47 protein-coding genes and 2 pseudogenes are annotated in these 53867 nt (G+C 39.1%); 13 read left to right on the top strand and 36 right to left on the bottom strand.

The annotated features are described in order from the left end of the window. Positions 1 to 243 precede the first annotated feature (243 nt). Both menD and EDC44_RS08465 read right to left on the bottom strand, forming a co-directional pair. Positions 244 to 1953, bottom strand: coding sequence for a 2-succinyl-5-enolpyruvyl-6-hydroxy-3-cyclohexene-1-carboxylic-acid synthase (menD, locus tag EDC44_RS08470; protein WP_131977349.1), 1710 nt, complete (start codon positions 1951 to 1953; stop codon positions 244 to 246). A 13-nt stretch (positions 1954 to 1966) separates the two neighbouring features. Next, positions 1967 to 3268, bottom strand: coding sequence for an isochorismate synthase (locus tag EDC44_RS08465; protein ID WP_131977346.1), 1302 nt, complete (start codon positions 3266 to 3268; stop codon positions 1967 to 1969). Positions 3269 to 3420: 152 nt separating this feature from the next. Here EDC44_RS08465 and EDC44_RS08460 point away from each other — a divergent pair, with 152 nt between their 5' ends. The 5 genes from EDC44_RS08460 to EDC44_RS08440 all read left to right on the top strand — a co-directional run bounded on the left by EDC44_RS08460 (position 3421) and on the right by EDC44_RS08440 (position 14154). Further along, on the top strand, positions 3421 to 4635 hold the full coding sequence (locus EDC44_RS08460; RefSeq protein ID WP_131977343.1) for a pyridoxal phosphate-dependent aminotransferase: 1215 nt from the start codon (positions 3421 to 3423) through the stop codon (positions 4633 to 4635). Between the two features lie 195 nt (positions 4636 to 4830). Continuing rightward, positions 4831 to 9033, top strand: a complete 4203-nt coding sequence (locus EDC44_RS08455) for an autotransporter outer membrane beta-barrel domain-containing protein (RefSeq protein ID WP_131977340.1) — start codon at positions 4831 to 4833, stop codon at positions 9031 to 9033. A 188-nt stretch (positions 9034 to 9221) separates the two neighbouring features. Next, positions 9222 to 9797: a TetR/AcrR family transcriptional regulator gene (locus EDC44_RS08450; RefSeq protein ID WP_131977337.1), complete on the top strand. Its 576-nt coding sequence runs from the start codon at positions 9222 to 9224 to the stop codon at positions 9795 to 9797. A 39-nt stretch (positions 9798 to 9836) separates the two neighbouring features. Further along, complete coding sequence (locus tag EDC44_RS08445) at positions 9837 to 11021, top strand: efflux RND transporter periplasmic adaptor subunit (protein WP_131977334.1); 1185 nt, start codon at positions 9837 to 9839, stop codon at positions 11019 to 11021. A 22-nt stretch (positions 11022 to 11043) separates the two neighbouring features. Then, positions 11044 to 14154 (top strand): efflux RND transporter permease subunit, encoded by a 3111-nt coding sequence (locus EDC44_RS08440; RefSeq protein ID WP_131977331.1) that lies wholly within the window; start codon positions 11044 to 11046, stop codon positions 14152 to 14154. A gap of 27 nt (positions 14155 to 14181) precedes the next feature. Here EDC44_RS08440 and EDC44_RS13410 read toward each other — a convergent pair. The 9 genes and pseudogenes from EDC44_RS13410 to kduD form a co-directional block, all read right to left on the bottom strand. Further along, a pseudogene (locus EDC44_RS13410) lies at positions 14182 to 14256 on the bottom strand (IS3 family transposase); the annotation flags it as partial. A 37-nt stretch (positions 14257 to 14293) separates the two neighbouring features. Then, a complete protein-coding gene (locus tag EDC44_RS08430) occupies positions 14294 to 15457 on the bottom strand; it encodes an oligogalacturonate lyase family protein (protein WP_131977328.1) in 1164 nt (387 codons plus the stop codon). Between the two features lie 76 nt (positions 15458 to 15533). Next, positions 15534 to 17270 (bottom strand): sodium:solute symporter family protein, encoded by a 1737-nt coding sequence (locus EDC44_RS08425; protein WP_131977325.1) that lies wholly within the window; start codon positions 17268 to 17270, stop codon positions 15534 to 15536. Between the two features lie 228 nt (positions 17271 to 17498). After that, positions 17499 to 19724: a right-handed parallel beta-helix repeat-containing protein gene (locus EDC44_RS08420; protein WP_131977322.1), complete on the bottom strand. Its 2226-nt coding sequence runs from the start codon at positions 19722 to 19724 to the stop codon at positions 17499 to 17501. Between the two features lie 63 nt (positions 19725 to 19787). After that, entirely contained in the window at positions 19788 to 20114 is a 327-nt protein-coding gene (locus tag EDC44_RS08415; protein WP_131977319.1) for a cupin domain-containing protein, read from the bottom strand. A gap of 10 nt (positions 20115 to 20124) precedes the next feature. Further along, complete coding sequence (locus EDC44_RS08410) at positions 20125 to 20763, bottom strand: bifunctional 4-hydroxy-2-oxoglutarate aldolase/2-dehydro-3-deoxy-phosphogluconate aldolase (RefSeq protein WP_131977316.1); 639 nt, start codon at positions 20761 to 20763, stop codon at positions 20125 to 20127. A gap of 1 nt (position 20764) precedes the next feature. Next, positions 20765 to 21715 carry a sugar kinase gene (locus EDC44_RS08405; protein WP_131977313.1) on the bottom strand — a complete coding sequence of 317 codons (951 nt, stop codon included), beginning with the start codon at positions 21713 to 21715 and terminating at the stop codon, positions 20765 to 20767. 59 nt (positions 21716 to 21774) lie between these two features. Beyond that, positions 21775 to 22416: an RpiB/LacA/LacB family sugar-phosphate isomerase gene (locus tag EDC44_RS08400; protein WP_131977311.1), complete on the bottom strand. Its 642-nt coding sequence runs from the start codon at positions 22414 to 22416 to the stop codon at positions 21775 to 21777. A 46-nt stretch (positions 22417 to 22462) separates the two neighbouring features. Then, complete coding sequence (kduD, locus tag EDC44_RS08395; protein ID WP_131977308.1) at positions 22463 to 23218, bottom strand: 2-dehydro-3-deoxy-D-gluconate 5-dehydrogenase KduD; 756 nt, start codon at positions 23216 to 23218, stop codon at positions 22463 to 22465. Between the two features lie 231 nt (positions 23219 to 23449). Here kduD and kdgR point away from each other — a divergent pair, with 231 nt between their 5' ends. Next, the gene (gene kdgR, locus EDC44_RS08390; protein ID WP_207896751.1) at positions 23450 to 24247 is read left to right on the top strand and encodes a DNA-binding transcriptional regulator KdgR; all 798 of its coding nucleotides are present in this window, start codon (positions 23450 to 23452) and stop codon (positions 24245 to 24247) included. 56 nt (positions 24248 to 24303) lie between these two features. Here kdgR and EDC44_RS08385 read toward each other — a convergent pair whose 3' ends face one another. Beyond that, the gene (locus EDC44_RS08385) at positions 24304 to 25464 is read right to left on the bottom strand and encodes a porin (RefSeq protein WP_243647924.1); all 1161 of its coding nucleotides are present in this window, start codon (positions 25462 to 25464) and stop codon (positions 24304 to 24306) included. 629 nt (positions 25465 to 26093) lie between these two features. On the opposite strand from EDC44_RS08385, the gene EDC44_RS08380 reads away from it, so the two are divergent. Genes EDC44_RS08380 through EDC44_RS08365 form a run of 4 tightly spaced genes read left to right on the top strand, consistent with a single transcriptional unit; the run spans position 26094 to position 29519 of the window. Further along, on the top strand, positions 26094 to 26933 hold the full coding sequence (locus EDC44_RS08380; protein WP_243647925.1) for a metal ABC transporter substrate-binding protein: 840 nt from the start codon (positions 26094 to 26096) through the stop codon (positions 26931 to 26933). Further along, positions 26933 to 27826: an ATP-binding cassette domain-containing protein gene (locus tag EDC44_RS08375; RefSeq protein ID WP_131977302.1), complete on the top strand. Its 894-nt coding sequence runs from the start codon at positions 26933 to 26935 to the stop codon at positions 27824 to 27826. Before EDC44_RS08380 ends, EDC44_RS08375 begins: the two co-directional genes overlap by 1 nt. Positions 27827 to 27837: 11 nt before the next feature. After that, positions 27838 to 28692, top strand: a complete 855-nt coding sequence (locus EDC44_RS08370; RefSeq protein WP_131977299.1) for a metal ABC transporter permease — start codon at positions 27838 to 27840, stop codon at positions 28690 to 28692. Next, positions 28692 to 29519: a metal ABC transporter permease gene (locus tag EDC44_RS08365; RefSeq protein WP_131977296.1), complete on the top strand. Its 828-nt coding sequence runs from the start codon at positions 28692 to 28694 to the stop codon at positions 29517 to 29519. The genes EDC44_RS08370 and EDC44_RS08365 overlap by 1 nt, the downstream gene beginning before the upstream one ends. Positions 29520 to 29591: 72 nt before the next feature. Here EDC44_RS08365 and fumC read toward each other — a convergent pair whose 3' ends face one another. The 19 genes and pseudogenes from fumC to EDC44_RS08275 form a co-directional block, all read right to left on the bottom strand. Beyond that, a complete protein-coding gene (fumC, locus tag EDC44_RS08360; RefSeq protein WP_131977293.1) occupies positions 29592 to 30986 on the bottom strand; it encodes a class II fumarate hydratase in 1395 nt (464 codons plus the stop codon). A 247-nt stretch (positions 30987 to 31233) separates the two neighbouring features. Further along, on the bottom strand, positions 31234 to 32799 hold the full coding sequence (locus tag EDC44_RS08355) for a TadE/TadG family type IV pilus assembly protein (RefSeq protein ID WP_131977290.1): 1566 nt from the start codon (positions 32797 to 32799) through the stop codon (positions 31234 to 31236). A gap of 21 nt (positions 32800 to 32820) precedes the next feature. Then, positions 32821 to 33432, bottom strand: coding sequence for a tight adherence pilus pseudopilin TadF (gene tadF, locus EDC44_RS08350; protein ID WP_131977287.1), 612 nt, complete (start codon positions 33430 to 33432; stop codon positions 32821 to 32823). Continuing rightward, on the bottom strand, positions 33395 to 33958 hold the full coding sequence (locus EDC44_RS08345; protein ID WP_131977284.1) for a TadE/TadG family type IV pilus assembly protein: 564 nt from the start codon (positions 33956 to 33958) through the stop codon (positions 33395 to 33397). The genes tadF and EDC44_RS08345 overlap by 38 nt, the downstream gene beginning before the upstream one ends. A 23-nt stretch (positions 33959 to 33981) precedes the next feature. Next, positions 33982 to 34758: a tetratricopeptide repeat protein gene (locus EDC44_RS08340; protein ID WP_131977281.1), complete on the bottom strand. Its 777-nt coding sequence runs from the start codon at positions 34756 to 34758 to the stop codon at positions 33982 to 33984. Then, positions 34748 to 35602: a type II secretion system F family protein gene (locus EDC44_RS08335; RefSeq protein ID WP_131977352.1), complete on the bottom strand. Its 855-nt coding sequence runs from the start codon at positions 35600 to 35602 to the stop codon at positions 34748 to 34750. The genes EDC44_RS08340 and EDC44_RS08335 overlap by 11 nt, the downstream gene beginning before the upstream one ends. Beyond that, positions 35599 to 36483, bottom strand: a complete 885-nt coding sequence (locus EDC44_RS08330; RefSeq protein WP_131977278.1) for a type II secretion system F family protein — start codon at positions 36481 to 36483, stop codon at positions 35599 to 35601. The genes EDC44_RS08335 and EDC44_RS08330 overlap by 4 nt, the downstream gene beginning before the upstream one ends. Continuing rightward, positions 36480 to 37763 carry a TadA family conjugal transfer-associated ATPase gene (locus EDC44_RS08325; protein WP_131977275.1) on the bottom strand — a complete coding sequence of 428 codons (1284 nt, stop codon included), beginning with the start codon at positions 37761 to 37763 and terminating at the stop codon, positions 36480 to 36482. Before EDC44_RS08325 ends, EDC44_RS08330 begins: the two co-directional genes overlap by 4 nt. Before the next feature lie 14 nt (positions 37764 to 37777). Continuing rightward, complete coding sequence (locus EDC44_RS08320; RefSeq protein ID WP_131977272.1) at positions 37778 to 38896, bottom strand: CpaE/TadZ family protein; 1119 nt, start codon at positions 38894 to 38896, stop codon at positions 37778 to 37780. A 12-nt stretch (positions 38897 to 38908) separates the two neighbouring features. Continuing rightward, complete coding sequence (locus EDC44_RS08315) at positions 38909 to 39409, bottom strand: protein RcpB (protein WP_131977269.1); 501 nt, start codon at positions 39407 to 39409, stop codon at positions 38909 to 38911. Further along, positions 39406 to 40821: a type II and III secretion system protein family protein gene (locus tag EDC44_RS08310; protein ID WP_131977266.1), complete on the bottom strand. Its 1416-nt coding sequence runs from the start codon at positions 40819 to 40821 to the stop codon at positions 39406 to 39408. The genes EDC44_RS08315 and EDC44_RS08310 overlap by 4 nt, the downstream gene beginning before the upstream one ends. Next, positions 40821 to 41627: an SAF domain-containing protein gene (locus EDC44_RS08305; RefSeq protein ID WP_131977263.1), complete on the bottom strand. Its 807-nt coding sequence runs from the start codon at positions 41625 to 41627 to the stop codon at positions 40821 to 40823. Before EDC44_RS08305 ends, EDC44_RS08310 begins: the two co-directional genes overlap by 1 nt. Before the next feature lie 119 nt (positions 41628 to 41746). Beyond that, positions 41747 to 42175, bottom strand: a complete 429-nt coding sequence (locus tag EDC44_RS08300) for an A24 family peptidase (protein WP_131977261.1) — start codon at positions 42173 to 42175, stop codon at positions 41747 to 41749. A gap of 20 nt (positions 42176 to 42195) precedes the next feature. Then, entirely contained in the window at positions 42196 to 42381 is a 186-nt protein-coding gene (locus EDC44_RS08295) for a Flp family type IVb pilin (RefSeq protein ID WP_131977258.1), read from the bottom strand. Positions 42382 to 42442: 61 nt separating this feature from the next. Beyond that, a complete protein-coding gene (locus tag EDC44_RS08290) occupies positions 42443 to 42676 on the bottom strand; it encodes a Flp family type IVb pilin (protein WP_131977255.1) in 234 nt (77 codons plus the stop codon). 371 nt (positions 42677 to 43047) lie between these two features. Beyond that, entirely contained in the window at positions 43048 to 43272 is a 225-nt protein-coding gene (locus EDC44_RS08285; protein ID WP_131977251.1) for a Flp family type IVb pilin, read from the bottom strand. 614 nt (positions 43273 to 43886) lie between these two features. Then, a pseudogene (locus EDC44_RS13450) lies at positions 43887 to 44020 on the bottom strand (transposase); the annotation flags it as partial. A gap of 166 nt (positions 44021 to 44186) precedes the next feature. After that, the gene (cydB, locus tag EDC44_RS08280) at positions 44187 to 45323 is read right to left on the bottom strand and encodes a cytochrome d ubiquinol oxidase subunit II (RefSeq protein ID WP_131977248.1); all 1137 of its coding nucleotides are present in this window, start codon (positions 45321 to 45323) and stop codon (positions 44187 to 44189) included. A 14-nt stretch (positions 45324 to 45337) separates the two neighbouring features. Then, on the bottom strand, positions 45338 to 46906 hold the full coding sequence (locus tag EDC44_RS08275) for a cytochrome ubiquinol oxidase subunit I (RefSeq protein WP_131977245.1): 1569 nt from the start codon (positions 46904 to 46906) through the stop codon (positions 45338 to 45340). A gap of 471 nt (positions 46907 to 47377) precedes the next feature. Between EDC44_RS08275 and EDC44_RS08270 the strand changes: the two genes are divergently transcribed. Next, a complete protein-coding gene (locus EDC44_RS08270; RefSeq protein WP_131977242.1) occupies positions 47378 to 47698 on the top strand; it encodes a DUF5339 domain-containing protein in 321 nt (106 codons plus the stop codon). A gap of 73 nt (positions 47699 to 47771) precedes the next feature. Here EDC44_RS08270 and EDC44_RS08265 read toward each other — a convergent pair whose 3' ends face one another. Continuing rightward, positions 47772 to 48956 (bottom strand): RNA-guided endonuclease InsQ/TnpB family protein, encoded by a 1185-nt coding sequence (locus EDC44_RS08265; protein WP_131977239.1) that lies wholly within the window; start codon positions 48954 to 48956, stop codon positions 47772 to 47774. Between the two features lie 44 nt (positions 48957 to 49000). Here EDC44_RS08265 and tnpA point away from each other — a divergent pair, with 44 nt between their 5' ends. Then, positions 49001 to 49417 (top strand): IS200/IS605 family transposase, encoded by a 417-nt coding sequence (gene tnpA / locus EDC44_RS08260; protein ID WP_131977236.1) that lies wholly within the window; start codon positions 49001 to 49003, stop codon positions 49415 to 49417. A 64-nt stretch (positions 49418 to 49481) separates the two neighbouring features. Here the strand turns inward: tnpA and serA are convergent, their stop codons facing one another. From serA to EDC44_RS08240, 4 genes are all read right to left on the bottom strand, one after another. Next, a complete protein-coding gene (gene serA, locus EDC44_RS08255) occupies positions 49482 to 50714 on the bottom strand; it encodes a phosphoglycerate dehydrogenase (protein ID WP_131977233.1) in 1233 nt (410 codons plus the stop codon). Between the two features lie 40 nt (positions 50715 to 50754). Beyond that, a complete protein-coding gene (gene rpiA, locus EDC44_RS08250; RefSeq protein ID WP_131977230.1) occupies positions 50755 to 51414 on the bottom strand; it encodes a ribose-5-phosphate isomerase RpiA in 660 nt (219 codons plus the stop codon). 135 nt (positions 51415 to 51549) lie between these two features. Continuing rightward, on the bottom strand, positions 51550 to 52695 hold the full coding sequence (gene hemW / locus EDC44_RS08245; RefSeq protein WP_131977227.1) for a radical SAM family heme chaperone HemW: 1146 nt from the start codon (positions 52693 to 52695) through the stop codon (positions 51550 to 51552). Between the two features lies 1 nt (position 52696). Further along, positions 52697 to 53293 carry an XTP/dITP diphosphatase gene (locus EDC44_RS08240; RefSeq protein ID WP_131977225.1) on the bottom strand — a complete coding sequence of 199 codons (597 nt, stop codon included), beginning with the start codon at positions 53291 to 53293 and terminating at the stop codon, positions 52697 to 52699. Positions 53294 to 53532: 239 nt separating this feature from the next. Between EDC44_RS08240 and EDC44_RS08235 the strand changes: the two genes are divergently transcribed. After that, positions 53533 to 53867, top strand: a 335-nt coding sequence (locus EDC44_RS08235) for a transposase (RefSeq protein WP_131977223.1), incomplete at its 3' end; no start/stop codon positions are given.

Raw genomic sequence — 53867 nt, 5'->3', positions numbered from 1 at the left:
GCGACTTCATCGCGGATAAACTCAAAATCAATGGCTTTAGCCACTTTGCGGACAAGATGGTCTTTGGGTACAAGTTGTTCGAGACTTATCATCTCAAGTTCATATTGTGGAGAGGCGGTATTTTTGAGCATAGACATTTCCTTTTTCGATATGCCTATTAGATCAAACCTCTAGATGGATGTCTAGAGGTTTGTCAGCGGTCTGATACCGCACTTAATGTGCGGTATTTTGTTAAATAGATGGCTACTCACCAATCACTGCATGACTGATTTTCTCAATCAATTTCTTATAAATATTACTACCATCCGTCGGATTTACTTTAATTTCAATCACCGTGGCTTCTTTACGGGAATACGCTTGCTTCAACACCGAACTTAAATCCGCCCAAGTATATGGACGGGCATATTTAAGCTCAAACATGGATGCGATTTGTGAGAAATCCAAACCGTGCGGCATACGATAATAAGCGTTTTTCACGGCATCATCCACCGGCAGCATATCAAAAATAGCCCCGCCGTTATTATTGATCACAAAAATAATAGTCGGTTGCGTGACTTTCTTAAATAATGCAAAGGAATTCAAATCGTGCAACGCGGAAGTATCACCCACCATTGCCACCACAGGCTGATTATTGGCAATCCCGACACCGGCTGCGGTTGCTAATAAACCGTCAATACCGCTTGCTCCACGGTTGGTATAAACGGGATAACCATCCGGCAGTTTGCATAAAGCATCCACCAAACGCACAAACAGGCTGTTTCCTAAGAACAACGCACCATTATTCGGTAAAATTCGTTCTAAATGATGAGCAAGAGCCGCTTCATTTAATTGACCGCCTACCTGCTGCTCAATAAAAGATGCACAGAAATTAGACAATGCTAAGGGCTCAATTAACCAAGGTTTTTGACGTAGAGGCGGATGAGCCCGAAGCCAATGATGCACTTTCACATTAAAACGGGAATGAGAATGATGATTCGGGTCTAGCCGGGTTTGACTTTCGCCGATAATCCAATATTCTCCTTTAAAATCCGCTAAGAATTGATTAATACGTTTGCTAACAAAGGTTGAACCTAACTGAATCACTAAATCTGCTTGCAATAACTTTTGTCGCACCGTTTGGTTTACCAGCCAAATATCTGCATAAGGCAAACTCGGTTCCACACCAGATTGCACATCGGTTAGCACGATCCAACTTTGTGTGGCAGCCCAAGCGGCAATACCCATACTTTGTTCCAATGGCAAACGCCCTACTACCAATACACCACGTTTGGTACGCCATTGATCCCAGTTTTCGTGCATCATCACTTCTTGTTGCTGTTCTTGATAATCAATCCATTTTTTCGGATGCAGCAACCAACGTTGAATCGTAGCGAACCACGGATGATTATCCACATCCGCATCGTTTGCATTATACAAAGGCTCTGCAAAAGGCACATTAATATGCACCACGCCTTTTTGTTGCTGTTGTTGCTGGCAAGCGTGTTCTAAAGTTGAAATCAACCATTTCGGAGCATAATCCGGGTTTGGTCGCGGTAAATTTAAAGTTGCGACAGGATAACGACCGAACATATTTTCTTGCAAAATTGCCTGATTTGCACCGCACTCTAAAAGCTCAATGGGGCGATCCGCGGTTAACACCACTAAATTCACACCGCTTTGACGGGCTTCGATAATCGCCGGATATAAATTCGCCGTCGCCGTACCGGAAGTAACAATAATTGCCACCGGTACTTTGGCGGATTTCGCCAAACCTAAAGCAAAAAAGCCTAAGCCGCGTTCATCAAAATGGGTATAGCATACTACTCGCTTGGCCTGTTGCAAACGGGCGGCTTCGAGGGTTAAAGGCGTGGAACGCGAGCCGGGAGCGATACAGATATGTTGCACGCCGTAACGAAGCAGTGTTTCTAAAATGACTTTCGCCCAACAACGATTAAATATACTGATTCCTGACATAGTTATTCCTTTGCTATTCTATTTCTTTTGATTGTAGCAGAGATACCAACCCTGCTGCTTTTCGTTCAATTTCTTGCCATTCTAACAAGGGAATCGACCCCGCCACAATGCCCGCCCCGGCAAAAACGCGAATTTTAGATTGTTCGCCATTTTCAATAAAAGCAGAACGAATTGTGACACAAAATTCCGCAGCTTGACGATTCATAAAACCTAAAGTACCGGCATACCAAGAGCGGTCAAAATTTTCTGTGTTTTGCAAAAACTGCATCGCGGATTGCTGCGGTAAACCGGATACGGCCGCCGTTGGGTGAATAGCCATTAGACAATGCTGATCGCTATATTGTTCAGCAAGTTCGGCAAAAATCCGGCGGCGTAAATGTTGTACTTGGCGTAATTGTTTTAATTCCACCTGTTGTATGTTAATTTCCGTAACGAAAGAATGCAGGTTTTGGCAAATATCGTCCACCACCAACTGATTTTCATACAGATTTTTTTCATCGTTCAACAGCCATTGGGCTAATCGTTGGTTTTCCTGTTCATCCGCAGTCATAAACGCCGTGCCCGCTAAGGCTTCCGTTTGCAGATGTGATCGATTGCGGGCATATAAACGTTCCGGTGTAGAACCCACAAACGCAGTATACGGATTCTCTGCCCATAAAAAATGATAGCAGCCGGCATTTTGTTTTTCACTTTCTGCCAAGAAATCTTTGCTGTTTAAAGACTGTGTGACAAATTCCGTTTCATTGGCTAACACCACTTTAGTTAAATCCGTATGGGCAATAGCGTTTAAGGCTTTTTTCACCCAGCCGCACCACAGTGTCTGATCGGCAGATTGTTTCATCAATTCGATAGATTGCGACACGGCAGAAAGTGCGGTGGATTTTGCTAAATTTTCCAATACGGCCAAAATAGCTTGTTGTTCTTGAATCGGATCCGCTTGATGGTCTAAGGTTAAATAAGCCGTTACGCTTTTTGGCTCGGCACTCAACAATAAACGGGGTAAATAAAATTGACACTCGCCATTAAAGGTTAGTCCACCCACTAAAGTTGTGGAATGTTGCTGAATAAAATAATCTGCTGAATTCAGCTGAGAAAATGACCGCACTTTACCGACGGAAATCACTGTTTGCATGTTATCGCGGTGACGCCAGTAAAATTGCGGATAGCTTTGTTGTGCTTTCAGCCATGCTAACCAATTCATGTCATTAACCGCAATTTGTGCTTTCAGCACGGAAATAGCGTTTTGAGATGAATGAGATTGAAGTGCATTAAGTTGTTCGGTTAATTGCACACGCAGAGTTTGCAACGCGTTCATTTTCCTTTCTTTATCATTCAAAATTGAAAAAATTGCCGTAATTCTACCGCACTTTAAAATAAATTTTTACTAAATCTTTTATTCTTTGCAAAATCAGGTTAAAGTGTATTCACTTTTCACTCAAAAGAACTAAACAAAAACGAGGGTGTAGCATGGATCTCTTTCCCAAATCAGATAAATTAGAACATGTCTGCTATGATATTCGCGGCAAGGTACATAAAGAAGCAATGCGTCTTGAAGAAGAAGGCAATAAAATTTTAAAACTGAACATCGGTAATACCGCGCCTTTCGGCTTTGATGCGCCGGACGAAGTATTAGTGGATTTAATCCGTAATTTGCCGACTGCACAAGGCTATTGCGAATCCAAAGGCTTATATTCCGCCCGTAAAGCGGTGGTGCAATATTATCAATCCAAAGGCATTTACGAATCTACGGTGAACGATGTGTATATCGGCAACGGCGGTTCGGAATTAATTACCATGTCTATGCAGGCATTATTGAACAATGGTGATGAAGTGCTTGTTCCAATGCCGGATTATCCGTTATGGACGGCGGCTGTGACCCTTTCCGGCGGTAAAGCGGTACATTATGTGTGCGATGAACAATCCGATTGGTTCCCGGATATTGAAGATATAAAAAGCAAAGTAAGCTCACGCACTAAAGCGATTGTTATCATCAATCCGAACAACCCGACCGGTGCGGTATATAGCAAAGAATTGTTATTGGAGATTGCCGAAATCGCCCGCCAAAATAAATTATTGATTTTTGCCGATGAAGTGTATGACAAAATTTTATACGAAGATGCCGTACATCATCATATCGCGGCTTTAGCACCGGATTTATTGACGATTACCATTAACAGTCTTTCCAAAGCCTACCGCAGTTGCGGTTTCCGCCAAGGTTGGATGATTCTTAACGGTCCGAAAGAACATGCTCAGGGTTATATAGAGGGATTGGATATGATCGCCTCTATGCGTTTATGTGCCAATGTTCCTATGCAACACGCCATTCAAACCGCATTAGGCGGCTATCAAAGCATTAACGACTTAATTCTACCCGGCGGACGCTTATTGGAACAACGCAATAAAGCCTATGAATTGCTTACCCAAATCGACGGCGTGAGCTGCGTGAAACCGAAAGGTGCGTTATATATGTTCCCGAAATTGGATGTGAAAAAATTCAACATCTATGATGATGAAAAAATGGTGTTGGACTTATTGAAACAGGAAAAAGTGCTGATCGTACACGGTCGCGGCTTCAACTGGCATCAACCGGATCATTTCCGTATCGTTACCCTGCCTTACGTTACTGTCTTAGAAGATGCTATCGGTCGTATCGCCCGCTTCTTAAAAACTTATCGTCAATAAAATCTCTTATTACTTTTTATACAATCACCGTACTTAATATAAACAGAGTTCGGTGATTTTTTTATCTATTTTAGATCATTTTTTATACCAAAAAATCATAATAACTTATATTGATATTGGAATATATGTTCAGTAATATGCCTATAAACTTTTGAAATTATTTATTTTCTTAATCCAAGATAGGTAGGCATTACCATGAATAAAATATTTAAAACAAAATGGTGTACGTTTAAACAATGTTATATAGTTTGTTCTGAACTCACCAAGCGAGCCGGAAAACTGTCTGGTAGCACGTTATTATTGACCTGTGGAATCTTAACATCTTCCTTTGCTATCGCAGAAACCGTTACTTCGGAAACTAATGGGGAAATAGTTGCTAAAGAATATTCCGAATCAGTTACTGTTGACGACTCTCTAAGTATCACTACAACACCAGCTTCCGGCGTCACTTGGACTATTCCAAAAGGACTGGTCGTCAGAGGTAACAAAGATGTCACCATTAATGGTGATGTTGATGTCAATGTAACACTTGCGAGTGAAAACAACCCAAAACGTTCTGCTGATTCTAATGCCTCATATGGCATTGCAGTGGGTTATGAATATAATGGTGGAACTTCCACTGATAATGCAAACTTAACGGTCAATAATGCTACAATCAATGTTACAAATACGGCCAATACAAAACTTGGTATAGTCAATTTCAGCGGAGCTACAGCTCCGGCAGGACATCAATTGTCAGGCCTCAAAATATATCGCACTACTGGTGCAACTCCCACATTTGTTTCCAATGGATTATTAAGCATAAATGTAACGGATAATTCCACTGCAAAAATCGGCGATTATTTAGCTGGTATCTATATTTCAGGAGATGGTTCAAAAGCAACTCTTAATGATTCAAAAATAACAATTGTAGCAAATGGCAAACATTCTGCTGCATTAAAAATTGGTAAACCTAATTTGCCAAATCCAGCGTATTCAACCGAGTACCAAGGTGCCAGCATTATATCTAACGGTAATATGATGCTCGATACAACTCAAACTACTGATTCCGCTACTGTTCGTTTATTCGGTAATAAATCTAGTTTGATAGCTGACTCAAATAGCAGTTCAGGAGAAATTCATTCTGGAAATTCTGCCATAGTATTTGATGTACAAGATTATGATACGACTGTGACATATATTATTTCAGATCAAGTATCAAGAAATGAGAATGCCGTAGCTCAAGTTGTTAGATTAAATAATACTATTATTGATACAACATCTGAAACAGCATCATTAATTAAAGCAAGGGCAGAAATGGTTTCCAGTATTGCGGTTGCTTTTGCAGGAAACAAAGTTGCCGGTTGGTTTAATAATGGTAACTTTGCTGCAACGAATGCTGAATTTACGTTATCGGGTTCTCAAAGTAAAGCTACTGCTGCAAGCAAAGGTTGGTTAGTAGAAACTGAGGCTCTAGATAACGGGTCAAAATGGAGGGCTGCAACAGACGGTGCTGTTTCCAGTTTAACTGTAAATCTCAAAGATCAAGCAACCGCGATCGGATTAATGCATAAAAATTCAGCCAGTGCAACTTATTCATCTACTTTAGATGTCAATGTCAGCAATAACGCGACATGGAAACTTGCTAAAAAAGAAGACTTAACCGATCAACGTTCAACTATCAGTTCATTAAATCTTTCCAATAGCGGTACTTTAGATGCCGGAACAAACTTAACCGGCAGTAACGCTGAATATTTTGTCAAACTCACTTCTGACGGTACAACCAATAACGGTACGCTAACCAGTACAGGCGGGGTTATTACTACAGCCAATAAAATCACAACGGATTTACTCACCGTTGAAGGAAACTATACAGGTGCCGATAGTGCAAAACTGACTTTAGACACAAAATTAATGGATGGCGATGAAAAATCAGCTACCGCAGGTTCGTCAACATCAGATGTGTTATATATCACAGGGGATTCCGGCGGTACAACCGATATCACCATAAATAATATTGGTGGTACCGGTGATTTGACTAAAGAAGGGATTAAAGTCGTAAAAGTAGATGGTACTTCTGCAAGTGATAATTTCACCTTAAAGGGTGATGGTGTTGTATCCAATGACAGTATTTCCGTACGTGCGGAGAAAAAACATCAATTTACTTATCGTTTATATCAAGGAACAACTAATGATAGTTTAGGTACAAATGGTATTCCTAGCGGTACAGATACAGCCGATATTGATACAAATGACTGGTATTTACGCAGTACCTGTACCGATGGTTCTCATACGGTAGGCAGCAGTGTTTCATCAAGTAAATATGACGGTCTGGGATGTGTCGGTGATGATACTATCGCCATTGAAAGTGGTGCAAATATTGATAAAGTTGAAGGTGCCGGCGGTAATGATACGATTACCATCACAGGCAATGCGATTGTGACAGGTGATGTTTATGGCGGTAATGCCGGAGTTGATAACAGTGCTAATAGCGATGGTAATGACAACATCACGGTATCAGATACGGCAACTATCAGCGGTAGCATTTATGGTCAAACCGGTAATGATATTATCACAGTAACAAATACCGCCAAAATAGTAGGTTCAGTCAATGGTGGTGATGGCGATGATACGTTTACTTGGTCTGATACATCAACTATTACGTCATTCAACGGTGAAAATGGTTCAGATACAGCTACCGTCAGTTCAACCGGCTATGATGGTTCACAAGTGTTAGACGGTGGTGATGATACGGAAACTGCTGACGGTTATATTGATACTTTGAACTTAAATAGTATTTCCGTCACAGCAAATGGCAGTATGCTCAAAAACTGGGAAACCATTAATCTCAATAATACAACATTGAATCTTGTTGATTCTTTGCAAACGTCAGGTAATGCAAGCAACGGTTTAAATATTAACGCCGGTTCAACGCTTAGCTTGGCAGGAACAACTGCAACCGTAACAGGTCAGGTAACCAATAGCGGTACAATTAATTTAACCTCCACTTCTACGGCAACCGAAACCTTAAATATTACGGGTAATTACACAGGTAATAGCGGCAGTACAATAAAAATGAATACAAACTGGAATGCCCCCGGAGATTCTAACGGTTCAAATTCTGAATCCGACGTTCTGAATATTTCCGGTACAGCAACAGGAACAACAACCGTTATACCGGTTAAAGCAGACGGTACAGAGAACATTATTGACGGTAATGTACAACAAGTCTATGAAATCATAAATACCATTCCGGTAATTACGGTTGGCATTTCCGGAAATACCGTATTCAGCGGAACGGCAAGTACTACGGGAGCCAGTGAAGCACAACTGGCTAAACGTACTGTGAACGGTACTGATCAATATTACTGGACTCTCGCAGCACTACCACGGCCTACCCCGGTACCGATTTTCGACAATAAGGTTCCGGCCTATGTCCAAACGCCTTGGGTAAATATGGAACAAGCTTACGCTGTATTACGGACTTTACATGAACGACGTAGTGAAAACCAAATTTTAGCATGGAATAATTGTAACGCCTGCGAGCAATCCGAACGCGATCAAACATGGGTAAGATTACTGGGCAGTAGCTTAGAAACCGAAGGGAAAACACGTCTTAATTTCGATTTAGATACCAAAGGTATTCAAATCGGGCATGATTTTGCAATCAAACGTACCGATGAGGGTGGTCACCGACTAACCGGTATTTACGGTGCATATTCACGTGGCGATGCAAAATTCTATGATAAATTCAGAGCGCAAAACGGTCTCGTAATTTCAGATAAATTGACCGGTACGGTGAAAACCGATATGTGGAGTTTAGGCTTGACACACACACGTTATTCACCGAATGGCAGCTATCTGGATTTAGTGGGACAATTTTCCCATATTCATAATAAATACCAAAGCCGTAACGGTGTAGGGCAAAAACAAAAAGGCTTGAGTTTTATTTTATCTGCAGAAGCCGGACACCCGTTTGCTTTAAATGAACATAGTCTACAAGGCAACGGCTGGTTGCTGGAACCGCAAGCACAATTAATTTACCAAATGGTCAACCTAAAAAGCTTTACCGATAAAACAGCTAAAACCGTTGATCAACCGACACAACACGGACTACGCGGACGCGTTGGTTTAAGACTTGCTTACAACAGAACTGATGCTGAAAAATTATATACCAACACATTCTATGTAGTTGCGAATGTTTGGAATGATTTTGTCAAACCAAAAGCAGTTCATATCGGTACGGATGAAGTTCGTGAACGTTATGCCTCAACGTGGGGCGAAATTGGTATTGGCGGTCAGCTTCCAATATCTAAAAACAGTTCTATCTATGCCGATGGGCGTTATGAACGTAATTTAAATGGCGTCAAACGTAGCGGCTACCGCGGAACCATAGGCTATAAATATACTTGGAAATAGCTCACTGATTAAGTAACTCATTAAAATCACCGTCTTCCTCTGAAAAGTGCGGTGATTTTTTTATTTAAATTTACAATCATTTCTTGCTTTAATAAAAAAAATGTCTAAAATGAACGAACGTTCATTCAATGTACTGTTCAGTATATTAATGAATTTATTTTCCCCTTTTATCATAACCTTGAGGATCTATGTCACAGAAAAAAGTCAGTGATATGACTAATCAGATTTTCGCTGCTACTGAACGCCTAATGGCTGAACATGGCTTGCATTATTTATCGATGCATAAAATCGCAAAGGAAGCGGGGATTTCAGCAGGTTCCATTTATGTTTATTTCAAAAATAAAGAAGAATTGCTTGAATTATTGGTACGCAATATATTCGATACTTTTCAACAGGAATTAACCAAAAATTGGGATCCGGAGGCTGAACCATTTCAGCAATATCGTCAGTTATGGCTGAATTTATGGAATGTATTATTAAACAGACCGAGTTTTACGCTCAATATGTCGCAATATCAATCATTGCCCAATTTTCATAAAATCGTGCGAGAATGTAAAAGCAACGAACAGGATCAATGGCATATTTTCTGTAAACAAGCCATTGAACGCCAAGTATTAGTTGATTTGCCTACTGATATTTTATGGATATTGAGTTTAGAAGGTGCCATACATTTGGCATATTATGCCGTATTGGAAAATAAAACATATTCCACCGCACTTTTAGAAACGATAATTGAACGTTCATGGCGTTCAATTAAAAAATAATTTAATTTTTGTTTTAACTAGTAAAATCGGAGTCCTTATATGGAACAAACTCAAAATAAACCAAAGAAATCGCACAGCTTTTTGTTGCGTTTGGTTTTAGTCATTGTTTTAGCGATTTTCGTAGCAATGATTATATTGAATATTATCAAAAGTAAAGCCATTGCCAATGCTATTGCCAATGCGGGTGAAACGCCGTCGCCGGTAACCGCCATGATTGTTGAAAGCAAACAATGGACACCGGTTATTGAAACCACCGGTTTGGTACGCCCGAACCAAGGTTCAATGTTAAGTATTCAAACCGGCGGCGTGGTTAAACGCGTGTTGATCAAAGACGGTCAGGCAGTGAAAAAAGGTGATGTGTTAGTAGAACTGGACAGTTCCGTAGAACAAGCCACTCTAAAAGCCTCAGAAGCCCAATTACCGGCATTACGTGCAACTTATAATCGTTATGCAAATTTGATCAAATCAAACAGCGTGTCACAAACCGAGTTAGACAGTGCCAAAGCCTCTTACGATGCGATGGTTGCACAAATTGCTTCATTAAAAGCAAGTATTGAACGAATGAAAGTCATTGCACCTTTTGACGGCATAACCGGTATTGTACAAGTGAACGTAGGTGAATATGTAGCAGCATCAAGTGATATCGTTCGAGTCGAAGACAGAAGTATGATGAAAATTGACTTTGCAATTTCTCAAAACCGTATTGATGAGCTTTATGTAGGTCAAAAAGTAACTGCTACGGCAGATGCTCGCTTAGGTCAAACGTTCTCCGCAAAAATTACGGCTATCGAACCGGCGATCACCAAATCCAGCGGTTTGGTAAACGTACAGGCCGTATTTGACGGTGAGAATGCCCAAGAATTAATGTCCGGTATGTTTGCCCGTTTACGTGTAGCCTTACCGACGGAAAATAATCAAATCGTTGTGCCGCAAGTTGCTATCAGCTACAACATGTACGGTGAAATTGCTTATGTATTAAAACCATTAGCCGCTGATGATGCAGCCAATAAAGAGGGTGCGAAAGATCTTTATCGTGCACAACAAATTACAGTCACGACTAAAGACCGCCAAGGTATCTATGCACAATTAAAACCGGGTGATGTGAAAATCGGTGATCTTATCGTTACCAACGGCCAACAAAATTTAAACAACGGTAAATTGGTACAGGTTCAAGATCAACAAGCCGTTGGCACGGTTGCTCCGGCAAAAGAAACCAGTTTATAGGAAGTAAATTAGGAATTACACAATGAAATTTACTGATATTTTTATTCGTCGGCCGGTTATGGCGATTTCAATCAGTTTGCTGATCATTATTTTAGGTTTGCAGGCTTTTTCGAAATTAACGGTACGCGAATATCCTAAAATGACAACCACCGTTATTACGGTGAGCACCACCTACGCAGGGGCGGATGCCAGCTTGATCCAAGCTTTCGTCACGTCTAAATTGGAAGAATCCATTGCACAGGCGGATAATATTGACTTCTTGTCATCCAGCAGTGCACCAAGCAGTTCCACGATTACCGTAAAAATGAAATTGAATACGGATCCGAACGGTGCGTTGGCCGATGTTTTGGCAAAAGTGAATGCCGTACGTTCCGAGCTACCAAGCGGTATTGATGATCCGCAAATCACTTCATCTACCGGTGGTTCGGGCTTAATGTATATCAGCTTAACATCCGATAAATTAAGCGGCCCGCAAATTACCGACTACGTAGATCGTGTTATCAAGCCACAATTATTAACGGTAAACGGTATCGCAAAAGTTAATACCTTCGGTGCCTCTACTTATGCTTTGCGTATTTGGCTGGATCCGGAAAAAATGGCTTCACAAGGACTTTCCACTTCAGCGATTAGCGCCGCATTATCCAATAATAACGTACAGACGGCGGCAGGTAACGATAACGGCTACTATGTACAATATAAAAACAAAGTAGAAACCACAACCAAATCCGTCGAAGAATTAGGAAATCTCGTCGTATCCAGCGACGGTGCTAAATTAGTACGTTTGCGTGATGTCGCCGATATTGAACTGAATAAAGAAAGTGATGACAGCCGTGCGGTCGCTAACGGTCAAGAAGCGGTAGTATTAGCTATTGAACCGGCTTCCAGTGCCAACCCGTTAACGGTTGCTAATGATATTTATCCGGTATTTGAGCAAATCAAAAAAGATATGCCAAACGGAATGAATGCCAACATCTTATATGACCGGACGGTCGCCATCAACAGTTCCATTGATTCTGTCGTAAGCACTATCATTGAAGCGGTTGTTATCGTATTAGTGGTTATTTTGATGTTTATCGGGTCATTCCGTTCTATCCTTATTCCGATTGTGACTATTCCGATTTCTCTGATCGGGGTAATCTTCATGCTACAAATTTTCGACTTCTCCATCAATCTGATGACTTTGCTGGCATTAATTCTGGCGATCGGTTTGGTAGTAGATGATGCGATTGTGGTATTGGAAAATGTTGACCGTCATATCAAATTAGGCGAAACTCCGTTCCGTGCTGCGATTATCGGAACGCGTGAAATCGCCGTACCGGTTATTTCTATGACTATCGCTTTGATTGCGGTATATTCACCGATGGCATTAATGGGCGGGATCACAGGTACATTATTTAAAGAGTTTGCGTTAACGCTAGCAGGTGCGGTATTTATTTCCGGTATTGTAGCATTAACTTTATCTCCAATGATGACCAGTAAAATGCTTAAAGCACATACTAATCCGTCAAAATTGGAAGAACGTGTTGATAAAACTTTAACAAAAATCACCGCACTTTATAGTGCTCTGCTCGGTTTAATTATGAAAAACCGTAAGAGCGTATTGATCTTCGCTTTAGGTACATTTATCACCTTACCGTTTATGCTGAATTCACTTTCCAGCGAATTAACGCCAACGGAAGATAAAGGTGGTTTCCTAGGTATTGGTACCGCACCATCGAATGCTAACGTGGATTATATTCAAAATGCGATGAAACCTTATGAAGGCGTATTAGATGAATTACCGGAAAGAAAATTCTCCATGGTAATTTCCGGTGCACCGTCAACTAATAACTCCATCGTTATTACCACCTTAAACGATTGGAAAGAACGTACGCGTAACCAAAATGAAATTATGGCTGATCTCAACGCGAAAGCGGCAAATCAAAGTGCTATCACAATGTCAAGCTTCGCTTTCCCGGAAATTGATACCGGGGAACAAGGTCCGCCGATTGTTTTCGTCATCACAACGGCAAACGGTTACTCAGACTTGGCACAAGTGGCAGGCAAAGTATTAGAGGCGGCGCAAAAATCAGGTAAGTTCGTTTACACAAACTTGAACTTGAAATTTGATACCGCACAAATGCGTGTGAAGATCGACCGCGAAAAAGCCAATACTTACGGTATTAACATGAGTGCAATCAGTGCAACCTTAGGCCGTTTCCTTTCTGCCGCTACTATTGAGCGGGTTGATATTGATGGTCGTGCGTATAAAATTATTTCACAATTAAAACGTAAAGATCGTTTATCACCGGAAAGTTTCAACGGTTTCTATCTCACAGCCAGTGACGGTACTTCCGTACCATTATCCAGCTTGGTAGATGTCACCCTTGAATCGCAACCGATGTCTTTAGCGAAATTCAACCAATTAAACTCTGCACAAATCAGTGCCGTAATGGTGCCGGGCGGTGCGGTCGGTGACGGTATTGAGTGGTTCCAAACCGAAGGTGCCGAACTATTACCGTCAGGTTATACCTATGATTGGCGCGGTGAATCTCGTCAGTTAGTGCAAGAAGGTAACGCATTAGCAACTACCTTTGCACTCGCCGTGGTCATCATCTTCTTAGTATTGGCGATCCAATTTGAATCCTGGCGTGATCCGATGGTAATCATCGTTTCCGTACCATTAGCCATTAGTGGAGCGTTACTCACACTCAATGCCTTCGGATTCGCCGGAAAAGCCGGTGCAACCTTGAATATCTATTCGCAAGTGGGATTAATTACGCTGGTAGGCTTGATCACCAAACACGGTATCTTAATGTGCGAGGTGGCAAAAGAAGAGCAACTACACCGTGGTTTAAGCCGAGTTGAAGCCATTATGGAAGCGGCACGTGTACGTTTACGTCCGATCCTTATGACTACGGCGGCTATGATTGCAGGTCTTGTACCGCTACTCTACGCAACCGGTGCCGGTGCGGTATCCCGTTTCAGTATGGGTATCACAATCGTTGCAGGTTTGGCTGTGGGGACATTGTTTACCTTGTTAGTCTTACCGGTTATTTATACCTTCCTAGCAAGCGAGCACAAACCATTAGAAGAATTTGATGAAAATATAAAACCGATTGAAGATATCAGTGAAACCATTCATCAAAGTTGATCTGCTCCCAAAATCCGGACTGATAATTTAACTTAAATATTGAGCCCTGTAATCTACAGGGCTCAGATTATTTAAACTTAATTTAATCCGTTTTTCATTGTAATATCATGGCAACCGCCTCCGTCACCACTTCCCATTACTAACGCTGAATATGTTTAATATCCGCTAAATAAATAGCAGGTTTTCCTTCAAAATCACTACCAAACAAAACAGCCGAGTCATCAGGCGCGAATGACGGATGCGGATGTGTAATCTGACGATCGCCATCCAATACTTTCCATGATGAATTATGTTTTGCCAGTTTAACAATTTTTTGTTCTGTAATATTGAATAGATAGAGAAACGGATCATTTTCAATACGGTATCCCGCACTATCATTTACATCGACAGGCGAATCACAACCATCACCGATAAGTAAATTACCATCAAAATTACTCATTAAATGAGAGCAAGGCGGCATAGTAATCAAACGGGTATTTTCCAATGTATCGGGGTCAACACTATAAATAACCCTTTCAGTCTGCCCTTTAAAATAAGAGACATAAATCATTTTTGACCCATTCGGTACCCAGAATTCGTGCGTACAAGACTCACCGGGTTGATGAACTTTAGCTTTCCGTAAATTACTACCATCGTTATTGATAAACCACATTCTTGCATCAACCAAATCATGAGGACCTTCATGACAAAAACCAATCGTACGATCATCAAAAGGACGGAAAGTCGGATGACCGAGCCAAACATTATCCTGGTGAATTATTTCAACATCCCCCGTAAGAATATTTACCTTGATTAAACGACAAGTCGGATTGGTATGATAAAAAGCTTTGAATTTATCCCAGTCCGTTAAAGGCTGCCAGCATGATTTTAGAATTTCAATACCGACTAATTGAGTACAATCAGAATTCGCCACCCAGGTACCGTATCCTTTCCAATCCTTATCGACAGTATAAATCAAGGTTTCTTCCAGCGTTCCTAAATCCACTTTATATAAACTTGATTCATTTTTTACATAAAAAAATGATTTATCATCATGAGAAATAAAACCGCCAAAAGTATTATCGCCTTTTCCTTCGGTCAATTGCGTCGCAATTTGAGTGTTCAAATCCAGCAAATAATAATTACGGTTGCCATCAAAATCACCCGCAAACAATAATTGGTTTCCATCCTGAGTAAAACATTTCTGATAGAAATAATTACGATGGCAAGTCACCTCTTTAGGTGTTAAACGTGTAATTTTTACCTGCGTATCCGAATCAATAAAAGATTCAAAACAAAATTGAATTTTCTTTCCTTTAGCCATAAAAATATTCTCCTGCCTGACTAAAAAGCAATAAATGAGGTTAAATTATTCTCATTTATTGCCGTCACTAAATTAGTTATTTAATTTCTGCACTACGTTTTAATCCATAACCAACGGCGAATATTGCCAATGCACAACCGGCAAATAAAATTCTCCCCCACAATGGATTTGGAATTAATACCATCGCACACAGACCGGCTGACATAATCATCACCAATGTACTTAATTTTTTACGTTGCGCCCGATCAATTTCATCCTGCCCTTCCCGAGCGACACATTCCGTATCAACATCGTTAAAGAAAGCGATTCTCCGTGCTTTATTATCATCTTTTTCTTCTTTATAGAAGAATGTCGTTAAGCAAAAGAAACCGGCAGTGAAGAATAAATGTGCTGCAATGGTAATAATCACTTTTAATTCTGATATTTCACGTTTTGTCAGTTCTTCAATGCCAAACCAACCTGCAACATAATTCGGTGTAAAGATATTCACGACAGCCCAGGAAACACACATACCAACTAAAACCGTTGCCCAAGGCGCCCATTTAGGTGTCTTACGAATAATCATACCAAAACATAAGGGTACTAAAATCGGTGATTGCAATAAGGTGGCGACTTGCATCATCAAATCAAATAAACTCAAATGTTTCAATGAGTTAAAGAACTGTGCCATTAAAATCACTAATATACCATTAACAATACACACAATCTGACCGACACGAAGTAATTCTTTATCATCCGCATTATTTTTACGAATAATCGGTGCATAGAAACTACGTACAAACACACCGGAATTACGATTAAGTGCAGAATCCATTGAGGACATTGTTGCCGCAAATAACCCCGCCATCAGCAGACCGACCGTTCCTACCGGCATCACATTACGTGCAAAAACAAGGTAAACCGCATCAGAGGCTTTCTTACCTAATTCAGGATAAGCCTGAGCCGCATCAGGATAAATGATCGCAGTAACCCAAGGCGGAATAAACCAAATAACCGTACCAACAAGCATCAAAACTAAAGCAAAAATAGCCGCTTTACTTGCATTTTTAGAATCTTTTGCATTTAAAAAACGATAAGACTCTTGCATATTATTAATACTTTGTAACTGTTTTACGACGAAAAACAAAAACGTACAAATTAAAATAAGCGGGTAATTCATATCCGGACCGGAAATAAATCCACCGGGAAATTTTTCAATAATTTCACCTGGTCCGCCCACAACAACTAACCCAACAATTGCACAAGCGATAGAAATCACAGCAACCACGAGCATTTGTACAAAGTCGGATGCCACGACTCCCCAAGCACCACTTAAAAGTGACACAACCAATACAGAAATCCCGGTAACATAAATGGTCATAGTAATATCCGCATCAAAAACTGCAGAAGCAAATACCGATAAACCGTTTAACCAAACACCGGCATTAATCACACTAAGAGGAATAATCACCCAGGTAAAAAACTGTTCATTTCCGGAACCAAAACGGCGACCAACAGCTTCTGTCGGTGTATCGACTCTCATCTGTCTAAAACGTTTTGCAAAATAAAAATAAGCAAAAACATAAGCCATCATATTGCCAACAAATACGGCGATAACAGACAATCCATCCGTGAAAGCCTTACCCGCTGCACCGGTAAATGTCCAGGCAGAAAATTGTGTCATAAAAGCGGTACCGCCAACCATCCACCAAAGCATTTTGCCGCCACCGCGAAAATAATCACTCGTACTATTACTTGCCATTTTTTTAAATACTAAGCTAATGGCAACAATCAAACAGAAATAACCTGCTATCACAAGATAATCTATATTCATAATAAAATCTCCTTTAATGTTTTATTTCGGAGTCAAATTTACCACAACTTAACTTAAAAAAATGTGATCTCCATCTTATTTTTAAAACATTGTTTTATTATTTTAATATCATTATTTTATTATTTTGCATTTAATGTTTTGATTAATCTGTAAACATGCTAACTATCATAAAAAAAAAGAACTGAAATGATAAAAATTTCAGTTCTTTTAATTTCAATGCTTAGATACCTAATTTTTCTGACCTAATAAGGTTTGAATCTTCCTCATATTATGCAGCACATTATCTACATCGGTCGACGTAACATTACTTAATCTCTGTAATTCCTTGATAATTTCCGTATCAATCGCTGTCATTCCTACCTTATCTAAAAACAGATTGTCTTGCAAAACATCACTATTTACGACATCAACGTATCGGCTTTCCTGATAAAATCGGAAAGACTGATTATGCGTAAATATGCCTTGTTTAGGTCCGTTTTCATAGGGGCTTTTTCTGAATAAAAAATTAAACCGTCTGTTATCAATGGCGATGTTATCTTTGATCACAAAAGTACCCGGATTAAAATTATCCGTAAATCCATCCATATTATTACGAAACGCAATATTATTTTCGACAATGTGCCCAACCGGAATGCCCTCTCCGCCAAGCTTAAAACCATTACCAATGGATGCACTTTTGCTTTTTAAATTCAATGTCTGCCCATTCATAAAAGCAATAGAATCTTTTATGGTTACACGACCGTTAGGTCCGTCTTCCACTTTATTGAACAGATCCCAACCATCGTCTATATTGTGGTGAGCAATACAACGAATAAAGCTATTTCCCTCACCAACCCGCATCTTAGCCGCAAAGCCGTCCGCATTAATCTGTGAATCATCTTTATTATTAAAACTCATACTATCTGTCACAATATTATGACTTGCCCATAAAGATCGGCCTATTTTTTCCGGTGAGGTAATTTGAAATCCGGTATCCGGTGCATCATGGGTAATAATATTTTTAAAATTATTATGACTACCATGAACAATTAAACTCGCGCCATCAACCTCAATATCCTCGATATTCCAGAAACTTGCCTTATGTAACACTTCACCCACAAATTTAACTTTGCCCGGTTCCCCTTTTAATGTTTTACGTGCCTCTCTTCTTCCGCTATATTGTGCATCGATGGTCATTGCCGGATACTCTCCCGCTTGCAAAAATAATGTTCCATTCGGTGGTAAAACCTGAAGTGCGGTCATAATATCAAGTGGATTTTCCACACTCCCTTCTCCATTAGGTAAACCTTGTGGAGAAACATAAATCAAAGCAGAATCTTTTAAGGCATATTTTTCAATGGTTAAAGCTGTCTCAAATGCGTTTTCCTGCACATCGTCCTGAGGAATAAAGCGAATATTCAGCATCATCTTGTCCGCATTTAATGCCAACTTATGCTGAAAATATTCACCTGCATGAACAACGGGAGAAGTAAATAAGATCTTATCGTTCTGGCTAAGGATAAATTTTCCGTCATAATTAGCCCTTGCCTGAAAGATATATTCATCACCGAAAGCCTTATGGGATGATTCAATACTCACCGTAAGCGGAAACGGTTTCGCCTTAAAATCAACCGCTTTCACTTTCTTGCCGTCACTTAATTTTAAATCAACATTTTCTACCGTAATTTTGGCATTCCGTGCGGCAAAAAAGCCTAAATATTGTTTTTCAGCGTTTTGCTTAGCTAAAATCCCAGGAGTGACATGATCTAAAACCTTTTTATATTGCTTACCGTCCTGTTCTGAAGTCAGTATAAATCCCTGATCATTTCTTTCTAAAACAAGTCTGATTTTTTTATTCTCAAACTCAACGCCTTCTACATAATCCTCTCGAACCAAGCGGTTTCCGGCACTTCCCCAAGGCGTACTGATACCTTCTCGAAAAGAAGCGTTGATATTAACTTTCCCATTATGTTCTCTTGCATTACTACGCAATAAATTCATAACCATATTAGATGCGGCTGGGAACTCTTCATATCCTACCGGCTGCGGAACTTCCCTTGGTTTACCCAAAATATCCCGCACCATAATACCTGCGCCTTCCTGACGATTCGGTTTAGCACCGGTTTCCGGCCCTAATTGTTCTAAATAAACATCGGCAGCAAGAATAAAGTTCGTATCAATAGGGAGCACCGTATAATAATAAGTTAATCCCTCATGTGAATTTGCTAATTTTCCACCACGGCTTTCAATGGTAAATTTAGGCGCTAATTTACCCTCTTGAACCGGCTCACCTGCAACGGTCGCTCTATTTGTCCCGACTTTTTCCGCTAAAATCGTTGAACCGAAATTTAAATCCGTTGATTGCCCAAAGGTAATACTTTTCCAAACCAACGCATTTGGATCAAGCCCGTCAGACATAACAGCGCTTGAAAATAACGCAAAATAAAGACATGACGCCAATCTTTTATTAAACATAAAAACGCTCCTTAATGATTTCTCATTAATAAGTAAATATTATTCAGCGATGAGGAATACCACTTATTTCCGGATAAAATCCTCTCTCATTGGTGTAAACGTATCTAAAAGTACACCGGGTTCTAAACAAACGCAGCCATGTATAATATTCGGACATTTATAAAGCACATCCCCCGCATTCACCACTTTTGTTTCATCACCAATGGTAAATTCAAAACGACCGGATAAAACATAAGTAAGTTGTTCATGGGGATGACTATGTAAAGCACCGATAGCGCCTTTTTCAAAATGGACTTCAACCGACATAATATTATCGCTGTATGCTAAAATTCTGCGTTTAACGCCATTACCAAGATCTTCTAAAGGAATATTCTTTCCATATACGAACATAACGATTTTCCTATTTAATCAAAGTTAATACTTCACGCACTAATCGACCTATTTCATCCCAGTTCTGATTAGCAATTAAAGATTTTTCAACAAACCATGAACCACCACAGGCAACAATATTTGAAATAGCCAAATAATCCTGAATATTATGTATACCAATCCCTCCGGTCGGCATAATTTGAAGTTGTGGATAAGGACCTAACAACGCTTTAATCATTTTTATCCCACCGGATGCTTCTGCCGGGAAAAATTTCACTGCGGTTAATCCCATCTCTAAGGCCGCCTCAATTGACATAGGATTATTAACTCCCGGTGTAACAGGCATACCAAGATCCAAACAGAGTTTAACAATTTTAGGATTAAATCCCGGCGTAACAATCCAATCGGCACCGGCATTTTTCGCACTGACTACTTGTTCCTGGGTTAAAACGGTTCCCGCGGCAATCAACATTTCAGAATGATGTTTACGTAATAATCGAATCGCATCTTCCGCTGCCGGAGAACGGAAAGTAATTTCGACAACCGGTAAACCGTTAGCAGATAAGGTATCCGCTAAAGGAATAATATCCTGCGCATTATCTAAAGCAATCACAGGCACAATTTTTAACGTTCTTAATTTATTAATTAATTCTGTCATTTGAGTATTCATCCTAGTTTCCTTTATTGAATTCAGTTATAAAATGTGCCGTAGCACTTTCAGCAATAATTGCCCCTTTATGTTGAATAACAACAGCGGCCACCGCATTACCTTGTGCACAACAATGTTTAAGCGGTTTTCCCTGCAAATAACCATTTAAAAAACCGGCATTAAAAGAATCACCGGCAGATGTGGTATCCACCACTTGAATATTCTGAGCTGTGGCGACCTGACCTTCAGATCCTGAATAATCACGAAAAAACGCACCGCACTTTCCTTGTTTCACGACCACATTCTTAACCCCGACAGAAGTCAAACGCCGAATAACATCCTGTACGTTCTCATCCTGCCAGATAGCCTGTTCATCTTCAAATGTCACTAACGCCAAACTCACACTAGGTAAAAGTGCGGTATAAATTTGTCGGGTTTCATCCTGATCACGCCATAAATTAGGACGATAATTACTATCAAAAACGATTTCAACACCTTGCGACGCTAACTCAATCAGCTGTTTTACCAGCATAGAACGATCCTGTTCAGGTAATACTGCCAATGAAATACCACTTAAATAAATCATATCCATCTGCCGTAAGTTCCGTAAAACCTTTGGATAGCCATCATGTTGTAAAAGATAGCGTGCTGCAGATTGATTACGCCAATAAAGAAACGTTCTCTCCCCATATTTATCAAGCTGAATCAGATATAAACCGGGTTGACGTTCAGGATCGAGCAAAACATTATCAATATTTATCCGATCTGCCTGCCAATGACCGAGCATATTTTGACTTAACTTATCCGTTCCTAAAGCGGAAATATAGTAAACTTCCACCTGATCCGGTGTGCTGATTCGAGATAAATAAGTTGCCGTATTTAACGTATCTCCACCATAACTTTGTTTCATCTCGCCAAAAGGTTCCCCATTCAGCTCAATCATACATTCGCCTAAAATAGCAATCTTTTTCATCCTTTCCCCCTGTTAAAAATAAACCTACTTAGAGACTAAGTAGGTTTATCAACTCATAATTAGTTAGCTAAAACACGGCGAACAAAATCTTCAATTTCGCGATCCTGACAATGAGCAAAGAAACATTCCTGAAAACGTTTACCGCTTACTGCCGTTTTAACCAATTCAGGATCAATAGCCCGCAATGTATCCAAATAATTTTCTTTTACCACCGCACTTTTTACTTGATTCAATATACTGGCATTACGCACCTGAGGTTCTTTTCGTTCAACAGGATAACCTTCACCACGAACACCGGTAAATGCCTTTTCAAACATATAGCGAAGATTTAATTCTGCTCCCCAGCCAAAACCTTTGGCAAAAGCCAAAGCAAGCGCATTACCATTGTTAATCTGACTAAATAAAAATGCATCGGTCGGTTCAAGGCAATATCCACAAACAACCCCCGGATGGATATTCAACGACATCATAGCCCCCTGCCCGGTGCCACAGCCTGTCACAACAAAATCCACCGCCTTGGCATTAAGTAAAATACTCGCCATAATCCCTAAATGGATATAAGTTAAATGGTGATCATTTTCATCATTCATACCCACATTAAAGACAGAATACCCTTTCTCATCTGCAACGCCTTTAAGTTCTTTATAAACAACCGCATTTTTCGCCGCCTGGCTGTTTTCCATCATTAGTGCAATTTTCATTTTTACTCCCATATAATCCGAATTACATGCTATCCCATAAATTAGCTTAGCGGGCTAACCAACCACCATCTACTGCAACAGTATAGCCATTAACATAATCACCGGCAGACGAAGCCAAGAAAACACAAGGACCAATTAAATCATTTGGGGTACCCCAACGCCCTGCCGGAATGCGATCCAGAATTTCCTGACTACGGGACTCATCAGCACGAAGTGCCGCAGTATTATCAGTTGCCATATATCCCGGCGCTACCGCATTCACATTAATATTGTATTTCGCCCATTCGTTTGCCATTGCCCGAGTAATCCCCATAACGGCGCTTTTAGATGCCGTATAAGAAGGCACACGAATGCCGCCCTGGAAAGAAAGCATAGAGGCAACATTAATAATCTTGCCGCCGTGGCCTTGTTTGATAAATTGTTTTGCAACAAGTTGAGATAAGAAGAAAACCGTTTTTAAATTGATATTTATAACGTCATCCCAATTACTCTCACTAAAATCAATGGCATCTTCACGGCGGATAATACCAGCGTTATTAACTAAAATATCAATCTTACCAAAGACCCCTACCGCTTTTTCAACAATGGCCGCCAATCCGTCTTGCTGCATTAAATTAGCCTCAATATTTACAAATTTACGTCCTACGGATTCAATTTTCTCTTTTGTTTCAATCGGTTCAACTAAATTAATACCGATAATATCGCATCCGGCCTGCGCTAAACCAAATGCCATACCTTGACCTAAACCTGTATTACAACCGGTTACAACAGCGACTTTACCTGTTAAATCGAACAATTTCATATAATGCTCCTTTGTGAGTTGGTTTGATTTATGATGAATAGTATTGAACTATCCTCCTTTTCAGCTAGATTATAATACACCAAAAATATATTGCAATATTAATGAAACATAATTTCAATTTTTAAATAAGATGAGTTTTAGAAAATTTTTCTAAATCCTGTTTTTTATGCTATTATGCCAACGATTTAATTATCATTACTATTATTACAACAATTATTAACATCACGGTGTATGCTCATTATGGAAAAAGAAACTCAACCAGAAGCAGTATCCTCTGTATTAAAGGTGTTTGGCATTATTGAAACCTTAGCAGAACAAAAAAATATCGGTATTACGGAACTCGCTCAGCGATTAATGATGTCAAAAAGTACGACATACCGTTTTTTACAAACCATGAAAACCTTGGGCTTTGTTTCTCAAGAAGGAGAAACGGATAAATACGGATTAACTCTGAAATTATTTGAAGTTGGTGCAAAATCCCTGGAATATGTTGATTTAATCGCTTTAGCAAATAAAGAGATGTCCATTATCGCCGGCCAGACTCACGAAACGTTACATTTAGGTATGCTGGAAGGGAATGAAATTATCTATCTGCACAAAATTGATTCTACCTATAACCTAAGAATGCATTCCAGAATTGGTCGTCGTAATCCGTTATACAGTACAGCTATCGGTAAAGTGCTACTATCCGATTGTGACTCAAATGAAATTCATAAAATTCTTCAAGACGTTACTTTTATCAAACATACAGACAAAACACTGGAAAATATTGACCAGTTAGAACAAGAGTTGACTCAAGTCAGAATGCAGCATTATGCTGAAGATAATGAAGAACAGGAACCGGGATTAAGATGCATTGCAGCACCGGTATATAACCGTTTCGGTAAAATCATCGCCGGGATCTCCATATCTCTCCCGACAATTCGATTCAAAGAAGAAAAATTGCCCGAACTTGTCAGCTTATTACAAACAGCCGGCAAAAATGTATCCGAACAACTGGGATTCCACGACTACCCTATCTCAAACTAATTAATCCATTCCTATCAAAGCCGCCATATAAATAGCGGCTTTGCTTTAACTGAAAGTTAGAAATAAACACGTGAACCTAATGCAATACGTTTCTCTTTCTCTAACGTATTCCCAGCTTGTTTAGTTCTGAAAGATCCTCCTTCTAAGTAAACCACAACATGCTTATTTATTTTATGCTCTGCCCCTAAGAACCAACCTGAAAATTTTCCATTCGGCTTACTTTCCGTTTTCCCCGTCCCCCAAAGATATTCAGCATAGGCTTTATTTTTATCAGTTAAATCATATCGAACACCAACTTCAAATTGATTTAATTTCTCAAATTTCTCTTCACCTACACGAAATTTATGATCAGCATGACTTTTCGGTGATTTCGCACTCGCCCAATCAAAACCTATAGCAAAAGCATCATAAATCATACGAAATGATGTCCCTGCCAATTCTTGCGTATATTCTTGAGAATCAAGATTCCCTGCTTTTTTCTCTCCATATCCTCCGGCTAAATCAAAAGTAAAACCTGCCACCTTTTTATGATAAAACAACGCAGTGGTAAAGCCAGCACCCTTATTTGCTAATTTATCTTTCGACGGATCATTATCAGTATGCTTCATTGACTGCCCAAACAAATAATCTACCCCGAAACGGAAATCACCCAGTTCATACAAAAAATGAATAGACTTATCGCCTGCCGTAGTTAATTTAGCAATTTTCCCTAATTCATACGTAAAATTTGAATAACCGATTTTATCGCCAAGTAAATCCTGCTTACCAAAAGTCATTTTTCCATGCTTATGCATAAAACCGGCATATAAACGTTTAACGTGCAGATTATTACCGATTTCTTTATCACTAAAGCGTAACTCAATATTTGCCAACGCTTTTAAATCATAACCAATATCATGATAAGCATGAAAGCGTAAACGAGAACCTCTATCGATAAGATCTGTACGCTTATCGGTTGAATTTAATATTTCTAAGGAAACACGTCCGTCAAGATTAATTTTTGTACCATCTTTATTATAAATCGTCGTCGCATAGGATGACGTAGCCGCACATGCCACAAAAAATAACGGGATAAGAGTTTTTTTCATAATGCCTCGCAAAAATAATAACTGTGAACAACATAAATCACATAAACCAATGTATTGATGATAAAGAACAGATAAAATACCATTCCATAAAATCAATCTAGGTAAAAATCCGCCGGCTGTCAAATTCACAAAAAACAAATAAATCGTTATTTATCAAACGGATACAAAAATAAAACAACACTTCAAAATGAGATCTGGATCACATATTCAGAAAATATTACCTACACAATTATTGTTCTGACATGCTATAACATATTGAATCATATAACATTTTAAAAATACTGATTTATTTATTCATAAAAAATTACAAAAACAAAATATATTTTTGAAACATTATTTCAATTTTGTGACACACATCAAATTTTGCAGCATGGATATAACGAAAATACTGATGCTATAGCGCAATGAATAGATTAAGAACGGGACACACACAACTCGTTTGTGAAGTGAAACGATATTAGTCGTCGGTAACATTTTCTTGAACCAAACACATAAAAAATTTCCTCAAAAAAAGAAATTTTTTGACCGCACTTTTGGGCTGCAGCTCAAAGTGCGGTTTCTTTTTTAAAAATTTTATTTGATAAAAAATAATTAAGCTGTTAAAAATGCAGAATTCAAACAAATAAACAAATTTTTTACATTTTATACTTGATTATCATTATCATTTTAATATAATACCCACGATGAAAACAAGATTATTAAAGGAGACAAATATGAAACGTTTTATCGCAATCTGTTTATTACTCGGCAGCTTCAGCATGATTCCCTTTCAAGCCGAAGCAAAATTTAAAGTCGTAACTACTTTTACCATTATTCAAGACATTGCCCAAAATGTAGCCGGTGATGCCGCCACAGTGGAATCCATTACCAAACCCGGTGCAGAAATCCACGACTATCAACCGACGCCAAAAGATATTGTAAAGGCACAATCTGCCGATCTTATTTTGTGGAACGGTTTAAATTTGGAACGCTGGTTTGAACGCTTCTTCCAGAATATCAAAGATACCCCTTCCGTTGTGGTTACCGAAGGCATTACTCCGTTGATGATTAGCGAAGGGGCTTATGCCAACCTACCGAATCCGCACGCTTGGATGTCACCGTCTAACGCATTAATTTATATTGAAAATATTAAAAATGCATTAGTAAAATACGATCCGGCAAATGCTGAAACTTATACCAAAAATGCGGCACAATATGCCGAACAGATTAAACAACTGGATCAACCGCTGCGTGCTAAATTAGATCAAGTGCCGGCGGAAAAACGTTGGTTAGTAACCAGTGAAGGAGCATTCAGTTATTTAGCCCATGACTATGGCTACAAAGAAGCCTACTTATGGCCGGTAAATGCAGATCAACAAGGCACCCCGCAACAAGTCCGTGCAGTGATCGAATTAGTCCGTAAAAATAATATTCCGGTCGTGTTCAGTGAAAGTACCATTTCACCGAAACCGGCACAACAAGTGGTAAAAGAAACCGATGCAAAATACGGCGGTGTGTTGTATGTCGATTCCCTTTCTACCGCTGACGGCCCGGTTCCGACCTATATTGATCTATTAAAAACCACGGTTTCCACTATAGTAAAAGGATTTGGAAAATAATGACTACGCCACTTCACACCACATTGCAAGTACAGGATGTTACAGTTCGCTACAATAATGGGCATACCGCTATTCATGATGTATCTTTTAGTTTACAAGGAGGTACAACCTGTGCACTTGTCGGTGTGAATGGCAGTGGAAAATCAACCCTATTCAAAAGCCTGATGGGATTAGTCAAGCCGCAACAAGGAAAAATTCACTTATGCGGCTTACCGATTCAAACGGCATTAAAACAAAATCTGGTCGCTTATGTACCGCAAAGCGAAGATGTTGACTGGCAATTCCCGGTTTCGGTTTATGACGTAGTTATGATGGGACGCTACGGTTATATGAATTTCCTACGTATACCCAAAGCTATCGACAAACAAGAAGTTTTGCAAGCCATGCAACGGGTTAATATCGAACACTTGGCAGAGCGGCAAATCGGAGAGTTGTCCGGCGGTCAGAAAAAACGTGTATTTTTAGCACGTGCACTAGCACAAAAAAGTAAAATTATTTTATTAGACGAACCATTCACCGGCGTTGATGTGAAAACCGAAAATGCCATTGTGGAATTGCTCGGTCAACTGCGTAACGAAGGTCATTTAATTTTAGTATCCACGCATAATCTCGGTAGCGTACCGGATTTCTGCGATCAAGTGGTCATGATTAACCGCACTGTCATCGCAACCGGCACAACTGCAACCACATTCAATCAGGAAAATCTGGAAAAAGTCTTTGGCGGCGTATTGCGTCATATTAAATTACAAGGTGAAGATTTACATAATGATGCCGATCAACGTGCCGTTACTGTACTTACCGATGATGAACGCCCGGCAGTATTCTATGGTCAAACCAAAAATGATCCGCCGGCATCCATTATTAAACCTTGTGTTGAACAAAAGGATAAATAGGAATCAGCATTATGTGGGATTTATTGCTTGAACCTTTCGCTTACAATTATATGTTTAAAGCGATTTTCATCAGTGCTGTTGTGGGCGGAGTATGTGCATTTTTATCCGCTTATTTAATGTTAAAAGGTTGGTCACTGATTGGTGATGCACTCTCTCATTCGGTTGTTCCCGGCGTTGCCATTGCCTATGCACTTTCATTACCCTATGCGGTAGGGGCATTTTTTTCCGGAATTTTAGCCGCACTTGCTATTCTTTGGGTGAAATCCATCACAAAATTGCGAGAAGATGCAGTGATTGGTTTTATTTTTACCACATTTTTTGCTATAGGTTTACTTATTGTTTCTCTCAATCCCACTTCAATTAACGTTCAAGAAATTATTTTCGGCAATATTCTCGGGATCGCAGACGAAGATATGATACAAGTGAGCATTATTGCTATTGTCTGTTTAATTTTTTCTTTGATATTTTGGAAAGACTTGTTATTAGTGTTTTTTGATGAAATTCAAGCTACTGCCGTAGGACTATCACCAACATTCTATAAAGTGCTGTTTTTCACTTTGCTGAGTGCTTGCGTCGTTGCCGCCTTACAAACCGTCGGGGCGATTTTAGTCATTGCCATGGTTGTTACGCCAGGGGCTACCGCCTATTTACTCACCGACCGATTTGGAAAATTATTAATAATTTCTACCGCACTTGGCTTTATTACTGCCGGTGTCGGTGCTTATATCAGCTATTATTTAGACGGTGCAACCGGTGGTATAATTGTCACTCTACAAACTTTACTATTCTTATTGGCCTTCTTTTTCTCCCCTAAATACGGCTTATTCTTTCGCAACAAATCAGTGATAAAAACGGAGACTCTGTAATGCAAGCATTATTAAATTGGATTAACGAACCGCTCTCCTATGATTTTATGCAACACGCCTTATTAATTGCAGTGGTCGTGGCTGTGGTTTGTGCGTTATTATCTTGCTATTTGGTCTTAAAAGGCTGGTCATTAATGGGGGATGCCATTTCTCATGCGGTGCTACCCGGAATTATTTTGGCTTTTATTATAGGAGTCCCGCTGGCTATCGGGGCATTTCTGTCCGGTATTTTTTGTGCCGTCAGTGTGGGATATTTAAAAGAAAACAGCCGGATTAAAGAAGACACAGTAATGGGGATTGTTTTTTCGGGCATGTTTGCACTGGGTCTGGTGATTTTCACCAAAGTGGAAACCGATCAACATTTATTACACATTCTATTTGGTAATTTATTGGGCATCCATCCGCAAGAATTAGTACAAACCTTAATCATATCCGCTATTGTGTTTTGCGTTATTTTATTAAAACGTCGGGATTTTCTGCTTTATTGTTTTGATCCCAGCCATGCTCGCGTAGTCGGTTTATCTATTAAAACATTACATTATAGCCTATTGATTTTACTGGCATTAACTATTGTCAGTGCAATGCAGGTAGTTGGTGTGATTTTAGTGGTGGCTATGTTAATTTCACCGGGAATCACCGCGTATATTTTAACGAAACGCTTCGACCGCATGATTGCTATCGCATTAGTGTGCTCGCTCACTTCCACTCTGCTGGGGACATTAATCAGTTATCATATTGATGGGGATACCGGTCCCTGCATTGTCGTGCTACAAGCCATGTTCTTTTTAATCGCTTTAATTTGGTCAAAAGTGCGGTTGCTTTTTTGATTTTTTTACGCTTCAAATTGAAAGGGATGCCAAATGACATCCCTTTATGTTCACTAATGAAAACCGTTTAAATTATTTTAAACTGCCCACCATATCTTCCGGACGAACCCATTTATCAAAGTCTTCCGGAGCAACTAAGCCTAAATTCACGGCTTCTTCACGTAATGTTGTACCGTTTTTATGTGCAGTTTTCGCAATTTTCGCCGCATTTTCATAACCGATATGGGTATTCAATGCAGTCACCAACATTAACGAATTTTCAAGTTGCTGTTTAATGCGCGGATAGTTCGGCTCAATACCCACAGCACAGTGTTCATCAAAAGAAATACATACATCCGCCAATAATTGGGCTGATTGTAAGAAGTTTGCAGCCATTACCGGTTTAAACACATTTAATTGGAAATGACCTTGAGAACCGGCAAAAGAAATTGTGGTATCGTTACCTAATACTTGGGTTGCAACCATCGTCATAGCTTCACATTGTGTCGGATTCACTTTACCCGGCATAATGGATGAACCCGGTTCATTTTCAGGAATTAAAATTTCGCCGATACCTGAACGCGGACCGGAAGCCAATAAACGAATATCGTTGGCAATTTTGAATAAAGACATGGCTAATTGTTTTAATGCACCGTGTGTTTCTACGATGGCATCGTGAGTCGCCAATGCTTCAAATTTGTTTTCCGCCGTAATGAATGGTAAGCCGGTAAATTTTGCGATATACTCCGCAACTTTCACATCATAGCCTTTAGGTGTATTCAAACCTGTACCTACTGCCGTACCGCCTAATGCAAGTTGGCGTAAGTGCGGTAAGGTATTTTTAATTGCCGCTAAGGCAAAAGACAATTGAGCGGCATAAGCACTAAATTCCTGACCTAATGTTAATGGTGTTGCATCCATTAAGTGCGTACGACCGATTTTCACGACATCTTTGAATGCTTCGGATTTTGCCGCAAAGGTTTTTTGCAAACGCTCAACAGCCGGAATAGTGGCTTCAACAACCTTTTTATAAGCGGCAATATGCATTGCCGTCGGATAAGTATCGTTAGATGATTGAGATTTGTTCACATCATCATTTGGGTGGATAATAGATTTTTCCCCTAATTTGCCACCGTTTAATACGTGAGCACGGTTAGAAATCACTTCATTCAGGTTCATATTAGACTGCGTGCCCGAACCGGTTTGCCAAATAACTAATGGAAATTCATCGTTTAATTTGCCCGCTAAGATTTCATCACAAGCCTGTGCAATTAAATCACGTTTTTCTGCCGGTAACACACCTAAATCAGTATTTGCAAATGCCGCCGCTTTTTTCAAATAACCGAATGCTTCAACGATTTCTAACGGCATAGATGCCGCAGGGCCGATTTTGAAGTTATTACGTGAACGTTCTGTTTGTGCTCCCCAATATTTATCCGCAGGAACTTGAACTTCGCCCATAGTGTCTTTTTCAATACGAAAAGTCATAACTTTACCTCTTTGATTTACAAAAATTTGTCTGATTCTAACACTGATGAGGTAGCACAGGAAAGATGAAAAACCTAGTTTTGTGATTTAGATCATATTATTTAAAAGTGCGGTCATTTTTCAAAATGTTTGCATAAAAAAAGGGCTCCGAAGAGCCCAAACTGCTGGCAAATCACTACGTAAGGTACGGTTATACCTTGCATACGGGATGCTTATCCACAATTTCATCGTTGACGAAGAGCTTTGCTTATTTAAGCTTTGGTTTTTTAGAAGACGAAGTGCCCACTTCTTCTTCAAAACTTATAATTTGTTTAAAGGCTTTCAATAAACCTTCCCGACTATCAGCCTTATAATATTGATCATTACCTACACATTGTTTCCAAACTTTTTCCTGCTTTTCATTCGGAGTATATCCGAAAGCGACAAATGCAATTCTGGTAGGCAATCGGGGGTATTTATTATCCTGCAAAGTATCAACACGTTCACGGATGGCATTACAGAGATTATTTTCCAATAATGTAATCAATGTTCGTTCTGTCGGCTTATTATCTTCACCGTCTGATAATACTAACATTACCCGCTGAGTGTTAGTGCCTAATTCTTCAGGTTTCGCTTTAGCCTCTTCGTTTTTTATCATCATTACATTGGCACCGATAATCATACCGGAAGTGGCGGCGGTCCATCCCTTCGGTGTTATCTTTTTCAATGCACCCGAAATATTTTTATTTTTTTGATCAAACCAAGCGTCAGTCGTTGCAATATTATAATTATCTCCTAAGCAAGAACCGGGATTATTTAAAATAAGTTTATAATCTCGTTTTTTTCCATTGAAATTTTTAATATCACCAATGGTTTTTTCTACATCTAATTTGCGATTAAAATTCCTTTCATTAGGCCAATGACCTCTGCGCAAACTATCGCGTATTTCAGAATAACGATCATCTTTTACATAATACGGTAATACACACTCTTGGCCTCTTTCTCCTAACTGTTTGGCTCCACCAGCAAAAGCGGAAAAACCCATTCGATTATACGGACTCACATCCGCCGAAGGTTTAGCCGGTAATAAAAGATCCTGTATATCTTTAACTACGGAAACTAAAATATCGATTTTTCTATTTCTCCATGCTTCGTTACCGTTAACATCTTGTAACATAGATCCTGAAAAATCGGATACCAACATTAAATCAATAGGAACAGTAATACCTTTTTGTTTTACTGCATAAGTTAATCCGGAATCTATCGGGAGACGATTTTCCATTAAGCTATTTTCCACAAGCCCGGTACCCCAAGGCAACCAAAATTGGCGATTAACTTTACCCTGTACTTCACAGACTACCGGTTTACGAACTTCATAACGATTTGGCCCGAGTGAATCGACTTCTTCACATTTATAGCGGAAATTGTCTGTAATAGTAACAAAATCAGTTTGATCGTTATTTTTTTTCGAATAGAAATAAGCTTTGGCAATACCGTGCACTAATTCCAGGTTACGGCTATCTTGCTTTGCACTTTTAGAGTTTCCGAATTTTTTCAATTGCTCCGGTGTGAAACTTTGCCTATCTACATCATCATGAGACTTTTCGCGATACTTATTGTTTTCAGCCGTTAAAGACAATGCGGCTTGTGAAGTTGCCTGAGCTAAACGGGCCTTATCCAGCAAAATACCGGAACCGTCAACGGCAAAGGCGATCACGACTAATAAAGGAAACAATAAAAGTGCGGTCATTACTGCGTAAACACCACTTTCATCATGATAAAAGCGCTTTATTTTGTGCAAAAATAATCGGGTAAAATAAAAACTGTTTTTCATAATAAATCCTTTTTATTTCGCTTAACGGGAAACTGACATGGAAGAAGAACGCAGCAATCTGTCCGATACATTGCCGGAATCCAGTAATATCGCTTTAAAGAAGCTATGTGTCCGCACGCACAGCGTAACCTGATAAAGCGGAATTCTACGCTCGTTGTTAATTTCGGAATGCGGTGATAAATACGAAAGTTCATTTAACCGACGATAGGGTGTACAGCCACGATCACCGGCAAACAGTGTTTGTAGCCCGGTGTCAGCGTTCCAGTATTCCAACACAATAGAGACGTTTTCTTTACTGTTTTTGCCGTGCATCAATCTTGTTCCCAGTACCTGAAAATTCTTCAAATCGTCGTTTGTAAGCGTTGTACTACGCTCATATAATTGAGTACGCTCCCGTAGAATATTTACTAACGAATAAGAAGCATTATCCAAACGTCCCATAGTGGAACGCAAAATAACCAAATCCGCCAAAAAAGCAAATACGAATACCAGCAAAATAAGCATAAAGATAAATTCTATCGTCACGGATCCTTTGCTGTTAAGCAAAAAACCTTTCAATCCGCAACGTTTTTTGATTTGCTCGAAACAATCGGATTTACCGGTTTCTCTGTTGATTAAATAACGATCTTCCATATTCCTGTACCACAACAAATTGACGATGTAAAAGCGAATCGGTAAACGATTTCGGTAAAAACGGTAATCCTATAAGAAAAGAATATTCATAATCCAAAGTATATTGCGCTAATGTAGCATTCATTCCATTAGGAGACACCAATATACCGTTCTCAACTTTAGGTTCTCTGAATTTATTATTTAATAAATTGGTTATACATTGAGGACCTCTATCACAATCCACATATTTCACTTCTACCTTGGGACCGTTTTTGGCTTTCGCCGCCAAATAACCAATAGGTGATTTTTCTTGCATGACCAGTTGCTTTTTCAGTGCTTCCTGAAATGCGTTTTCATAATTACCTTCCAATGCCTGCTGAGAACGGGCGATACGGACACTTTCCGTAATCGCCAAATCCCAATATGCCGTGGTAATCGCCAATCGGCAAAATTCCAATATAAGCACGACCACAAACAGATAAATAGCAATGGTTAACGAGAACTCAACGGTAGAAACACCTTTCGTATTTGATAGAAATTTTTTCATATCAATACCCTACCCTTAACGGACTATTTATGTACCGCGGTTGAGGTGCGTTCGGTTTTTCTCAAAGCATTAATTAAATCGTCCGGCGAAGTATTCAAACGCTCTTTTTGAATAATATCCTTGGCATAATCGATATTGCCTTCTTTAACTAATGCAAAAACCAAATTATGTATCAAACGAGGTTCTTTAACACCGTTTAAATACTGCGGTAACAACAATTGCACCGCGTTTTTGTAATCACTGTTAATAATGCTTAGCATAGCCAGATTATTTACTGCGGTGACATCATTAATAAACAATTCTCTCGATTTGTTTAAATCGTTACGGGCATTGTCTAATTTACCGATTTGAGCATAAGCAATACCGCGCAGATTATAGATTTCGCCTTTACTGACCGACGAGGAATTGTTCAATGCACTAGTGGCGGCGGTAATCGCTTCGTTATAATTTTTCAGTTGAATTAGGTTTTTAATCTGTAATAAACGAACATTGTCATTTATTGCCTGATTACCTTGTTGTTGCAATAACGGTTTTAAATATAACAGCGAAGCTTCGCTATCTCCTTGGCGATAATAATTGTTCGCCAGTTTATAGCGAATATTAGAATCTTCTTTCGTTTTTAATACGTCACGGTAAAGCGAAATCAGAGAACTGTAATTCCCGGTACTTTCATACAGCTTTTCTTTTGCCGCCACATTTTCCGGAGTAAGTTCACTTTTTGCCTTAAAATTAGCGGAACAAGCCGTAATTGAAATAAGCAGACTACAAAACAAAACTCTTTTAGTTAATTTAAAAAACATTTGGAAATACCCTCATCGCACCAGGTGCTAAAATTAAAATAATGATTGGAAACATGATAAACAGAATTAACGGAATACTCATTTTTGCAGCTAAAGTACCCAGTTTTTCCTCTATCGTTAATAACTGTAATTCCCGGACATCCGCCGATAACTGAATCAATTGGAGATACATTGAAGAACCGAAGTTCAAACTCTGCTGCAATACGGTGCAGAACATTCTGATCTCCGCCGTCGGCAGAGAAACCACAAGGTCTTGCAAAGCCAGTTCCAGTCCGGTAATTTCCGCTTTTCTGATTATCCTCAATACTACGTAAGTCAAATCAGGATTCAATTTTTTAAAGTCTACGGCAACCTGCTTTAATGCCGCATCAATACTCACCCCCGTCTGTACGTTTACCGCTACCAGATCGATAAAGCCGGGAAGATCCGCCATAATTTTCTTCACTTTGGCTTTTAAGATTGAACCGGTCAATAATCCCGGAAGCAGGATAGTCAACACAAAAATCAGCACAAATCCTAAAATAAGATCCGAACTATCATTTTTTAAATTGAATAAATAATAGATACCGAATAATAAAAATATGACTAATAACTTAATTTTTATATTTTTATCAACAAGACCTAAAAATTTCAAAATAGGGTTATGATTAATTAACAACAATTCCAGTTCTATCTGTTGCTTGCTCTTACCCCTTTGTGTTTCCGTATTGCTTTTATCTTTAGGACGTTCTCCCGTAAGGAATTCTCTATTACGTTCCAACCGTCTTTTATAGGAAAAAGCAAAAAACAGAATCCAAAACCCTAATACGATTAATACAAGATAAAATAGAAATATTTTAATCATGTGGATTTCCTCATCAGCCACCAAATAATCAACATACCGATGGTTTCACTGCCGATTACATAATAGAGCACTATACGACCACTGGCATCATTAATTAAGAAATCAAAATTATCAGGCATAAAGAATCGCATAAAAAGAAAGAATGCCACAGGAAACGAAGCAACAATCATTGCCGACATACGTGCTTCGGAAGTCATTGCTTTCTTTTTCTTTTCCATTTTTTTATTATCTGCAATCAAACGACCTAAACGGGAAATAACCTCGCGAATCTGTCCGCCTTTCGCTAAATTAGTTCGGATGATCATGATAAAGAAATAGAATTCTTTATAAGGATAGCGAGTATAACTATCTTCAAAAACCGAAATCGGATCTTCACCTATGGCTAAACGTTTATGGATATTTTTGAACTCTTCGCCCAATAGTCCCGGCAAATCCTTACCACAACGTTCTAATGCCTGTAACAAACCGGCACCGGAACTTGTTGCCGAAGTCAAAATTTGGATAGCCTCCGAAAACCTCTCCGTGAACATTTTATGATTTCGGCGTTTACCCCACATCCAAACCAGTATTACAAATAGGATGCCGAATAATAAACAGAATACCACGCGATCAAGCCGGATATACCAAAGATTAAGATAAGACATCACTAAAAAAACAATAAAAGTGATGATAATATTGCGAGGCAGCTTCTTTTTATCTCCGGTGACAAAATAATATTGCCACAACTCAGCCTTTTGTTTTATAGTCAAAAGGATTTTTGAAATCAGAGTAACAGAGGCCTCTCTACTATTAATCTTTTTACTTGTCTTTCTCCAGCCTTTTGCCGTATAAAGCAATAACAGTATTCCGAAGACAAAAATAATGTAATAAAGTGCAATCATTTATTTTCCTCAAAAACACTCTGTAACTCTTTACTAAGATTAAATACCTGAGCATTCTGATATACTGCAGAGCGTGTCAATAGACCGTGAGAAACAAACTCTCCTACAATCTTTCCATTCTTATCACGCTCTTTAGTTGGTTGGTAAGAAAAAATATCCTGCATAACAATTTGTCCGTTTTCTATACCCATTAGCTCTGTAATATTAACAATCTTTCTTGAACCGTCATTTAAACGGGAAGCCTGAATGATAATATTTACGGCGGAAGCGATATTTCGACGAATAGCTTCGAGCGGCAATGAGGCATTAGACATCATCACCATGCTTTCTAAACGGGCTGTTGCATCTCGCGGACTATTAGCGTGCAATGTTGACATTGAACCGTCATGGCCGGTATTCATCGCTTGCAACATCTGAAATGCTTCCGCACCACGACATTCCCCTACAATAATTCGTTCGGGACGCATACGTAACGCATTAATCACCAAATCCTGCATACTGACTTCACCGGTTTTTTCCACACCCGCAAGGCGGGTTTCCAAACGAACTACATGCGGTTGTTCCAATCTAAGTTCGGCCGTATCTTCTAACGTGATAACGCGTTCTTTAGGCGAAATATAATTTGATAGGGCGTTAAGCAAGGTCGTTTTACCCGACCCGGTTCCGCCCGATACAATAATATTTACGCGTGATCTTGCGGCAATAATGAGAAAATTTGCCATTTCAAGCGTCATCGAACCGAAATTAACAAGTTCTTGTAACGTTTTTTTCGATTTACTGAACTTACGAATGGAAATGGAAGTACCGTCCAATGCGATAGGCTGAATCACTACATTCAAACGACTGCCGTCCGGTAAACGCGAGTCCACCAAAGGGCTGCCGTCATCAATACGACGTCCTACACGTGCAACCAGACGTTTTGCAATATCGGTAAGTTGTTCGTTATTAATAAACGTTTTATCGGTTTTTTCCAGAACGCCCGCCCGTTCAACCCAAACACTATCCGGTCCGTTGACCAGAATATCATTAACCGTATCGTCTTCCATCAACTCACGGATAGGTCCATAACCGGCGATTTCATCGGCGATTAATTCCGCCATCCACATTGCATCGACCGAAGTTAAGTGGATATTGTTGGTTTGTGCGATCCGAAGTACAAGCTGATTTAATTCATCAACCAGTTTGCTACGATTACCTTGAGTTTCATCAATCTTTTCAATATCAAGGTTACTTAACAGTTCATTTCTAAAAAGAATCTGTTGTGCTTTTGTTAATGCCATATTCTTTCTTTATCTTATTTATTAGTTAATGCGCCGAATAAGGAAGCAAATAAACTTTTCTTGGTTTGAAGTTTATTACGCGGCACCGCACCGATCACTTTCATCACAAACGAATCCAATTCTTTTTTACCGTTGCGCCCCAAATTAACGGACAATACGTTATTAACGGCCGTTTTTTTCAAATGCGGAATAATCGCATCCACCGAGCATTTAAGCAAAGTTTCAATATCTCTTTTCGCCATTAATTTTGAAGTTTCCGCATTATGATCGGATATACAGATAAACGTACGAATTGGTTTGCCGCTAGTATTACGAATACGTTCACACTCATCCAAAAACTGTTTTGCTACTCGTAATGCACCGATAGTACGGTTAACAACTAAGATAAAAGTATTACTATTGTGCAAAAACTTTTCAAAATCATCTTTTGCTACGTTAAAAATAGGCTGATCATAAATAATAAAATTATAACGTTCCTTTACCGGAGTAGAGAGCAATGCCGGATCACCTTTAAGTAAATCTAAATTAGGCATATACTCAACAATGTCTCCCGGCATATTTTTATCAAACAGTAAATCTAAATCCTGAGAACCATTTGAACCTTGCACAACCATGACTTTCACTTTTTTAATGAGTGAAATTTCACTAGCAATATGTGAACTGATAAAACTCGCACCTATACCGCCTTTACAGCTTAATACATTAATTTTTACCGTATTGCGTACCAACGGAATATTCACACCGGACAAGATTTTTCCCACCATTTGATTCAGCTGGGAACCGGAATGAAAATATAAAATGCCCTCTTCCAATAGTTTTTGTGCAAGTGAAATCGAATCACTTTGTCCGATTACACAGCACCACATATTTTGCGGAACAACACTGCGAATATGCTCGGAAATGATTTTTACATCGGATTCATCGCCAATATCGACAATAACGCCTAAAATATCTTCAACGGAAAAAGTCTCCCGAAAATCTGAAAAGATATTTTCTTGCACCAATTTGACATTTTCCAACCCTTTGGTACGTAATAATTGTGCGACTTCTTTGGTCGTCGATTCGTTTTTTGACAGTACTGCAACCTTACGCATGCTATCAACTGCGGTACTTCCTTCATCAAGTAATAACATAAAGTGAACCTTTTAAAATTTAAGTTGAATTCGCTGATTGCTCTTAGTTGCGCAACCGTCATAAGGATCGTAGCCCATCATATCTTCTGCAGTATCCAATCGGCATTTTGCCGGTTTTGCCGAAATATGAGCCACTTCGACAAATACGGGGTAAACCGCTTTTTTCATTGACACTTGCGCTAATTCAATAGATTTTTTACGAATACCCTTTTGTACTAAAAAATTGTAAATATCGACCGCACTTTTTTTTGCCGTTTTATCGCGCCAGAGAATACGTACTTTTTTATTTTTATCACTACCTAAATCGCGGATAACGGATTGAGTGACATTATGGAATGCACTCGCTGAGTAATCCGGCAATATATAGCGATTTACTCTATTCATGCGATAAAAATCCTGGCTTGTATTCGGCTGAGCTACATCGGCATTACTTAATTCGCTTGCATTCGCCAAACTTGCCTGACTTAATGCCATTAAGCCCAAAAAAGACACTTTAATTATTAATTTTTTCATTGTATAAATCCGCCATTTTTCAAGAAATTAGAAGTTAATGTTTTGTGATATACGTTTTTTAACGGTGTGACATTGAAAAAACGTTCCATTGTGCCGGTGCGTTCAAAATTCGGATAAACGATATCGTTATTATTCACCGCTTTTACCGTATTCACCGTTGCGACAACCACAAGCTCTTTATTTTCACGGGTGGTTGAAGCGTCACGGAAAAATGCACCTAGAATAGGAATATCACCTAAGAACGGTACTTTATTGACATTTTCAATATCTTGCGAATTTAACAGTCCGCCGAGAATAAAGCTCTCACCGTCTGCAACTTCAAATACCGAAGTGGCACGACGCGTGTTAAAGTATGGGATTGAACCGATTTGCTCATAGTTATAAGAACCTGCAATAATGCTCACATTTTGATTTAACACTAAACGAATGCGGTTATTCTTCTGCAATTTTGCACCTACCGTTAAGCCTACACCAAAGTCCTTATAAATCACCGTAACATTGCCGTCTCTATCGCGTTGAGTAAATGGAATTTCTCCCCCTACGAGGATATCCGCGGACTCACCGGAAAGCATCGAAATATTCGGTTCGGCTAAAATACGCCCGTTACTTTGCGTATCCAATGCACTGATAAAGGCGGAAAGCCCCGGCGCGGTAATTCTCAATACGCCACCATTAGAACTGTTAAATCCGCCGCCAAACGAATAACTCCCTCCCAGAATACCTGAACCGGCATTAGCACCGGCTATATGACTCCAGTTAATACCTAATTTATCGGAAAAGGTTTTATTCACCTCAACTACCGTCAGCTTCACATTAATTTGGGTAATGTCATCTACAACGGCATTATTGACTACGCCGTCGTAAATATATTTATCCAAAAAAGGCATGTGCAATTTTTCATCATCAGAGCTACCGCCGATTTTGAATTTGGTTTCAACGGTTTTTTTAGAACCGCCCAACGCTTCGCCTACAATACGGTTAATTTCGTCACTTTCTTCTTGTGTACGGGCACGGCCTTCAATAACGTACGCCTTTCCTACTTTTTTAACCGACAGATCACTGTTTGGAAAACGTGCCTGAATTTGCTCGTTAGCGGCGGAAATATTGTTAATCACTTGATTAACATTTACGGTATCCTCAGTTAATGTTTCTCCATCTTCTGCAAAGGCGCTCACCTGTGCACGGCCTTCGCCCTTGGCATAAATGATAAAGCTGTAATCGTCCAAGATTTCATAATCCGCAATTTCCGGTGAAGAAACGAAAATCGTATCGATTTTCTTCTTAGTTTGAATGATCTCGCTGCTGCCTTGTTCTAAGTTAAAGGTTTTGGCATAAGCAGTGGAAGAACAGACAAAAACCAGCCCCACCAAAGAAGAAACAAGTTTTCTTTTGAAATTATTACATGTAAACATTATTGTTGACCTCTTAATTTGCGAATAAACACACCGCGGTTATTTGAATTTTTCGTTTCATCCGTCGTCGGCAATACGATTAATTTAGAATCTTTATATAATTGGTAGAAACGTTTCACTTGTTCATTATCGACTTTTAAGCTGAGATAGCCGATATAGTCTTTGTTTGAGTGATCCGTAGCCGCTCCAACGTTATCATCACCGGTTTTAAATTCTTTAGTCAGTAGCACCAATACCTTATCGGAAACTTTAATCAAATCTTCACGTTCGTTGCTATTACGCGAATCGGCAGATATTTGTTGGCTGTAAACCGATACATAATCACCACCACGCAAAGTATCCAGCAAATAACGCTCGTCCGCTTTAACATAAACACGGAAAGCCACTTCCTGATCGGAACCCACGCTTGATAATAAAAAATTCGGATCTTTCGGAGAAAGAACGGTGGAAGGACTGAGTAACGAACCTGCTTTCAGGTTTTCCGTTACCAAATAACCTTGCAAAGAATTTTTAGAAGAGTCGTCAAGCAACGGTTTTAAGTCGTTCGCCGTTAACGGGCTGGTTTCAGGCATTTTAATTTCGGTTAAATTATAATCATCAGCCTGTAGCAATGTATTTTTCGCTACATCACGTTTTAATTCGGCTACAATAATAACTTTTTCAACTATCTGCTCTTTTCCGGAATCGGTAGACGTATTTTGAGTTTCGCCCTGCGTTGTATTTTCTCCTGACGGAAGAAATAAAATACCGCCTATACCTACAATAAGAATAAGAGCCGAAATAATAAACAGTGTTCTATAATTCATATAGGATCCTTTGAATTTATTAAATATAAGATTCTTTGTTAAAATTAAACGATAAATAAACGACTAAAATAATTTTTTAATACATATCAAGCCGATTAATATATGTAATAATTTGTTAATTAACCGAATAAAAACCAATTTGTTAAAAAACCACAACTAATGGCAACGCCATAAGGTAACCCATTGGTTTTAATCGATTCTTTAAAAAAAAACCAGCCTACGATGATTAATAATAGCCCGGAGAAGGTAGTGAAGAAAAAAAACGGCATGAGCTGTTCCGAAGGCAGACTAAGCATTAATACGGAAATTAATTTTATGTCGCCTGCCCCCATGACTCCTGCAGTAAAAATCAAAAAACCTATCGCCAGAAAAATCAACGAAGAAAAAATAAAGATCTGATTATATTTATACCAACTTAATGGCATGATTATTAAAAATAATAAAAAAACAATATTATTACTGATAATTCTTTTACGTATATCCGTATAAGATAAAATTATCAGTAATATAATTACAAGTAACTTAAGAACGACAATAAATTCATTCATTATTCTACCTATAACAGAATTTAGGCGAGGGTTTTAATCACTAATGCGGAAAGTATTTCAAACTTTTCTTTAATAGCTGTTGTTAAACCCGTATCGCCATACAGTACATTAACCAGAAACGCAGCCAACGCTAAAGCGATCAGTCCATACTCAATGGAAGTGATGCCTTTTTGTTGTTTAAGAAAAAGAGAAAACCGAATTATCATAATTAAAGTACCGAAACAGGTCTCCTTTGGTTTTGAAGACCTGGCTATTAACTAAAATGGGTTATTGCTTACCATTCAACTGTGCACTTGTTACTTTGGTAGCAAGTTCAGCAAATTTCTTCTTCAACTCACCAATGAAACCATTATCGTTATAAAATACAACAACAATCATTGCTGCTACAGCAACAGCGATTAGGCCGTATTCGATAGCGGTTACACCTTTCTCGTTTTGTTTAAAACGACGAAATGCTTCAGTTACAGAAATATATGCTTTAGTTGTTAAAGTTGAGATCATTCTATGACTCCTTTATGTATTCAAATGTTAAAGTTAAAATAAAATATCTCAATAAAAGTCACTAATTAAATCTTTTATTAAGAGCTCTTTATTATTAAAACATGCGGTTTAATAATAAAACGCGACAAGTGTATGAAAAAACACAAGTCAGACCTTTTGCAACCCACCAATGTAAACGATATCCTTAGAAGTATGTGTAAACGCCATACAGTACATTAACCTGAAATGCAGTCAACGCTAAAGCTATCAGTCCATACTCAATGGAAGTAATGCCTTTTTGTTGTTTAAGAAAAAGATAAAACCGAATTATCATAATTAAAGTACCGAAAGCAAACCTTCTGTGGTTTTGAAGACCTGCCTATTAACAAAAATTATTTAACTGTTGCACTTTGTACTTTGGTAGCAAGCTCACCAAATTTCCCTTTCAAGGAATCAATGAAACCACCTTGGTTATAAAATACAACAACAATCATTGCTGCTACGGCAACAGCGATTAGGCCGTATTCGATAGCAGTTACACCTTTTTCGTTTTGTTTAAAACGACGAAATGCTTCAGTTGCAGAAATATATGCTTTAGTTGTTAAAGTTGAGATCATTCTATGACTCCTTTATGTATTCAAATGTTAAAGTTAAAATAAAATATCTCAATAAAAGTGACTAATTAAACCTTTTATTAAGAACATTTGGTTATTAAAAACGGGTGTTTTAATAACAAAACGTGCTAAATAATATTTATAAAAAATAAAAAAACAAGTCGGACTTCTCGCACAATTTCACCTATGTAAAGGATATTTTCAAAGATGTGTAAAGGCTGTTTGGGTTGTGTATTTTTTTAGGCAATCTCATTTGGAGTGATTATGTATATAGCAAAATGACATTAAAAAATTGACCGATAAGTATGACAGCTCATCAAAAATGATTCAAAAACACCTGAAAAACCCCAGATAAAACATACCCCAATTGCTACTGAGCATATTCTGAATGCTATCCCCGATACCTCAAATAAAATTGAAGTCTTTTTTACTCATTTGAAGCAAAAATTACGCCATCATGATGGCTTATCAAGAAAGCAAAAAGAAAAAATGATTGATGAAATATTAGATGTTTAAATAGAAAAAATATGGTCAAACCAGTCAAGTTTTGACCATTACAAATGTCCTTTATGCCTTAAAGCAGGTATTAAATAATAAAAAACATACCTTGAGAGCAAACTTTTGAAGCTGAAAAGATAGCCTAAGAGCACATTATTTTAAACAAACTAACAAGAGGCAACGGCGGGCGACCGTTATTTTAACAATAAAGATGGGCGACTTCGGCACGAATAAGCTCAAAATCAATGGCTTTTTGCCTAGAAATTTATTAGCAGTAAGGGCTCCGAAGAGCCCTTTTAAAATGTAAAGGTATTAATCTAATTTACCTGCGTTATCAGCTTTGCCGACAATTTTGGCTGTCACAGCAATCGTAGCCAACACACCTACTACCCATAATACATAAATCATTGTGTGTTCTCCTAGTATAATGAGTTATTGTTTTCTTCGATGAAGTTTTCATCCAAGCGGCCAAACATTTTTGCGTATGCCCAGATGGTATAAGCTAACACCACAACTACAAATACAAGCGCTAAGCCTAACATTAAGGTTAAGGTTAGTTCACTTGAAGTTGCATCCCACATTAACAAGCTCATATTCGGATGAGTGATAGACGGCATCACAAATGGGAACATTGCAATACCACAAGTAAAGATCACACCGATCATAGTTAATGCAGAAAAGAAGAAGGCAAAACCGTTACGATTCGCTTTAGTGCAAGAAATATTCAATAATGCACCAACCACCACCAATGCAGGGAAGATAAATAGAATCGGTGCATTTTTGTAGTTATTGAACCAAGCACCGGTTTCAATCGCCACTTCTTTATTTAATGGAGATGAAGGACCATTGGTATCAATCACGGAAGTTACTACAAAGCCGTCTTTGAAATATAACCATACACCGGCAAGAATAAAGACAACTAAAGTCACCAATGCACCGGTTTGCGTTACTGCTTTAGCACGTGCATAAATATCCCCTTTGGTTTTTAACTGTAACCAGTTAGCACCATGAGTGGTTAACATTGCACAGCTTAATATGCCGGATAATAACGCAAACGGATTTAACAATTCAAAGAATGAACCGGTATATTTCACTTGCATTAAGTTATTAAATTCAAATGGTACACCTTGTAATAAATTACCGAATGCCACACCGAATACTAATGTCGGCACGAAACCGGAAATAAATAATCCCCAGTCCCAAGCTGCACGCCAAGTCGGATTATCGATTTTCGCACGGTATTCAAAACCAACCGGACGGAAGAATAATGCCGCCAAGACTAACATCATCGCAATGTAAAAACCGGAAAATGATGCTGCGTAAACAGTTGGCCAAGCAGCAAACATTGCCCCACCCGCAGTTAATAACCATACCTGGTTACCATCCCAGTGCGGTGCAATAGAATTGATCATAATACGGCGTTCCACTTCTTTTTTACCTATAAACGGTAATAAGTTAGCTACGCCCATATCAAATCCGTCAGTAATCGCAAATCCGATAAACAATACGCCAACAAGTACCCACCAGATAAAACGTAAAAATTCGTAATCAAACATAGTTAGGCTCCTGCTTATTTCGTTGATTGTTCAAAGTAATAGCGACCGGTTTTTAACGCACTTGGGCCAAGTCTGCCGTATTTGAACATCAAATACATTTCTGCAATAAGGAAAACAGTGTACAGTGCACACATTAAACCGATGGTAAACCATAGATCACCGGTAGTTAATGCTGAATTTGCAACACCTGTCGGTAATACTTCATAAATTGCCCAAGGTTGACGAGCGTACTCAGCTAAAAACCAACCGCACTCCATGGCAACCCATGGTAATGGTAATGACCATAATAAAGCACGTTGTACCAATGTTTGCTTACCAATAGTGCCACGCCATGTTTGTAAGAAGGCTAAACCGATAACCAATAACATTGCGCCGGCAATCCCCGCCATCACGCGGAAAGACCAGAATGACGGAACAACGTTCGGAATAGTGTCTTCTGCCGCTTGAAGAATTTGCTCTTCAGTTGCATCAACCACTTGATCCGTATAACGTTTAAGTAATAAGCCGAAACCTAAATCTTGGCTCACCGCTTTAAATGCTTCTTTTTCAGCATCGCTAATCGGCTGTTTGGCATCTAATTTTGCACGTAAGGCTTCTAATTGGGCATAAGCCTGAATACCGTTACGTACACGCTCTACGTTGCGGGCTTCAAGTTCATTTAAACCGATAATTTTACCGTCTAATGAACGGGTCGCGATAATACCGCCAAGTGCCGGAATTTGAATATCAAAATCATTACGACGTTCCGCTTGATTCGGAATCGCAAATAAATTAAATGGTGAAGCACCATCCTGATGAGTTTCCCACTCAGCTTCAAAAGCCGCCAATTTTACCGGTTGGGCTTTACCGATATCATAACCGGATTCGTCACCCATAATAATCACGCCTAATGCTGCAACCAGACCAAATACGGAAGCCACGGCAAAAGAACGTTTTGCAAAACCAAGATCACGACCTTTTAGAATATAGTAAGAACTGATCGCCAATACAAAAATTGCAGCAGATACATAACCTGCGGTTAATGTATGCACTAATTTCGCCTGAGCGGTAGAATTCAACCATAAATCTAAGAAACTGGTCATTTCCATTCGCATAGTTTCAAAATTGAATTCTGATGCTACCGGATTCTGCATCCAGCCGTTCGCAACCAAAATCCACATTGCAGATAAGTTAGAACCGAATGCTACACAGAAAGTAGAAATTAAATGTTGCTTCTTAGAAAGGCGATCCCATCCAAAGAAGAATAAACCAACAAATGTTGATTCTAAAAAGAAAGCCAATAATGCTTCGATAGCTAAAGGAGCACCGAAGATATCGCCTACATAATGAGAATAATATGACCAGTTAGTACCGAATTGGAATTCCATTGTGATACCGGTGGTAACACCCAGAGCAAAGTTAATACCAAATAACTTACCCCAGAATTTGGTCATATCTTTATACACTTCTTTGCCGGTTTTAACGTAGATGGTTTCCATAATCACAAGGATAAATGATAAACCTAACGTTAATGGCACGAACAAAAAGTGATATAACGCAGTTAATGCAAACTGCAATCTTGAGAGTTCAACAACGTCTAACATCCCATACCCCTTGTAATGCTACAAGCCCAAACAATGATTACAAAGTAATCACCCCTATTTAATTTACAGGATCCTATCGATCCCAATCGTTGATGCCCACATCAATAACTAAAGCAGCCAAGCGTATATTATAAAATTATCTTTATCACATACACTTAATCACTTACTTATAGTGTAGTTATCGTTCGCTCATTCTACTACTATTTGTAAGGATAAAAAACAGCAAAAGTTTTAACTAGATCACATTTTTGATTAAAAATCAAAAATAACCCTAAATAAGTAACATGGTGATTTTTGATATAAATCAAATCGATGTATTTTATAACATATTAATAACATTTTCCCTAGTTTTTTGAATCTTCTCTTCGAAAATCAATATAAAGCAATGAACTAAAACTAGACAATACCGTCTAATTCTGATAATTTTACCCAATCTTAAGCTTAGATTTTTAGAATAATAGGTATAACCAAATGAAAATATTTCAATTTATTTTGACCGCACTTTTAGGATCGACCGTAAGCCTATCTGTTTTCGCGGTCAACGAAAAAGGAAATACACAATCAAGCATGCCGCAGCAATGCGAGCGTTTATTTAGTGAAACGGAAAACTTAATTGCCGATGCAGAAAAACAACCGGGTACGCATACGCAAGTCAGTAAGATTAAAAATAAACTCAGCCAAAGCAAAAAACAAATTTTAGCGATGGATTTAGCGGTTCAAATTAAAAGTTGCGATCAGGGTTTAGCCAAATTGACCAACTTGAAACATCAAGAGCAAGACTATAACAACTAATTGATTTCTTTCTAAATTGACATCCTCCCCCGACTAAAGTCGGGGGATTCCTACCGTGTCTAAGTCCGAAGACTTAGCTCACCTCGATAAGTTCTTGCTGCTGACGGCTTATGCCGTTCACTTCACAAGCGAGCTGGGCGTGTCCCGCCCTTAATACATTCATTGCACCAACCACATCCGCATTATTTTGGTATCCGCATTCTACACACTCAAAATTTGCCTGCGTTTGACGATTTTCTTTGTCCGTATATCCACAACAAGGGCAAGTACGGCTGGTGTTTTTCGGATTAACAAGAATCAAATAGCCACCTAACCAAGCGGATTTGTATTCTAATTGCCTACGAAATTCGTACCAACTTTGGTCAAGAATCGAGCGGTTTAATCCTGATTTTTGAGCGACATTCTTGCCGTGCCGTTCGAGTGTGCCTTTTGCAGATTTACTCATATTTGCTACCTGCAAATCTTCAACAAATATCATTGCGTGGTTTTTGCTGATTAGCGTTGAAATTTTGTGCAAATAGTCTTTACGAGCATTGCTGATGTTATGGTGAATTTTGCCGATTTTCGCTTTTTGTTTTAGCCAGTTTTGGCTAAATTTCACTTTCCGACTTAAAGATTGCTGTGCCTTTCTTAAGGCGTTTTGATGTTTTTTGAAACTGTTTAATGACTCAAAATAATCACCGTTTGAAAGTGTGACAAAGCGTGCTACGCCCATATCAATCCCGATTTCTGAACCTTGATGTTGTGGGATTGACTGTTCAAATTCCGTTTGAATACTCACAAAAAATCGACCGCACTTTTTACTGACGGTAACGTTTTTGATTTCCCCCACAACTTCACGGCTGTTACGATAACGCACCCAGCCGATTTTAGGTAACCACAAACGATTATTTTCCTGCTCAATTTTGCAACCTTGTGGGTAACGAAAGCTGTCCTTTACCCCCTTTTTCTTGAATTTTGGGAAGCCTGAACGTTTGCTAAAAAAATGACGATAAGCATTCTCTAAATCTTTTAAAGATTGTTGCAAAACTTGGCTATGGCATTTTTTTAGCCATTCAAATTCCTTTTTCCACTGCAGTAAAAAATTGGCTAATTTGGTGTAGCTGAATTTCGTTTTCGGTTCTTGCTCATAAGCCTGTTTCTGCCAATCTAATGCCTTATTAAACACAAAACGAGAACAGCCACAAAACTGATTGATTTTGCGTTGCTGTTCGCCACTTGGTCTAATTTCAAATTTAAAGGCTTTACGAATGAGCATTATGTATCCGATAATGTAATTTTTTACAATTATATGCTTGGTCTATGAAAAAAGAAATGGATATTAGACGTGGTCGCCACGTTGTTTTTAATTTACACATTCACTTAGTCTTTGTAACAAAATATCGCAGACAAGTTTTTACAAAAGCGATTTTAGACGATTTAAAACTGATTTTTGAAAGTGTTTGTCGTGATTTTGAAGCTGAACTTATTGAGTTTGACGGTGAAAATGATCACGTTCATTTGCTTGTGAACTATCCTCCCAAAGTCGCTGTTTCAAATTTAGTGAATTGTTTGAAAGGCGTTTCAAGCCGAATGATTAGGCAGAAAAATTATCCGACAATTAAGCAAAAATTATGGGGTAATGCGTTGTGGTCTCCTTCTTATTTTGCCGGCAGTTGCGGTGGCGCACCAATTTCCATTATTCGGCAATATATTGAGCAACAAAAAACACCTGATTAGTTAGAACCGCCTTATATCCCTGCCCTAAAGGACAGGGGGTTACGGCGGTAAGTGATAAACCGAATTAGAACAATACCCGCACTTTAATTGTGCCGTCAATTTCACGTAATCTTTGTAAAATCGGTGCGGAATCAACAGCTTCCACATCTACAACCACATAGCCGATATTTGAATCCGTTTGTAGATATTGAGATGCTACGTTGATATTTTCATCCACGAATATTTGGTTGATTTTGTTTAAAATACCCGGACGATTTTCGTGAATATGTAATAAACGTTTGGCTTTGCTGTGTTCCGGTAAGGAAACTTCCGGGAAATTCACCGCACTTAAGGTTGAGCCGTTGTCGGAATATTTTACGAATTTACCCGCCACTTCCGCACCGATATTTTCTTGTGCTTCGGCAGTAGAACCGCCGATATGAGGTGTTAAAATCACATTGTCGAATTTACGTAACGGCGATTCGAATACTTCGTTGGCAGATGCCGGTTCAACCGGGAATACGTCAACCGCCGCACCACGAATCCTGCCTTCCTCCAAGGCTTTCGCCAAAGCATCGATATCCACCACGGTTCCGCGAGCCGCATTAATAAAAATGCTGTCTTGCTTTAATTGTGCGATACGTTCCGCGTTCATTAAATTCTTAGTGGAGGCATTTTCCGGCACGTGCAGAGAAATAATGTCGCAGCTGCCTAATAAATCTTCCAAATTACGTACTTGTTGAGCGTTACCTAACGGTAATTTATTTTCAATATCATAGAAAAACACTTGTAAACCAAGGCTTTCCGCAATGATACTGAGCTGCGAGCCGATATGACCGTAACCCACAATCCCTAATTTTTTACCCCGCACTTCATTCGAACCTACGGCAGATTTATTCCATACGCCACGGTGAACTTCTGCGTTAGCTTGCGGAATATTGCGCATTAATAACAAGATCTCGCCCAACACCAATTCCGCAACAGAGCGGGTGTTGGAAAATGGTGCATTAAATACCGGAATACCTTTTAATTTTGCCGCTTCCAGATCCACTTGGTTGGTACCGATACAGAAACAACCGATAGCAATCAATTTACCGGCGTGTTCCAATACATCCGCCGTTAAATGCGTACGGGAACGAATACCGATAAAATGTGCATCTTTGATAGCTTCTTTTAATTCTGCTTCATCAAGTGCTTTTTTATGGTATTCAATATTGGTATAACCCGCTGAGGTTAATACATCCAATGCGGTTTGATGTACGCCTTCTAAGAGTAAAAACTTAATTTTGGCTTTATCAAGAGATACTTTTGCTGTCATTTGCTTTTCTTCCTTACTAATAATTATGAAAATTCATTATTTATTCGATCACTTTTGCACCATCCGGAGTACCAACGATAGTAACATCGGCCGGACGTAAGGCGAAAATGCCGTTTGTTACCACGCCGGCAATATTGTTTAATTCTTTTTCCATTTCTACCGGATTTAAGATTTTGAAATTATAGACATCTAAAATTACATTGCCGTTATCGGTGATTACGCCTTCACGATATTCCGGCGAACCGCCTAATGAAACCAATTTACGTGCCACTTGAGAACGAGCCATTGGAATCACTTCCACCGGCAAAGCGAAAGTCGAACCCAATACATCCACTTGTTTGCTGGAATCCACAATACAAATAAATTTTTTTGCTAACGCCGCAACGATTTTTTCACGGGTCAATGCCGCACCGCCGCCTTTAATCATGGCTTTATGCGGTGTGATCTCATCCGCACCGTCCACATAAATATCCAATGCCGAAACATCATTAGCACTCAACACTTCAATGCCTTGTTTACGTAATAATTCTTCAGAATTTTTTGATGCGGCTACCGCACCTTTAATATCATCACGCATTTCACCTAGTGCTTCAATAAAGCAATTGACCGTAGAACCGCTCCCTACGCCAATGATAGTTCCCGGTTTCACAAATTTTAACGCTTCATGTGCGGCTAATTTCTTCATTTCCAGCTGGTTCATTGATTATTCCTTAATTTTTTTGATAAATAAAATAATTTTCTTACGGAGTTTATAATAAAAAGTTATTTTTGCAAACTTTGCATTTGCATAGTGTTTAATTTCGTTAATTTATAACTATTCGCAGTAATAAACAAGCTATTCAGGTAAAAATATCTCAAGCAATTCGTTTAAAAATAATTTACCCCGCTCCGTCACCAGCCAAGCGGTTTCCGTCTCAATTAAAAATCCTTGTTCCAACGCTAGCTTTATGCCGTTTTCTACCGCACTTTGCGGCAATCCGGTGAATTGACTAAATTCAATTTTCGGTACGGGTTCCAATAAACGGAAACGATTCATAAAAAATTCAAAAGTGCGGTCGATTTCTGCCACGTTTTTTTCTTCATACAAGTATTCCCCTTGCATATAGCCTTTGGGGTGCTTGGTTTTGGAAAAACGCATAATTCGCCCGTCGGAAAAACTGATTTTGCCGTGTGCACCGCAACCAATCGCTAAATAATCGCCGAACCGCCAATAATTCAAATTATGTTTGCATTGAAAACCGGATTTGGCATAAGCGGACGTTTCATACTGTTGATAACCGGCAGCGGTCAATAATTGATGCCCTTGTTCAAAAATATCCCATAACGCATCGTCATCGGGTAATTTCGGCGGACGGGAAGCAAACAGCGTATTCGGTTCTATGGTCAATTGATACCAAGATAAATGCGGCGGATTTAATTCGATAGCCTGACGTAAATCATCCAAGGCTTCCGTTAAAGTCTGATTCGGCAAACCGTGCATTAAATCCAAGTTAAAACTCTTAAGCCCGGAATTTTTTGCATATTCCACCGCACTTTTGGCTTCAAGTGCATTATGAATCCGCCCTAGACGTTGCAATTTGTCATCGTTAAAACTTTGAATGCCCATTGAAATGCGGGTAATGCCTGCTTGTACATAACCTTTAAACCGCTCGGCTTCCGCTGTACCGGGATTGGCTTCCAACGTAATTTCAATATGTTCGTCAAAAGGAATTAATGCTTGAATTTCTTTTAATAACAATGCGATACTTTCCGGTGAAAACAGGCTCGGAGTACCACCGCCGATAAAAATCGATTGCAACGTGCGATTCACAACAGCGGATTGATAGCGAACAAGATCCCGGCGTAAATCAACCAATAAATGCTGAATATAATCCTGTTCCGGCACATCATGACGCAGGGTGTGCGAATTAAAGTCGCAATAAGGGCATTTCTGTACACACCAAGGTATATGCACATATAGACTTAACGGGGGGAAATTCATTCTAGCGACCGTTTAACTTTTGTTTTAATACGGCTAAAGCACGAGCACGATGAGAGATTTTTTTCTTTTCTGCGGTTTCCAGTTCTGCAAAAGTGCGGTTGATTTCCGGGCTGAAAAATAAACTGTCATAACCAAAACCGTTTTCACCTTTTTCTGCAAAAGCAATTATACCGTGACATTCACCTTCGGCGATAATCGGGCTGGGATCCATTGGATGTTGCAATAATACAATACAGCTGACAAATTTTGCTTGGCGTTGATCAGCCGGTTTATTTGCCAGTTCATGCAATAATTTCTGACGATTTGCCGTATCATCGCCGTCTTTTCCCGCATAACGGGCGGAATATAATCCCGGTGCCCCGTTTAATGCCTCCACAACCAAACCGGAATCATCAGCAATCGCAGGCAAACCGGATTTTTCCGCCGCATAACGGGCTTTTAAGATGGCGTTTTCCACAAAAGTCAAACCGGTTTCTTCCGGACTTTCTATCCCCAAATCCGTTTGTGCTACCACTTCAAAACCAAAATCAGCCAACACATCCGCCATTTCTTTTACTTTGCCTTGGTTGCCGGTGGCGAGTACGATTTTTTGTTTCATATTTTATCCTATGTAAAAAACCGTCCGTGGACGGTTTTATATATTTATCAAAAGATGTCATATTATTGAATGTATCCCAACATTAAAAGGTCACATTCAGAATCATAATCGGTTAAATTCTACCACATAAACCAAAATAAAAAAGCGGAAACTCATTGTTTCCGCTTCAGACCGCTGACAAACCTCTAGACATACATCTAGAGGTTTGCTCTAATAGGTCTATCGAAAAGGAAATGCCTATGCTCAAAAATACCGTCTCTCCACAATATGAACTTGAGATGATAAGTCTCGAACAACTCGTTCCTAAAGACCATCTTGTCCGCAAAGTGGCTAAAGCCATTGATTTTGAGTTTATCCGCGATGAAGTCGCCCATCTGTATTGCCACGATAACGGTCGTCCTGCCGTTGACCCTGTTCGCTTGTTCAAAATAATGCTACTCGGCTATCTTTTCGGCATTAAAAGCGAACGTCAGTTGGTCAAAGAGATTGAAGTCAATGTGGCTTACCGTTGGTTTTTGGGGATGAACCTAACCGAAAAAGTGATTGATGCCAGCACGCTAAGCCAAAATCGTAT

The organism is Cricetibacter osteomyelitidis (assembly GCF_004340985.1).
Classification (GTDB): Bacteria; Pseudomonadota; Gammaproteobacteria; order Enterobacterales; family Pasteurellaceae; genus Cricetibacter; species Cricetibacter osteomyelitidis.
The sequence above is the reverse complement of the archived record's forward strand: the minus strand, read 5'-3'. Positions and strand labels throughout refer to the sequence as shown.

What these genes read in the sequence shown, in the direction of transcription:
- EDC44_RS08285 (WP_131977251.1), bottom strand. Translation starts at nt 43,272, where the DNA reads ATGATCTCAACTTTAACAACTAAAGCATATATTTCTGCAACTGAAGCA.
- EDC44_RS08455 (WP_131977340.1), top strand. Translation starts at nt 4,831, where the DNA reads ATGAATAAAATATTTAAAACAAAATGGTGTACGTTTAAACAATGTTAT.
- EDC44_RS08295 (WP_131977258.1), bottom strand. Translation starts at nt 42,381, where the DNA reads ATGATAATTCGGTTTTCTCTTTTTCTTAAACAACAAAAAGGCATCACT.
- EDC44_RS08325 (WP_131977275.1), bottom strand. Translation starts at nt 37,763, where the DNA reads ATGGCATTAACAAAAGCACAACAGATTCTTTTTAGAAATGAACTGTTA.
- EDC44_RS08335 (WP_131977352.1), bottom strand. Translation starts at nt 35,602, where the DNA reads ATGATTAAAATATTTCTATTTTATCTTGTATTAATCGTATTAGGGTTT.
- EDC44_RS08380 (WP_243647925.1), top strand. Translation starts at nt 26,094, where the DNA reads ATGATTCCCTTTCAAGCCGAAGCAAAATTTAAAGTCGTAACTACTTTT.
- hemW (WP_131977227.1), bottom strand. Translation starts at nt 52,695, where the DNA reads ATGAATTTCCCCCCGTTAAGTCTATATGTGCATATACCTTGGTGTGTA.
- kdgR (WP_207896751.1), top strand. Translation starts at nt 23,450, where the DNA reads ATGCTCATTATGGAAAAAGAAACTCAACCAGAAGCAGTATCCTCTGTA.
- EDC44_RS08265 (WP_131977239.1), bottom strand. Translation starts at nt 48,956, where the DNA reads ATGCTCATTCGTAAAGCCTTTAAATTTGAAATTAGACCAAGTGGCGAA.
- fumC (WP_131977293.1), bottom strand. Translation starts at nt 30,986, where the DNA reads ATGACTTTTCGTATTGAAAAAGACACTATGGGCGAAGTTCAAGTTCCT.
- kduD (WP_131977308.1), bottom strand. Translation starts at nt 23,218, where the DNA reads ATGAAATTGTTCGATTTAACAGGTAAAGTCGCTGTTGTAACCGGTTGT.
- serA (WP_131977233.1), bottom strand. Translation starts at nt 50,714, where the DNA reads ATGACAGCAAAAGTATCTCTTGATAAAGCCAAAATTAAGTTTTTACTC.
- EDC44_RS08275 (WP_131977245.1), bottom strand. Translation starts at nt 46,906, where the DNA reads ATGTTAGACGTTGTTGAACTCTCAAGATTGCAGTTTGCATTAACTGCG.
- EDC44_RS08290 (WP_131977255.1), bottom strand. Translation starts at nt 42,676, where the DNA reads ATGATCTCAACTTTAACAACTAAAGCATATATTTCTGTAACTGAAGCA.
- EDC44_RS08375 (WP_131977302.1), top strand. Translation starts at nt 26,933, where the DNA reads ATGACTACGCCACTTCACACCACATTGCAAGTACAGGATGTTACAGTT.
- EDC44_RS08370 (WP_131977299.1), top strand. Translation starts at nt 27,838, where the DNA reads ATGTGGGATTTATTGCTTGAACCTTTCGCTTACAATTATATGTTTAAA.
- EDC44_RS08315 (WP_131977269.1), bottom strand. Translation starts at nt 39,409, where the DNA reads ATGAAAAAATTAATAATTAAAGTGTCTTTTTTGGGCTTAATGGCATTA.
- EDC44_RS08440 (WP_131977331.1), top strand. Translation starts at nt 11,044, where the DNA reads ATGAAATTTACTGATATTTTTATTCGTCGGCCGGTTATGGCGATTTCA.
- EDC44_RS08420 (WP_131977322.1), bottom strand. Translation starts at nt 19,724, where the DNA reads ATGTTTAATAAAAGATTGGCGTCATGTCTTTATTTTGCGTTATTTTCA.
- EDC44_RS08465 (WP_131977346.1), bottom strand. Translation starts at nt 3,268, where the DNA reads ATGAACGCGTTGCAAACTCTGCGTGTGCAATTAACCGAACAACTTAAT.
- EDC44_RS08425 (WP_131977325.1), bottom strand. Translation starts at nt 17,270, where the DNA reads ATGAATATAGATTATCTTGTGATAGCAGGTTATTTCTGTTTGATTGTT.
- EDC44_RS08365 (WP_131977296.1), top strand. Translation starts at nt 28,692, where the DNA reads ATGCAAGCATTATTAAATTGGATTAACGAACCGCTCTCCTATGATTTT.
- EDC44_RS08355 (WP_131977290.1), bottom strand. Translation starts at nt 32,799, where the DNA reads ATGAAAAACAGTTTTTATTTTACCCGATTATTTTTGCACAAAATAAAG.
- EDC44_RS08415 (WP_131977319.1), bottom strand. Translation starts at nt 20,114, where the DNA reads ATGTTCGTATATGGAAAGAATATTCCTTTAGAAGATCTTGGTAATGGC.
- cydB (WP_131977248.1), bottom strand. Translation starts at nt 45,323, where the DNA reads ATGTTTGATTACGAATTTTTACGTTTTATCTGGTGGGTACTTGTTGGC.
- tadF (WP_131977287.1), bottom strand. Translation starts at nt 33,432, where the DNA reads ATGGAAGATCGTTATTTAATCAACAGAGAAACCGGTAAATCCGATTGT.
- EDC44_RS08460 (WP_131977343.1), top strand. Translation starts at nt 3,421, where the DNA reads ATGGATCTCTTTCCCAAATCAGATAAATTAGAACATGTCTGCTATGAT.
- menD (WP_131977349.1), bottom strand. Translation starts at nt 1,953, where the DNA reads ATGTCAGGAATCAGTATATTTAATCGTTGTTGGGCGAAAGTCATTTTA.
- EDC44_RS08340 (WP_131977281.1), bottom strand. Translation starts at nt 34,758, where the DNA reads ATGTTTTTTAAATTAACTAAAAGAGTTTTGTTTTGTAGTCTGCTTATT.
- EDC44_RS08300 (WP_131977261.1), bottom strand. Translation starts at nt 42,175, where the DNA reads ATGAATGAATTTATTGTCGTTCTTAAGTTACTTGTAATTATATTACTG.
- EDC44_RS08430 (WP_131977328.1), bottom strand. Translation starts at nt 15,457, where the DNA reads ATGGCTAAAGGAAAGAAAATTCAATTTTGTTTTGAATCTTTTATTGAT.
- EDC44_RS08330 (WP_131977278.1), bottom strand. Translation starts at nt 36,483, where the DNA reads ATGATTGCACTTTATTACATTATTTTTGTCTTCGGAATACTGTTATTG.
- EDC44_RS08305 (WP_131977263.1), bottom strand. Translation starts at nt 41,627, where the DNA reads ATGAATTATAGAACACTGTTTATTATTTCGGCTCTTATTCTTATTGTA.
- tnpA (WP_131977236.1), top strand. Translation starts at nt 49,001, where the DNA reads ATGAAAAAAGAAATGGATATTAGACGTGGTCGCCACGTTGTTTTTAAT.
- EDC44_RS08450 (WP_131977337.1), top strand. Translation starts at nt 9,222, where the DNA reads ATGTCACAGAAAAAAGTCAGTGATATGACTAATCAGATTTTCGCTGCT.
- EDC44_RS08405 (WP_131977313.1), bottom strand. Translation starts at nt 21,715, where the DNA reads ATGAAAAAGATTGCTATTTTAGGCGAATGTATGATTGAGCTGAATGGG.
- EDC44_RS08345 (WP_131977284.1), bottom strand. Translation starts at nt 33,958, where the DNA reads ATGAAAAAATTTCTATCAAATACGAAAGGTGTTTCTACCGTTGAGTTC.
- EDC44_RS08400 (WP_131977311.1), bottom strand. Translation starts at nt 22,416, where the DNA reads ATGAAAATTGCACTAATGATGGAAAACAGCCAGGCGGCGAAAAATGCG.
- rpiA (WP_131977230.1), bottom strand. Translation starts at nt 51,414, where the DNA reads ATGAACCAGCTGGAAATGAAGAAATTAGCCGCACATGAAGCGTTAAAA.
- EDC44_RS08410 (WP_131977316.1), bottom strand. Translation starts at nt 20,763, where the DNA reads ATGAATACTCAAATGACAGAATTAATTAATAAATTAAGAACGTTAAAA.
- EDC44_RS08270 (WP_131977242.1), top strand. Translation starts at nt 47,378, where the DNA reads ATGAAAATATTTCAATTTATTTTGACCGCACTTTTAGGATCGACCGTA.
- EDC44_RS08240 (WP_131977225.1), bottom strand. Translation starts at nt 53,293, where the DNA reads ATGAAACAAAAAATCGTACTCGCCACCGGCAACCAAGGCAAAGTAAAA.
- EDC44_RS08445 (WP_131977334.1), top strand. Translation starts at nt 9,837, where the DNA reads ATGGAACAAACTCAAAATAAACCAAAGAAATCGCACAGCTTTTTGTTG.
- EDC44_RS08310 (WP_131977266.1), bottom strand. Translation starts at nt 40,821, where the DNA reads ATGTTTACATGTAATAATTTCAAAAGAAAACTTGTTTCTTCTTTGGTG.
- EDC44_RS08320 (WP_131977272.1), bottom strand. Translation starts at nt 38,896, where the DNA reads ATGTTATTACTTGATGAAGGAAGTACCGCAGTTGATAGCATGCGTAAG.